Raw genomic sequence first — 57671 nt, 5'->3', positions numbered from 1 at the left:
GGGTCACTATGTGCCGCAGATGACGACACAGCGAGAAGCGCTCAACTACATGCCTTCGCGATACGGTGCAGTCGGACTGACTTCGCGGTATGAACTCACCGTCCCATCGGGCTCGGTTTCTTCGAGCCGGACTTTAAAGCCCCATAACCGGCCCAGATGTTTCATGACCTGATCGGCGTCTTCCGCCGACAACGGCCGGCCGCGGGTACGCAAGTGCCGCAACACCAGCGAACGATCCGACTCCCGGCGATAGCGCACGATCTGGATATCCGGTACTTGATTGTCCCGGTTGTGCTGCTCGGCCAGCAATTTGCGAATGTGGCGGTAGCCCTCATCGTCGTGAATCGCGGCGACCTCGAGCACGGGATTGGCCTCATGATCGGCGATCGCAAAGAAGCGAAACTCGCGTATCAGCCGCGGCGACAGATATTGCGAAATGAACGATTCATCCTTGAAATTGCGCATCGCAAAATCCAGCGTCTTGAGCCAGTCGCTGCCCGCGATATCAGGGAACCACTTACGGTCTTCTTCCGTAGGGGATTCGCAGATGCGGCGGATATCCTGCATCATGGCAAACCCCAGCGCATAGGGATTGATTCCGCCATAGCCGCGCTCGTCAAAACCGCGTTGGCTGACGACGTTGGTGTGGCTCTGCAGGAACTCCATCATGAAGCCATCGGTCACCAGGCCTTTTTCGTGCAGGCGGTTCAGGATGGTGTAGTGCCAGAACGTGGCCCAGCCTTCGTTCATGACCTTGGTCTGGCCCTGCGGGTAGAAATACTGCGCGATCTTGCGAACAATGCGCACCAGCTCTTTCTGCCAGGGCTCCAGCTTCGGCGAATGCTTCTCGATGAAATACAGCAGGTTTTCCTCGGGCTCAGGAGGAAAGACGACGCGCTGCTTTTCCGCCGCCGCGTCGGCCTCGACACGTGGCAAGGTGCGCCACAGGTCGTTGTATTGCAGCCGAGCATGTTCGGCCCGCTCGACCTGGCGTTGGGCTTCTTCTTTGTACGACACAGGGGTGGGACGCTTGTAGCGATCCACGCCATGAGGCGTCAAAGCATGGCAAGAGTCCAGCAAAGACTCCACCGCATCGATACCGTAGCGGCTTTCACAGTCCATGACGTATTTACGCGCAAAGACCAGGTAGTCCAGAATGCTGTCGGCGTCCGTCCACTGACGGAACAGATAGTTGCCTTTGAAAAACGAGTTGTGCCCGTAGCAAGCATGGGCGATCACCAGGGCCTGCATGGCCATGGTGTTTTCTTCCATCAGGTAGGCAATGCAGGGATTGGAGTTAATGACGATTTCATACGCCAGTCCTTGCATCCCGCGGCGATAGAACTGCTCGTTGCGGATGAATTCCTTGCCATAGGACCAGTGCGGATAGCCGATGGGCAGGCCTGCTGACGCATAGGCGTCCAGCATCTGCTCGGAGGTAATCACCTCGATCTGGTTCGGATAGGTATCCAAACCGAACTCTTCGGCCACCTCGGCGATGGCTTCGTCATAACGCTGGATGAGTTCGAAGGTCCATTCGGAGTCTTCGGAAATGGGCCGAGCCCCTTGCAGGGCCTCCAGCTCGGCACGAGAGCCAGTCAGTGCGTTCATGATGATACGGGCTCCTTCTTGAACAGATCGTGGAACACGGGATAAATCTCTCCGCGTTCGCAGATCCGGCGCATCACAAAATGCGGCGCCGTTTTTTGTTCGTATTCGGCCCACAGGCTGCTTTTGCGGGCCTCTGGCGAATCCGGGACCTCGATGTACGCGAAATAACGCGTGGCGGGCAACAGATTTTCGGCCAAATAGCGTGCGCTTTTACCAGCGTCTGCGCCAAACGAATCGCCATCGCTGGCCTGCGCCGCATAGACGTTCCAGGCACTGGGCGGGTAGCGTTTCTGCACGATCTCGTTCATCAACTCCAACGCCGACAGCACGATGGTGCCACCGCTTTTGGGGTCGTAGAAAAAGGTCTGCTCGTCGACCTCCTCGGCATTGTCGGTGTGACGGATGAACACCACATCCACATGCTCGTATTTACGCGACAGGAACAAGTACAGCAGCGTAAAGAAGCGCTTTGCGAGATCTTTCTTGCCCTCGTCCATCGAGCCGGAGACGTCCATCAAGCAGAACATCACCGCGCGCGCCATCGGCATGGAGACAGCAATACGGTTGCGATAACGCAGATCCAGATCGTCCAGAAACGGGACATTGTCCAGACGCTGCTGGCAATCCTCGACCTCCTGGCGCAAGGCATCGATCTCGGCTTGCGGAGCGCCCTTCGCGATTGCAGCGTCCAGTTTGGCCTGAGCCGCCTCCAGCGCAGCACGCGCGGCGACCGTCAACGCGACGCGGCGCGATAACGAGGCCTTGAGCGTACGGCTGACACTCAAGAGGCTCGGAGAACCTGTCGTCGTATATCCCGCGCGCTGCCATTTCTTTTGCTCTACGTCACCCAGTTGGGTACGTATCAGATGCGGCAGCTCCAGGTCCTCGAAGAACAGGTTCAGGAACTCGGCGCGAGACAGACTGAAGGTGAATTGGTCTACGGACTCGCCTTCGCCAGGCTCGGACCCGCCCTGCCCCTGCCCTCCTTGAGGACGCTGGAAGGTATCGCCTTTGACGAATTCGCGGTTGCCGGGATGCACCAGCTCGCGATCGCCGCCTTGGCCGTGCCTGAAATGCGGCTCGGAGATATCGCGAGCGGGCAGGTTGATTTCCCCGCCCTGGTCCATGTCTTCGATGGACCGCTCACGCACCATATCCTGCACGGCCTTGCGGATCTGGTCTTTGTATCGCCTGAGAAAGCGTTCCCGATTGACCGCGCTTTTATTGCGGCCATTCAGACGCCGGTCGATCAGTGAATTCATAATTCACCTCGCTCAGGATGACTTCCTCACTCTCAAGTACCACTCGCACAGCAAGCGGACTTGCTTCTCGGTATAACCCTTGTCCACCATACGATCGACAAAGCTCTGATGCTTGGATTTGTCTTCCGCGGACGCTTTCGCGTTGAAAGAAATCACCGGCAGCAGGTCTTCGGTGTTCGAGAACATTTTCTTCTCGATCACTTCACGCAGTTTTTCGTAGCTGGTCCAGGTCGGATTGCGGCCAGCGTTATTGGCACGGGCGCGCAATACAAAGTTCACGATCTCGTTACGGAAATCCTTCGGGTTGGCAATTCCTGCAGGCTTTTCGATTTTTTCCAGTTCGTCGTTCAAGGCGCTGCGATCAAAACTCTCGCCGGTCTCGGGATCGCGGAACTCCTCGTCCTGGATCCAGCAATCGGCAAAGGTCACGTAGCGGTCGAAAATGTTTTGCCCGTACTCGGAATAGGACTCCAGATAAGCGGTCTGGATCTCCTTGCCGATGAATTCCGCATAGCGCGGCGCGAGGTAGCCCTTGATGAAATCCAGATAACGGCGGCGTATTTCCTCGGGGTAATCCTCGCGGACGATACGCTGCTCCAGTACGTACATCAGGTGTACGGGGTTCGCGGCCACCTCGGTCTGATCGTGGTTAAAGACGCTGGACAGAATCTTGTAGGCAAAACGGGTCGATACCCCAGTCATGCCTTCGTCGGTACCGGCGTACTCTTTATATTCCTGCAACGCCTTGGCTTTGGGATCGACGTCTTTCAGCGATTCGCCATCGTAGACCCGCAGCTTGGAATAGATGCTGGAATTTTCCGGCTCTTTCAGACGCGTCAACACGGAGAACTGCGCCATCATATCCAGCGTGCCCGGAGCGCATGGCGCCGTGGACAGCGAGCTATTGCGCAGGAGCTTGTTGTAGATCTCGATTTCTTCGGTGACTTGCAAGCAGTACGGCACCTTGACGATATAGATACGGTCGAGGAACGCCTCGTTGTGCTTGTTGTTGCGGAAAGTCTGCCATTCGGACTCGTTCGAGTGCGCCAGGATCAAGCCATTGAACGGAATGGCGGAGAACCCTTCGGTGCCCTTGAAGTTGCCTTCTTGTGTCGCCGTCAGCAAGGGATGCAGCATCTTGATGGGCGCTTTGAACATCTCGACGAATTCCAGCAGCCCCTGGTTTGCCAGGCACAGGCCGCCCGAGTAGCTATACGCGTCGGGATCATCCTGCGAGTGACGATCGAGTTTCCGGATATCGACCTTGCCGACCAGCGAGGAAATATCCTGGTTGTTTTCGTCGCCAGGCTCGGTCTTGGCAATCGCCACTTGGCGCAACACCGACGGATTCAGGCGCACCACGCGAAACTGCGAGATGTCGCCGCCGAATTCTTTCAACCGCTTGATGGCCCACGGCGACATGATGCCGCTGAGATAGCGGCGGGGAATGCCGTATTCTTTTTCGAGCGTATCGCCGAACCGGTCGGGATGAAACAGGCCCAACGGCGACTCGTTGATGGGCGAACCTTTCAGCGCATAGATGGGATAGGCCTCCATCAGCACTTTCAAGCGTTCTGCAATGGAAGATTTACCACCGCCGACTGGCCCCAGCAAGTACAGGATCTGCTTGCGTTCCTCGAGCCCTTGAGCCGCGTGCTTGAAGAAAGCCACGATTTGATCGATGACATCTTCCAGCCCGAAAAACTCTTTAAACGCAGGGTAGCGCCGCACGACCCGATTGGAAAACAACCGGGACAAACGCGGGTCATTGCGCGTATCGATGAGTTCTGGCTCCCCTATCGCCGCCAACATGCGTTCTGCGGGACTGGCATATGCCATGGGATCACTTCTGACCAGATCGAGATATTCCTCGAGGGAAAGCTCGGTTTCTTGGTCTTGCGCATACAGCGACTTGAAGCCTTCGACGATGTTTTGCACGGAGAACCTCCTACAGCTCATGGTCGGTTAACGAGTCCGTCATCCCATTGTGTTCCTCATTTTCGAATGTCGCTAGACTTTCTCGTAATGGGATTATGCACATCATCTTGATATGTTGCTTTCGGCACACACCATAGATGGGGTTAACGGGCCTGTGTTACGTTAGGCTATAGCATCACGGAACAAGTTCCGCGAATCAAGCAAAGAATCATCAAATTCATGTGAAAGCTGGTAATGCACGTTTCAGTGCATATCAGCGACGCCAATTCAGGCCGCGACTGCACAGGCAGCGCGCATCACGCGCACGAATGGTGCGCACCAGAAAGCAAAAAAGGCCCCCACGCTGCGCCTTCGGCTTGCTGCCCCCCACAAGGGGGCGTTTTTGTTTTGGGGCGGCCCGGCAACAAAAAAGGCCCCCACGCTGCGCCTTCGGCTTGCTGCCCCCCACAAGGGGGCGTTTTTGTTTTGGGGCGGCCCGGCAACAAAAAAGGCGTGCCTAGGCACGCCCCGTGCTGATTTGCTCTCACGAAAATCAGACCGAAGGACTGACGTTGAGCATACGTTCGACATAGCGTGCGATCGTATCGACTTCGAGATTGACACGATCACCCGCGGCGACATTGCGCAAGGTAGTGACGGATTGCGTGTGCGGAATGATGTTGATGCTGATGTCACATCCGCCTACAACGTCTGTGACACGGTTTACCGTCAGGCTGATGCCGTTGACGGTGATGGAGCCTTTGTACGCCAGGAATCGCGCCAGCTGTTCCGGCACGCGAATCACGAGTTCGCGGGATTCCCCTACGGCCTCGAAACGCAGGACCTCGCCCATGCCGTCGACATGGCCGGACACCAGATGTCCGCCGATTTGATCGCCGACTCGCAGTGATTTTTCGAGGTTGACTTCGCCCATGCGATCCAATCCGATCGTCAGATTCAAGCTTTCACGCGACACATCGACCTGAAACCCTTGCTTTTGCAGGGCAATCACCGTCATGCAGGCGCCCTGCACCGCAATGGAATCGCCGAGGCGCACGTCGTTCAAATCGAGTTCGCCTGCGTCTATCGTCAAGCGTACGCCGCCCTGCTGAGTCTCTGCCAGCGGCTCCAGATGCGTGATACGGCCAACTGCCGCGACCAGACCGGTAAACATAGAATGGGTTTCCTTTAGCCGTTAAATGTAGGGCTTTGCCCTGTTGATCGTTGCCGCGCCAATGCCTTAGTCCTGACGGCACATGATCGCTTGATGCAAAGCCTGCCAGCGAGCCGCATCTCTGGCACGCAGACGCAGATCCGTGCCGAGGCGAAGCGTATCGGTGAACTCGAACCGGCGGGCATGTTCCAGATGTTCGAGCAGCGGCAAGCGCAACATGGCAGCGGCATCGCCGAGCAAGACGGGTGCCAGATACACCAGCAATTCATCCACGCAACCGGCCGACAATAAGGCGCCGCCTAATCCTGCACCTGCTTCGACATGGACCTCGTTAATGTCGTGGCTGCCCAGCCAGCGCATCATGGCGGGTAAATCGACGCGATGGGTATCACCGTCGGGCAAGGCAATGACGCGGACATTCCGGTCGGCCAGACGGGCTGCTTTATCAGAATCTGGCGCCCGGGGATCTGCTGTGAAAATCAGGGTTTCTACGCCATCGGCGTTTGCACTATCGAATAGCACAACGTCCTCAGGGATCTCGAAACGCCCGTCCACGACCGCCCGCCGCGGCGCTCGCGTCGTCGGCACCGCACGTACATTCAAACGCGGATTGTCTTTGAGAATGGTGCCCATGCCGGTCAGCACCACGCAACTGCGCGCACGCCATGCGTGGCCATCGGCACGCGCAGCTTCGCCGGTGATCCATTGCGACGCCCCGTTATGCAGCGCACTGCGCCCATCGAGCGATGCCGCCATTTTCACCCAGGCCCATGGCGTGCCCCGACTCATGCGGGCGACAAATCCTGCGTTGATTTCCAGCGCCTCGTCCGCACAGATCCCGGTCGTCACGGCGATCTCCGCGGCCCGCAACCGCGCAAGGCCTTGGCCATTGACTTGGGGATTGGGGTCTCCCATGGCCACCACAACGCGAGCAGGCTGTGCGGCCGCAATGGCATCGGCACATGGCGGTGTACGCCCGAAATGGCTGCAGGGCTCTAGGGTCACGTACATGGTGGCGCCTTGCACCGATTCGCCACGATTGGCGGCGTCGCGCAACGCGCAGACCTCGGCATGAGGGCCGCCAGGCGGCTGAGTCGCACCCTCACCCACGATGCGGCCATCTCGCACGATGACGCACCCTACCCTCGGATTGGGCGTGGTGGAAGTCATCACGCTGCGCGCCAGCGCCAAAGCGTGGCGCATCCAGGTGATATCGTCGGAATCAGTCGTAGCAGTCACGTATGCGATTGTATGCGCCGTACGCTATTTCCGGCGCAATTTGCCCGGCAGCATGGGACCCTGCATTTCGCGAATCGCCTCGACAAACTCGCCGATGTCCTCAAAATTCTTGTACACCGACGCAAAACGGACGTAGGCGACTTTATCGAGCTTTTTGAGCTCGACCATGACCAGTTCGCCAATGCGTTCGGTCGACACCTCGCGTTGGCCACTGGCCAGGAGGGTTTCTTCGATGCGGGCGACGACACTGTCGACCTCGTCAGTGCTGACGGGACGTTTGCGCAGGGCCAGGGACAGGCTACCGCGCAGCTTGGCAGGATCGTATTCACTACGGCTGCCATTGCGTTTGACCACGGACGGCATGGCCAATTCGATGCGCTCGTAGGTGGTGAAACGCTTGTCACAGGACAGGCAACGGCGACGGCGGCGAATCGTATCGCCTTCTTCGGATACCCGGCTATCCACTACCTGGGTATCGACATTGCCGCAAAATGGGCATTTCATGATGCGCCCCCCAGTCCATTTCAGTCGCCGTATTGTAAATGTTGCGGACGCATGACGCGCCAGCGTGGCAAATATACGGCAGACGAGGGCTTTGGCCGGCGCATTGATCGCCGGCCAGCTTGGGCGGATTGGCCAGAAAAAGCGCCTATCAGGCCACAATACGCAGGCACCCGAGGGAGCGCCTGCGCGTTGATGCCTTAGCCGCCGTACACCGGCAGGCGGGCCGTCAGCTCGTTCACGCGTGCGCGCACGGCAGCGATGTTGGCCTCGTCGCGCGGGTTATCCAGCACGTCGGCGATCAGGTTGGCGGTGAGCTCGGCGTCGGCTTCGGTGAAACCACGCGTGGTCATGGCCGGGGTGCCCAGGCGGATACCACTGGTCACGAAAGGCTTTTCCGGATCGTTGGGGATGGCGTTTTTGTTGACGGTGATGTGCGCCTGGCCCAGCACAGCCTCGGCTTCTTTGCCGGTGATGCCCTTGGGACGCAGATCGACCAGCATGACGTGGCTTTCGGTACGGCCTGACACGATGCGCAAACCGCGCTTGACCAGCGTTTCGGCCAGCACTTTGGCGTTTTTGGCGACTTGTTCGGCGTATTGCTTGAACTCAGGCGTCAGGGCTTCTTTGAACGCCACGGCCTTGGCGGCGATGACATGCATCAGCGGACCGCCCTGAATACCAGGGAAAATCGCCGAATTGATGATCTTTTCGTATTCGGCCTTCATCATGATGACGCCGCCACGGGGGCCACGCAGGGATTTGTGCGTGGTGGAGGTCACAAAATCGGCATGCGGGAACGGATTGGGGTACACGCCGCCAGCGACCAGGCCAGCGTAGTGAGCAATGTCGACCATCAGGAGCGCGCCATTGTCGTGCGCGATGCGTGCCATGCGTTCGAAATCGATACGCAAAGCATAAGCCGACGCACCAGCGACGATCAGCTTGGGCTTGTGCTCTTTGGCCAGCTTTTCGACTTGTTCGTAGTCCAGGACCTCGTTGGCATCCAGGCCGTACGAAATGAAGTTGTACAGCTTGCCAGAAGCGTTGACAGAGGCGCCGTGGGTCAAGTGACCGCCTTCGGCCAGACTCATGCCCAGAACCGTGTCGCCCGGCTTGAGCACGGCCATATACACACCCTGGTTGGCCTGGGAGCCCGAGTTGGGCTGCACGTTAGCCGCCTCGGCGCCGAAGATCTGCTTCAGGCGGTCGATAGCCAGTTGTTCCACGATGTCGACGTATTCGCAACCGCCGTAGTAGCGCTTGCCCGGATAGCCTTCCGCGTATTTATTGGTCAGCTGGGTGCCTTGAGCCTCCATGACGGCGGGGCTGGCATAGTTTTCCGAGGCAATCAGCTCGATGTGCTGTTCCTGGCGGACGTCTTCTTTCTGGACGGCGGCCCAGACGTCGGGATCTACCTGGGACAAGGTGAGTTTGCGGTCGAACATTGGGGGTTCCTGAGGCGTAAATGGCGAACGGAGGTAATGGATGACCGTTAGTTTACCGCGATGGGTCCGCGGCGTTTCGGGCTAGGACCTTGAAATTGCGGAAATTTCGCTGAGAAACCCGCCAAAAGCAAGGAACGCGCGGACAACTTGCAGATCGCCTCAAGTTGAGCATGAGGAGATCTCATGCAATTGCGGGTGCTCGCCCCGCATCGACGCCACACTGACAAAAATTCGCCCCTCAGCGACAAAACTCTGAGGGGCGAATCTGACGACATCCCAAACGGCGTCAGGTAGCAGCAGTGCTACCGATTTGCCTAGGTGCCAGATCCGGATTCAGAGAATAGACGCCTGTCAGACTGTCCTGGGCCAAAATGTGACCTTGCATCGCCTTCAGCACATCGTTGCCATTGAAGTGCCCATGCACGTCCAGTTTGGGAACATCCAAGGCGTACAGCGTAAAGACGTAGCGATGCAGCAGTTCGTCGTTCCACGGCGGGCACGGCCCGTCGTAGCCGAAATAGTCGCCACTCATATCGCGATCGGCCGCAAACCACGAGGTGTAATCGTTGATCCCTTGGCGAGCCTCGTTAGGCGCCAGGGGACCACCCTTGCCGCGCGGGGTGATACCGCTAGAAAAGGCGCCTTCTTCGATTTCACGCAGCTCCGGATCCAGGTCGATCAAGACCCAGTGAAAGAAATCCGCACGGGGCAAGCTTGCCGGTACGGTCCGTCCCTCTTGGTTGACATCGTCGGGCTTTGAGGGGACATCCGGATCGTGGCAGATCAGGGCGAACGAACGAGTGCCGTCGGGGACCTCTCCCCAGGAAAACTGGGGATTGAAGTTGTCCGCGAGGATGACGTGCGACTGGGCGTCGATCTTGCCGAAAGCGTAGCGGTCGGGCATCGATTCGTTATCGGAAAAAGATAGACTCGAAAGTTTCATGTCGTACTCCTGCGAGGCAGTAGGCGCTTCCTACCCAGCCAAATTAACACGAGCGAACTTGCGCTTGCCTACTTGAATGACGTAAGACCCGGCCTGTAATTGCAACGATTTGTCTTCGACGCGGTCGCCGTTGACCTTGACGCCGCCTTGTTCGACGTTGCGCTGGGCTTCTGCGCCCGAGGCAACGAGGCCGGCTTCACGCAATACTTTGAGAATCCCCAACGGAGCGCCTGCCACATTGACCTCGGGCATATCGTCAGGCACCGCACCGTCACGGAAACGGGCCTGGAAATTCACCAAGGCGTCTTCGGCCGCCTGGGCCGAATGGAAGCGTGTAATGATCTCTTGCGCCAGGGCGACTTTGGCGTCGCGCGGATTGGCGCCAGCATCGGTAGCCGCCTTGAGCGCAGCGATGTCGTCCAGCGAACGGAACGACAGCAACTCAAAATAACGCCACATCAGCGTGTCAGAGATCGACATCAGCTTGCCGAACATGGAATCCGGGGTTTCGGAGATACCGATGTAGTTGCCCTTGGATTTGGACATTTTCTCGACGCCATCGGTGCCTTCGAGCAGCGGCATGGTCAGCACGCATTGAGGCGCCTGGCCATATTCTTTCTGCAGCTCGCGGCCGACCAGCAAGTTGAATTTCTGGTCAGTACCGCCCAGCTCGAGATCGGATTTCAGTGCGACGGAATCGTAGCCTTGCATCAAGGGGTACAAGAATTCGTGCACGGCAATGGGAATGCCGCCCTTGAAGCGCTTGGTGAAGTCTTCGCGCTCCATCATGCGCGCAACGGTGTAGCGCGACGCCAATTGGATCAAGCCCCGCGCGCCCAGCGGATCGCTCCATTCGGAGTTGTAGCGGATTTCAGTGCGTGCGGGGTCCAGCACCATGCTGGCCTGCGCGTAGTAGGTCTGGGCATTGGTTTCGATCTGCTCGCGCGTCAACGGCGGGCGCGTGGAGTTGCGGCCGCTGGGATCACCAATGGTGGACGTGAAATCGCCAATCAGGAAGATGACGTTGTGCCCCAGGTCCTGCAATTGCCGCATCTTGTTCAGCACCACCGTGTGACCCAAGTGGATGTCGGGCGCGGTAGGATCCAACCCCAATTTAATGCGCAGCGGTACGCCGGTAGCGCGGCTCTTGGCCAGCTTGCGGGCGAACTCCGATTCGACGAGCAACTCGTCGCAACCGCGCTTGGCGACGCGCAGGTCGGCTTCGACTTCGGGGGTAATGGGGGCTTCGGGTTGAGACATATCTGGGGCCGGATGCGGCGATAAAAGACTAAGAAAGAGCCGAAAATTGCAAGAAACGTGTAAAAACTGTCAGCGTGATCGGTAAATCAGTCGAAAATTCTAGCTGAATCAGCTAGGATACGACGCTAATCATACGCAACTGTAGCCATTATGGCGTCATTGCCGTTGCGACCCGGCTTAACCCCTGTTGTTCACAAGATGCCTCGCCAGAGGCGCGGCCCCCTTGCGTATCGCAGATGCGCCCGGGTGATGCTGTGCTGGCGTATCTGCATCCTTGGGGACTTACACCCCCTTGAAAGGCTTTACTTTGATAGATCGTGGCTCTCACAGCCCGGCTGATCGCTCCGTTGGCAGCACGGCCGCCCTGTCTCGCCCCGAGTCGTCCCGTCGCGCTGGCTGGCTACGCCGCACGCTACTGGTCAGCACGATAGGTTTGTTCGCTGGCGCCGCGGCGCTGGGCATGGTCCAACAACCCGACCGCACTCAATTACCCCTGTCGCGCCAGATTCAAAGCGTGCTGCCTCTGGCGTCAAACCAAGTCAGTGTCAGCAGCGTTGACAGCGATGCGCCGTTTGTCAGCGAAACGCGTATCCGGGCCGGCGATACGCTGGCCTCGGTGCTGCAGCGCCTCGAAATTGACGCACCGGGCTTGCAGCGCTTTTTGACACAGGCCCCCAGCGCCCGCAGCATTTACAAGCTCTATCCTGGACGCTCAGTGCAGGCAGCAACCGATGCACAGGGCAATCTGGTCTGGCTGCGTTATATCCATACGCCAGGCGAAGAAGACGACGGCCAGGTCACCACCAAAATGCTGCTGGTGACACCGTCGGACGACTCGTACACAGCACGCGAGATCACCGACCGCACCGACTTGCAGACGCGCGTCGCCGTCGGCACGATTCGCAATTCACTATTCGGCGCAACTGATACCGCCGGCATTCCGGATTCGATCACACAGCAGATGGCCGACGTGCTCGGCTCCAAGATCGATTTTCTGCGCGATATTCGCCCGGGCGACCAATTCCGCGTCGTCTACGAGGTCCGTTCGCATCAGGGCCGCTATGCCGGTGCCGGTCGTTTGTTAGCCGTGGAATTCATCAACAACGGCAAGACCTACAACGCAGTGTGGTTCAGCCCGGACGGAAAATCAGGCAATTACTACGGCTTTGACGGCGTCAGCCTGCGCGGGGCATTTTTGCGCACCGCGCTGAAATTTTCCCGCATCAGTTCGACCTTTGGCATGCGCATGCACCCCATCCATAAAACCTGGACGGGACACAAGGGCGTGGATTATGCGGCGCCCTCGGGCACGCCGATCCATACCACTGCGGATGGCACCGTGGAGTTTGCCGGCTGGCAAAACGGGTACGGTAACGTGGTCATCGTCAAGCACTATGGCCAGTATTCGACCTTGTATGCGCACCAGAGCCGTATTGCCCCCGATGTCAAAGTCGGCGCCAAGGTGTCGCAGGGCCAGTTGATCGGCTACGTGGGCTCGACGGGCTGGGCGACCGGCCCGCACCTGCATTACGAGTTCCGGATTGACAACCAGCCTGTCGATCCCTTGGCTGCGGACCTGCCGATCTCTCGCCCGCTCGATCCGGACGAGGCTCGCAAGTTCCAGGCGGCGACAGAGCCCTACAAGCAACAGCTCGCATTGTTGACCCATCTGCAGCAAACGCTGCCTGAGTCCAGTACGAATGTCGCGAGCCGTTGACGCGACGCTTGCCTCGCTGATGCCATGCCTCGATCTCGCGGCCAATCTGCTTTGACGACCGGCCGCCTTTTCATCGGCCTGATGTCAGGCACGAGCCTGGACGGCGCCGATGGGGTGCTGGTGCGTCTACATGCACCTGGCGCCGCCCCATCGGAATCCGGTAGCGCTCCCACAACTGCGCACGCGATCAAGAACGTCGCACAGACGCCTGCGATACAGGTCCTGGCAACCGCCGCGCTGCCCATGCCCGCCGAGCTCCGACACGAGTTCCTGGCGCTGAACAAAAGCGGTGCCGACGAGTTGCATCGCGCCGCACTGGCCAGCCAGGCTTTGGCGCGGCTATACGCCGATACGGTCCACGCCCTCTTGGATCAGGCACAGCAACCAGCCACTGCCGTTGCTGCGATTGGCGCACATGGACAAACCGTGCGACACCGTCCGGAATTGGGCTTTACGCTGCAACTCAATGCGCCGGCCTTGCTGGCAGAGTTGACCGGTATCGACGTGGTGGCCGATTTCCGCAGCCGGGACGTTGCCGCTGGAGGCCAGGGTGCCCCGTTGGTGCCGCCGTTTCACGCAGCCATGTTCGCGTCGCCCGCCCCGCGGGCCATTTTGAACCTGGGCGGCATCGGCAACCTGACCCTATTAAAATCCGGTGAGCCGCCACGCGGGTTTGACACGGGCCCCGCCAATGTTTTGCTGGACCTTTGGTGCCAACGGCATACGGGCCAACCTTACGACAAGGACGGGCAATGGGCGGCGACTGGACAGGTACAGCCGGGGCTGCTCGAACATCTATTGACCGAAGAACCCTGGCTCGTGCTGCCGCCCCCCAAATCGACGGGGCGCGACTTGTTTAACGCTGCGTGGCTGGACGAGCGTCTGCAGGATTATGAGGGTGCGGCAAGACTCGCCCCGCAGGACGTTCAAGCGACACTGCAGCGATTTACGGCGCGTACCGTGGCAGATGCGCTAGAGGCAACAGCCCCGGCAACCCACGATGTGCTGGTGTGCGGTGGAGGAGCCCGCAACGCGGGATTGATGCGCGAATTGGCAATCTGCCTGCAGCGCCCCGTTCAACCCACAGACAGCGCGGGCGTACCGGCCCAATGGGTAGAGGCAATGGCCTTTGCCTGGTTGGCACAGGTCTTTTTGGACCGGATTCCGGCGGGCGTACCCGAGGTCACAGGTGCACGCGGGCCGCGTGTACTGGGCGCGCTGTACCCAGCCTGAGCGGCTGGGGCGCTGAAAATCGGATTCTTGCTACAGACGGGGTAGCAGGCAGGCTGGGGCGAGGCCCAGCCTTGCGGACGTTACACCGAGAACGACGAACCGCACCCGCAGGTGGTCGTCGCGTTGGGGTTACGAATCACGAACTGAGCGCCTTCGAGGTCTTCTTTGTAGTCGATTTCGGCACCGACCAAATACTGGAAGCTCATCGGGTCGACCAACAACTGCACGCCGTCCTTGTCCAGCACGGTGTCGTCGTCGCTGACGGCTTCGTCAAAGGTAAAGCCATACTGAAAGCCGGAACAGCCGCCACCCTGCACGAACACGCGCAGTTTCAGTTCGGGGTTGCCTTCTTCGGCCAGCAGATCTTTGACTTTGGCCGCAGCGGAATCGGTGAAAACCAGCGGCGTCGGTGGTGCTTGGAGATCGACGGTTTCGGTGACTGCATTCATGGTGGAGCTCCTGGCCGAAAGATCGGCCAATATCACGTATAAAGTTGACGGGCGAGCCGCCTCAATACTCTCATAGTAGCGCAGACACGGCCGGGGTTCAAAATGCCAGCTTGATAGTGCGGGATGCCCGCACCGTGGATCCCTCGAGCACGCTGATGATCACGGTTTCGGGGACGAATCCCTCTGGCAGCTCGAGCACGCCTTCGCTGCGCTGATATTGATCAAATTGCAGAGACAGAGCGCCGCCGGCAGCCACCGCATCGGGCGCAGCCTTGGGTTTGCCCGGCGACGTATCGGGGGTACCGCTGCCCTCAGGCGTATCGGTCTTTACCTGCATGGGGGCCAAGTCGACAGAGACGACGTCCCCCTTGAGGACACCAGAGGCCTGGAAACGCAATGTCCCCACGAATGGCGCCTCGCTGCGGCCACTGCGCATGAGCAGAACGCGATATTTCAGCCCCTGGCCGTCACGTTGGACCTCAGCGCCACGGATATCGACGGCGCCTTCGGGTCCGGGTGGCAATAATTGCTCAAAAAATGCCAGCCGATCGCGCACGCGGCCCAGCTCTTCTTGGCTCGCACGTAACTGCGCCTCGAGTTCCTGGCGAGCGGCACGCTCGACGGCGATTTCGCCATCCGCAGTATCGAGTTGTGCCCGCAGGAAACGGCTCTCTGCCTGACTTTGCCGTACCGCGGCATCCTGTGCAGCAACTTGCTCAGCAGTGATGACGACACTGGGGACCGCCATCACCGATTTCTGGGCAAACTGATAGCCGGCCAGCGCCCCTAGCGCCAAGCCAACGGCCAGCATACCCAGCAGGAACAGCCATCGCGTGAGAGAGCCGGGACGAGACCCGACCGTGGATTCAGGAGCCGATTGCATCTGAGCCGATCCAGCCAGCCCGGCGGGCCGGCCAGGGATCTCCTACGGCAGAATAGCGACTTGATCGAGCCCGGCAGATTCGGGCAGGCCAAACATCAGGTTCATGTTTTGCACGGCCTGGCCTGATGCGCCCTTGACCAAATTGTCCTGGATGACCAGCACAATCAGCAGATCCCCGTTATTGGGGCGCTGCACCGAGATGCGCAGATTGTTCGAGGCACGCACCGAACGGGTTTCGGGCAAGCTGCCGGCCGGCATGACATCGATAAACGTCTCGTTGGCGTAACGCTTTTCGTACAGCGCCTGGAAGTCCGTGTCCAGTGCCTCTGGGCGGATACGGGCATACAGCGTCGAGAACATGCCGCGGATCATCGGCACCAGATGCGGCACAAACGTCAGGCCGACTTTGCCACCAGCCAGTTTTTCGAGCTGTTCGGTAATCTCGGGATGATGCCGATGCCCTGCCACCCCGTAGGCTTTGAAATTGTCGCTGGCCTCGGAGAACAAGGAACCGACCTCAGCCTTGCGGCCTGCCCCGGAGACCCCCGATTTGCAGTCTGCGATCAAGGTCTGGGTATCGACCAACTGGGCGCCGTTTTCGATCAAGGGGGCCAAGCCGAGCAAAACCGTCGTCGGGTAGCAGCCGGGATTGCCGATGACGCGCGCCTTGGACACGGCCGCGCGGTTGAGTTCGACCAAACCGTAGGTGGACTCCGCCAGGATATCAGGACAAGCATGCGGCATTTTGTACCAACGCTCGAACGTAGCTGTGTCTTGCAGACGGAAATCTGCAGCCAGATCGATGACACGAGTGCCCGCGGCCAATAGTTCTTTGGCCTGTGCCATGGCCACGCCGTGCGGCGTGGCAAAAAACACCACATCGCAATCCGCCAGATTGGCCTTTTCGGGCGTGGAAAACGCCAGACTCACCCGGCCGCGCAAATTGGGGTACATATCCGCCACTGGCAACCCGTCTTCTTTGCGGGAGGTGATGGCAGTCAGTTCGACATGAGGATGTTGCGACAGCAGACGCAGCAACTCGACGCCGGTATAACCGGTGCCGCCGACAATGCCAACCTTGATGCGGGAGTTCGATGCTTGGGCCATGGTGTGGGTGTTCCGTAAGACGAAAAATAATTGTATCGCTAACTTAATACCGATATTTCGTCACCGGACATCCTAGCCCTCACAGATCACGTCGTCCGAGCAAAGACATCGCCAGGCACTCAGCGAAGCACACTGGCCTCTTCCATGCGGCTATCCGAATTCGTAGCGCAGGCCCGCTGAGATTGCCTTGTTGTTCACGCCGTGACCATCAATCTGCATATCAAGGTTGATGAACCAATTCAGATCGATGGAATTCATGCAGGTCGAGGCTCCTAATCCCACCCAACCGCTGTGCCGTTGCAAGCCGATCCCCTGCAAGGTAAATGCCACGTCCGGCGCCCCCTTGAATGCCGCCGTGAAACTCAGGTCGGCAGGATTGCTGTAGCGATAGGCACCTGAACCGGTCAACGTCGTCGTGCCTGCTATCCAGTTAACAGGCCCAGATTGATAACGCATGCCTAGCAAGGCGGCCGCTTGTTTGTACGTGGCACTATCCGCCTGCAACGCAAACTCGCTGCCTGTTTCCGCAAAGGCGCCGCGACGCAAGAGGCTGTACTCGGCACCGACAAAGGGGGAGTAATTAGCATTGCCTATTTCAAATACATGCCCCAACTCGGCATACAGTGACGTCATGCCATCATGACGGCTGCTATCAATGCGTTCAGAACGATCAATGGCAATAACACGCGAAACCTTGGTATTGGTCCAATCGTGCCCGATGCGCCCTGACAGATAGTTGCCCGTCGGCGCGCCATGGCGGCCATATAGCGCGACCCCAACAGCCTGTCCCTTTGAGCGTCCGCCAAGCCCATCAAAGGACGCACTTGCATCAGACGAGGATAGCGCTGCGCCAACAATCGTGTCAGCGCTTAGCCGCTGATCCACACCCAATTGCGCACCGAACGTCTTCGTGTTGGCACTGGCATAGCCAGGTTGACGTAATTTGCCGTCCGCACCCAGCATGGAGACCCACAGCCCAGACAATTCGCGAGCGCGGTTCAACGCATCGACGCGATTCGACAGCGACCGGTTAATCGCCTGCGCTTGCTGAAAATTCAACGCCAGCGACGACGCGTATGCCTCGCCAGTCAAACTTTCCAAAGCATTTCCCAGCTCTTGCAACGTCTCGAGATGCTGCAACGCGGCCGCCTTTTCTACAAACGCACTGCTGACCCTGGTCTGAGCAGATTGCGGTTTGCGATCGAAGAGACACTCCACCTCCTGTGTCTCCTGCCAATGCTGATCCATGGCTCGAAACGAAGACTCGATAGCTTTTGCCGCAGCCTGTTTGGCGCGAGCTCCTTCGAAATGCGCTAGCGAGACAGCGTGTACATCATTACGTTTGATGTCGAGATCTACCTGGGTGGCAGTGTAGATGGGAGACACGGTGAACAAAGGGCTGGCTGCCATCGAAGCAAATTGCCCCTTGATTTCACGTGCCCTCAGCACCGTTTCCCGCAACGTCATGACATACCGAGGATCGGGGTTTGATACTTCCAGCCGCGCCCCGTGGATAAAGGCAAAGTCATCCACAGCGATGGTGGAGCCTAATTGAATCTGCAGTTTTGCACCTTTTGTATCAAGACGCCCCTTGATATGCAACCCGGCACCACTGACCAGCAGCAGGTTCTCATTAGACACAGAACCTCCGATCACTCCGCCGTTGCTGAGCAAGGTGCCGTGCCTCCTGATGTATATCGCGCCTGTCACACTGCCATAAAGCTCAAGCACGCCACTCCAAATATCGGTGGCGCCCGCATAGGTATTTTTTCCCCACAGCACCAATGTGCCAGAACCCGATTTGACCAGCCCGCGATCCCCGCCTATATCGTTAAAAAAATGAGAACGATAACTATCGAAGTCCACAACGAAACTGTCCCCATGCTCAAGCCGCCAGTCAAACAAAGCTGGGCCTCTCACGGCTCTGTCTGGATTTACTTTCCCCCAGCCGTAAATATCGGGATGATCGATAGGATCGATATCGGGATCATCGATAGGATCAGCCGTAGACAACAGCGTTTGCCGCAACTCAGAGTTGTTCATCCAGGGATAGGCTTCGGAGACCAACGCCGCCACCGCCGTCACGACAGGCGCCGAAAATGATGTGCCCTCGAGCACGGTACCGTCACGCATCGGATACGATCCGAGCGCACTGATACACCAGTCGGACGCGTGCCCACATGCATTGGCGTCGGGATGCAGAGTCCCGTCGACACCGAGCCACGTCACGGCAATCCAGCCCTTTTCCAGCTCAGGGGAAAACGCGGGAGCGCTCGCAGGAAGCCCCGGACCAGGCGCTCCGTCGTTCCCCGTTGGCCAAATCAGAAGAGCCCCGTCCCGTAAAACGGCACGGTACAGGTTGTTTTTTTTCAATATGCGCTCATGGTTCTGAAGCTGCTCGGCCACTGTTCCTTCGAGCATTTCGTCATAATCCAGGATGCCATATGAATGATTGATGATCCTGACCCCACGCGCTGCCAATTTGCGATGCGAATAGAAAGGCTTCACGTCGGCATCCAGTGCAATCACGCGGCTGCCGTGCGCCATGCCTTGCCCCAACCCATCGTGCATGTCCCTGCCGGCGATGATACGGCTGACGAAGACGCCATGGTCCTCTACGTCTCGCCCAGAAAATGGTCCGACGAGTTGCCACACGCCGTCCAACGCCTGGTGGGCAGGATTGTCTCCAAAGTCAAAGTCCAAGACGCCTACCGTTACACCGCGCCCAGTGAAGGATTGACGCGATGGCAGCTCAGGCTCAGGCGGCGTCGCTCGCCAAGTCAATAATTTGCCATCTTGATGATTTGCAGCGCTAGACCCGGCCGGTTGCGCATAGATCGTAAACGGCATGGTCAACATGAAGACCGCCGCTAGCCTGAGCCTCCATGTCAACGAGGTCTTGGTGTTAGGCATATCTGCTCTCCGTTCTGCTGCAGGCCCACATTTCAGATGCCGCATTTAAGGCTTCCAACAACGGCCATTGAGTTCTATTGATGACGGAGTGTGTGACGCGTGAGCTGAGACGGTTCCCTCGCACAAGCACAAAATGCCCCCACGCTGCGCCTTCGGCTTGCTGCCCCCCCAGGGGGCGTTTTTGTTTTGGGACGGCCCGGCAACAAAAAAACAAAACNCCCCTGTAAAAACAGGGGCGTTTTGTTTTTGCCAGAGCCACTCGCGCGGCCCTGGTAGAGCAAGACAATTAGCGCTTGCTGAACTGCTTGCGCCGACGTGCCTTGCGGAAGCCGACTTTTTTACGTTCGACTTCACGGGCATCGCGGGTGACGAAGCCAGCTTGCGACAGTGCGGGCTTGAGCGCCGCATCGTAGTCGATCAACGCACGAGTGATACCGTGGCGAATCGCCCCGGCTTGGCCGGTTTCGCCGCCGCCGTGCACGTTGACTTTGATGTCGAACGATTCCAGGTGGCTGGTGAGCTCGAGCGGCTGACGCACGATCATGCGGCCAGTTTCGCGAGCAAAAAATTCGTCGACGGGTTTGCCGTTAACAACGATTTTGCCCGAGCCTTTTTTGATAAAAACACGAGCCACCGAGGTTTTGCGACGGCCGGTTCCGTAGTTCCAGTTACCGATCATGGCGTTTCCTTAGATATCCAGCGGCTGGGGCTGCTGAGCGGTGTGCGGGTGCTCGGCACCAGCGTACACCTTGAGTTTCTTGATCATGGCGTAGCCCAGCGGACCCTTGGGCAACATGCCCTTGACGGCCTTCTGGATGGCGCGGCCGGGAAACCGCTGCTGCAGTTTCTCGAAGTTCGTTTCACGGATACCACCGGGATAGCCGGTGTGACGGAAGTACTTTTTGTCTTGCGTCTTGGTGCCCGTAACAACGATATCGGCAGCGTTGATGATGACGATGTAATCGCCCGTATCAACGTGCGGCGTGAATTCAGGTTTGTGCTTACCACGCAGGCGGCGTGCGACTTCGCTGGCCACACGACCCAGGACTTTGCCCTTGGCGTCGATCACAAACCAGTCACGTTGGACTTCATGCGGCTTGGCCACAAAGGTCTTCATGATTGGTTCCTAAAAGGTAAATTTTTCTGGTCAGAACAGCCTGACGAGAATCTTTTCCTGTTCCGTTGTGCCTTGGCGCATCATCTGGCCCGGGAAACCCGCGCCGGTCATGCGATCCGCAGCTGGCCTAAGCGTTATTAACCGCCCGTGCTACCAACCGGAATAAGGGAAAGTCGGCCATTCTAGCACGATTGCTCAAATATTGTGCAATTCGGTGGTCAGGAACTTGCCAAGCCACTGTGCAATGTGGCCCTGCGGTCCATAGCCTGCAGGCACCAGGGGGGAGCCAACCATGCGGAACGGGCACCTAGTCAACCATCCATCCAGGGTGGTCGAATAGCTCCACAACCCTGGGGACGGCCCACAAAGGCGCCCGTTTTACTGAAGTACCGGCTTTATTTTTACTTGTGCGCCGACATCGCCACGCCCAGGTACTGGTCGTACGAGCCTTCGGCCAAGCGGAACCACGGCACTACGCTGTCACGGAAGCCCATGTAGTTGTCGTACAAAGCCTTGAATTTCGGATCCTTGTCGCTGAATTCCTTGTACACCGTCTGGGCTGCCTGGTACGACGCATCCATCACGGCGCGCGGGAACGGACGCAACTCGGCGCCCGCGGCGATGAGCCGGCGCAGCGCGCCCGGATTTTCGGCATCGTAGCGCGAGGTCATGGCCACATGCGCCACGCGGCTGGCCGCCTCGACGATGGCTTGGTAGTTCTTGGGCAAGCTGTTCCACGCACCTTCGTTCAGGTACAGCGACACCTGGGGACCGCCTTCCCACCAGCCCGGGTAGTAGTAGTACTTGGCGACCTTGTTAAAGCCCAGCTTTTCGTCGTCGTACGGTCCCACGAACTCGACGGCGTCCAGCGTGCCTTTTTCGAGCGAGGGATACACGTCGCCGCCTGCCAGTTGCTGCGGCACCACACCCAGGCGCGACAGGACTTCGCCCGCGAAGCCGGCGGTACGCATTTTCAGACCCTTCAGGTCTTCGACGGTCTTGATTTCCTTGCGGTACCAGCCACCCATCTGCACACCGGTGTTGCCCATGGGGAAGTTGACGATTTTGTGCGGCTTGAACATGTCGCGGGTCAGCTTCATGCCGTCGCCGTTGAACATCCAGGCGTTCATCTGACGCGCGTTCAGACCAAACGGCACGGCCGCGTCAAAGCAAAACGCCGGATCTTTGCCGTAGTAGTAGTACGACACGGTATGACCGCACTCGATCGTGTTGTTGGACACGGCATCCATGACCTGCAAGGCGGGAACGATTTCACCGCCCGGAAAATGGCGGATATTGAATTTGCCGCCCGTGGCTTCGGTGACGAATTTGCAGAAAATGTCGCCGGTACCGAACAGCGCATCCAGGCTGCGCGGAAAGCTGGACGCCATGCGCCAGTTCAGGCTGGGTGCGTCTTGCGCGAATACCGGTGCGGCAACTGCCGCGCTGCCCGCGACAGCGCCCAGGCCGGCTTGTTTCAAAAAGGAACGACGTTGCATAAAGGTTGGCTCCTCGACAGCAATTTGGTATGAGATATCGCACGCGATATGTGGCGGATATTACACGTTGTTATATCTATACCGTAAGAGGGGTTACCAGCCCGCACGCCGACAATCGTGAAATGGGTCCGCCAAAAAGGCCGGGCGGCACTGACCCCGGCCTGTCCAGAGGCAAAAAAGAAGCCACCGGGCGAATCAGATCCCGGCAATCGCCATTTGCTCGACAAGAATCGAGCCTGTGCGTTTGGTCCCACGAGCGATCGTATCGGCGCCCACGGCGACAATCTGGCGGAACATATCAGCCAGATTGCCGGCGATCGTGATTTCCTGGACCGCGTGCTGGATCTGGCCGTTTTCCACCCAATATCCGAACGCGCCGCGCGAATAATCGCCCGTGACGTAATTGACGCCCTGCCCGATCAGCTCTGTAACCAGCAGCCCGGTGCCGAGCTTGCGCAGCATGGCCTCGAAATCATCGTTGGCCGAGGTCAGGCGCGACGACAGGGTCAGGTTATGCGAGCCGCCCGCGTTGCCCGTGGTGGTCATGCCGAGCTTGCGCGCGGTGTAGGTCGACAGGAAATAGCCCTGCAGCACGCCGCCTGTCACCACGCTGCGCGCCCGGGTGCGCACACCCTCGTCATCAAAGGGCGAACTGCCCATGCCGCCACGCACGTGGGGGTCTTCGGCAATGTCGATATGGTCGGGAAAGATGGGCTTGCCCAGGGCATCGACCAGGAAACTGGTCTTGCGGTATAAGGCGCCGCCGCTGGTCGCCTGCGTAAACGCGCCTAGCAGCCCCAATGCCAGAGGCGCCTCGAAGAGCACAGGAAATTTGCCCGTGCGAATTCGTTTGGCCGACAGGCGTGACAAGGTGCGCTCGGCCGCGTAACGGCCGACGGCCTCGGGGGCGGCCAGCAGCGCAGGGTCGCGTTCCGAGCTATACCAGTAGTCGCGCTGCATGTTGTTGCCGCGCCCGGCGATCGGGGCGACCGACAGACTGTGGCGCGAGTACGGGTAACCACCCAAGAAGCCTCGGGTATTACCCATGACGAACTGGCCTTCGTAGGTACCTACGGTCGCGCCATCGGTATTGGTAATGCGGCGATCCACGGCCCGGGCCGCGCGCTCGGCGCGCAATGCCAGCTCGGCGGCCTGCTCCGTCGTGACAGGCCAGGGGTAATGCAAGGCCAGATCGGGCACATCGGTGGCCAACTGATCGGCATCGGGCAAGCCCGCCGCCGGATCGGCTGCCGTATGGCGGGCGATGTGCCAGGCGGCCTCGACCGTCTGGCGCAGAGCGGCCTCGGAAAAATCGGAGGTCGAGGCCGAGCCGCGGCTTTGGCCGGCGTACACCGTCAAATCCAGCGAACGATCGCGGGTTTGCTCGACCGTTTCGATGTCGTCTTTACGTACCGACACCGAAAGCCCCAGGCTTTCGGAAATCTCGGCAGCGGCGTCACTGGCCCCAATCTGGCGTGCATACGCCAGGACTTGTTCGACCAGTTCGCTGAAACGCGCGTGGTTCGCGGCCAGGGGAAGAGAGGAGGTAGAAGTATTGACCATTGCAGTCCAGTAAGCAGAGACGGTTATCATAGCCAAGTCTGCGTTGATGCTGTTCCCCCATTGCATTCCTCATGAATTCTTCTATCCCTGATTCGACCGCCGAAGGCGAGTTCGACGAAAACGGTTACGACCGCCCCAGCAAATCGCAAGTCAAGCGCGAAATGCATGCTCTGCTCGATTTGGGCAAGCAATTGATCGAGTTGCCTGACGACCGTCTGAAGCAATTGCCCCTGGCCGAACGCCTGTACGAGGCAATTCGCCTGGCGCAAAAGACGACCAGCCGCGAAGGCAAGCGCCGGCAGACTCATTTTGTCGGCAAGCTGATGCGTGATGCGCCCGCTGATGAGATCCGTGCGCAGCTCGATGTCTGGCAAAACGGCTCACGCGAAGAAACGGCCGCCATGCATCGGCTGGAGTCGCTACGTGACAAGCTGCTGAGCGATGACGATGCCTTGACCGAATTGCTCAACGCCCACCCCGGCGCCGATGTGCAGGCACTGCGCGCGACGATACGGGCGGCTCGCAAAGAGGCGCAGGGCAATGCCGCCCTGCAGCAAGGCCAAGAGCCGCAGCGCAAGCAGTACCGGGCGCTGTTTCAAGCCCTGAAAGCCTTGTCTGCCTGACGCCGATCCAAACCACAGCGTCAATCAATAGCCATTAGCCAAACCGGACCGTTTTCGGCCCTCTCGTTTCTTCCTGCCACCATGACTGCTACCCCTGCCTTGTTGGACTGCATCGAAATGCAGACCGCCCCCAACCCGACTCATGCCGTGATATGGCTGCATGGCTTGGGAGCCGACGGTAATGACTTTGCGCCTATCGTGCCCGAACTCCGGTTAGGCAGCAGCCCGGCTGTGCGCTTTGTGTTTCCTCACGCCCCGGTACAACCCGTGACGATCAACGGCGGGATGGCCATGCGGTCGTGGTACGACATTCTGGTCACTGACTTGGTACGCCAAGAGGACGCAACGGGCATCCGGCAATCCGAAGCCGCCGTACGGGCGCTGATCGCTCGCGAAAACGCTCGCGGCATCCCGACCTCGCGCATTGTGCTGGCCGGATTCTCGCAAGGTTGCGCGATGACGCTGCATACAGGGCTGCGGCTGGAAGAAAAGCTGGCAGGCATGATAGGCCTGTCCGGTTATCTGCCATTGCTGGACACGGCAGCCGCCGAGCGCCACACGGCCAATGCCGGCACGCCGATTTTTCTGGCGCACGGCACGTTTGACCCTGTCGTTGCACTGCCGCGTGCCGAGGCCTCGTTGGCGCAATTGCAGTCGCTAGGCTATGACGTGCGCTGGCACACATACCCGATGCCACACTCGGTATGCGCACCGGAAATCAACGATATCGCGGCGTTTTTGCGAGAAGTCTTGGTAGCGGGGTAATTGGGGAAAAACCCAAATCGGGTACGACAAAGCCCAATTCGGGTTTTCAGGAAAGCAGATTCAACCATACACGTCGCATGGTGGGGTCTTCCGGATCCGGATCGTTCGTAAATCCCAGACGCGTCATCAAGGTCAGCATCGGCCGGTTATTGGCCAACACGAGGCCATCGATATATTCCAACCCTTGGTCACGGGCCGCGTCGATCAGGGCCTGCATCAGTTGTCCGCCCAGATGACGGCGTTGCCAGTCATCACCAATGACCAATGCATACTCGGCGCCGCGCCCATCGGCATTACGCAAATAATGCGCAAAACCGATGATGATCTCGTGTGGATGCCCCCGGTTTGCCGGATTTGGCACATAGGTGGTCGCCACGAGCGCCAGCTCGCGGTGGTAATCGATTTGCGTGTAGCGCGCCACCATGCGCGGCGTGAGCTCGCGCATCATGGACACAAAGCGCATATAACGCGAACGCTCTGACAGGCCGCGAATGAAATCCTGCAAGGTCTGTCCGTCCTCGGGACGAATGGGGCGGATCACCCATTCTGTCCCGTCATCAAATTCGCGGCGACGCACCAGACGCGCCGGATAAGGATGGATCGCCATATGCGGATAACCGCTGGCTTGCGGCGTGGCGCAGGCAGGCTCAGCGCACAGCGTGATGCGCAAGCCGGCGGCGCGCAACTGCGATTCACCCGCATACAGCGGATCGATATCCAGCGACTCGATCGCGGGCAATTCGGAGATCACCTCGGACACCTGAACCAATGTGTGCTGCAGGGCTTCGGCGGCAACACTGCTGATTTGCGAAGCGAGCACGCGCTGCCACGTACGGCTGCGTTCTATCAGTTGGCGCGCCAAAAAACCATTTAGCGGCGGCAAATCCCGGCCTCTATCGGAGCCCGCCGATAGCAATGCATCGGGGCCGCCTGCACCGAATTGAATGATAGGACCAAAATTCGGATCACGCCGCACGCGAATGGCCATAGGCCGCGACTCGGGCTCGCCCGGCAGCACGCCCGCAGGAACATCACGCAGCGGGACGTAAAAGGCATCCAACACGCTACGACACTCGGACACAGACAAATCCAGGCGGCCGGCCGCGCGGGCGGCGTCCAGCACAAGACGCGCCTTGGCCACATCCGGCAAACGGCTCGGTGGCTCGGGCGGCAGAGTCTGCAGCAGCAATTGTTGGTTGTAGTAATGCGTGGACAGCACCCCAAACGCATCGGCAGCCGACTCCGGCGTGCGAAATGCCGGCGTGCCGACATCGTCCAACATCCGGCGCAGCGGCCGCATGCCTGCGTCGCCCATGAAGCAACTGACCACGGGCTTGCGGGCGTTCGGGGCAAACTGCGCCAATTGACGCGCGACAGCGGACATGTCCGCCAACGCATCCGGCGCCAACACCACCAGCACGCCGTCAACACCCTGATCGTCAATCAAACTATCCAGCATGGCCTGTATGCGCTCTGGCGTCAGGGGCACATAGGTAATGACAGGATTGGCAGTCGCCGCATCGGGCTCGAGCAGCTCCGTCAACGCCCGCCGTGTAGCAGGCGCCAACTCGGCTCGCAACATCGCCGTATCCGGCCCGATGAGATCCAAGGCCAACTGAGGCGGGCCACTGCCATTGGACAGGATCGCAACGCGGCGGCCACGCGGACGGCGTGTATACCCCAGCACCTTGACTGCCGAGAACAGCTGCACAAAATACCGGACGCGTACCGCGCCTGCCCGCCGCAGTGCTGCATCCAGAGCAGGATCGCTGCCCGGCGGGCCATCACGGCCAGCCTTGAGCACAATCACGGGTTTGACGCTGGCGGCCGAGCGCAGCGCGCTCATGAATTCACGTGCGACGCCCACGTCCTCCAGGTACAGCACGATGCTGTCCGTCCTCGGGTCGCTGGCCAAAAAGTCCAGCACTTGAGCCAGCCGGATCGAGGCCTCGTCTCCCAGCGAAATCGCGGTGGAAAAGCCAATATGCACATCGTCCGCCCAGTCCATCACAGCGGCGGTGATCGACCGCGATTGCGTCACCAGCGCCACCCGGCCGGCGCGCGCCAAAAAGGAATGCTGGCTGAAATTCAGGCTGGCGTGGGGCCGTTGCAGCCCAAAGGCTCTCGGCCCCAGTAGCGCGCACCCTGTTTGCTCGGCCCAGGCGCGGCATAACGCCAAGGTGCCGCCAGGATAGGGATCCGGCAGCTCGTGGGGCAGCACAATCGCAGCGCGCGGCTGCAACCCCGTCAAGCGCCGCAAAACATCCGGCAATATAGAGGGAGAGACGCATATCAGCGCCAGATCCGGCCGTTGCCCGGCTGACAGGCCCTGACAGCTCTCGGGAATCGCCGGCGCCTGCCCCGCCTGCACATCGACCAGGGTCGTGCTCGCACGCAATTCGGCCCGTAAAGTATTGACCACAGGCAGGGGCCGGTCGGCCACGATCACCAGGGATTTGGGGTCGAACAGCGGGGCAAGAGCGTGTCGCAACATAGGCAGGTCGGGCGCTATTCTAAAATAAGCCCATCGTAACAAGACGGCCGCGTGATCGCTATGATCGCGTCCCATGTTTTCCGCCCTGTCGCGGCGGCCTGCCACGCTTTTTCCTGCTGACTATGACTTCGACCCCTATCCGCACCCGTTTTGCCCCCTCGCCCACGGGTTTTCTGCATCTGGGCGGCGCACGCACTGCGCTGTTTTCCTGGGCGTTTGCGCGCCACAATCAGGGTGTCTTCGTGCTGCGCATCGAAGACACCGACCTGGAGCGCTCCACGCCCGAGGCGGTGCAAGCCATTCTGGACAGCATGGACTGGCTGGGCATGCAACCGGACGAAGGCCCGTTCTATCAAATGCAGCGTATGGACCGCTATCGCGAAGTCGTCGCACAAATGTTGCAAGCCGGGACGGCCTATCATTGCTACAGCTCGCCCGAAGAAGTCGAGCAAATGCGCGAAGCCGCCCGCGCCAAAGGATTGAAGCCGCGATACGACGGCACCTGGCGCCCGGAGCCGGGCAAAACGCTGCCTGCCATCCCCGAGGGCCGCAAACCAGTCGTGCGTTTCAAGAACCCCCAAGACGGCGCCACCGGTTGGAACGACATGGTCAAAGGCCCGATCAGCTTTGACAACAGCGAACTCGACGACCTGATCATCGCTCGTCCCGACGGCACGCCTACGTATAACTTCTGCGTGGTGGTCGACGATTGGGATATGGGCATGACGCATATTCTGCGCGGTGATGATCACGTCAACAACACGCCGCGTCAGATCAACATTTTGCGCGCGCTGGGCGCGACGGTGCCGGAATACGGCCACGTGCCTATGATCCTGGGTCCCGATGGTGAAAAACTGTCTAAACGCCATGGCGCCGTCAACGTGATGGAATACGATGCACAAGGCTACTTGCCCGAAGCGATGATCAACTATCTGTCGCGCCTGGGCTGGAGCCATGGTGATGACGAACTCTTCACGCGCGAGCAATTGGTGCAATGGTTCGACACGGATCATCTGTCTAAATCTGCATCGCAATGGGATCCGAAAAAGCTGAACTGGGTCAATGCGCACTACATCAAGCAGATGGACAACGCCGAGCTGGCCGCTCGCGTTGCCCCGCGCATTGAAAAGCGTGGCGGCAACCCGGCTGCTACCGACCTGCCCGCCGCGATAGGATTACTGAAAGACCGCGCCGAAACGTTGGAACAGTTGGCCGAATCCGCGATGTTGTTCTGCAAACCGTTCGCGCCTGCGCCAGCCGAGTTGGTAGAGCAACACCTGACCCCTGCTGCGCGCGAAGCCCTGGCCGACTTTGCGCAACGAGCCGCAGACACGGACTGGACACGTGAGGGCATCACCGCGCTCATCAAGGCCGTGCTGGCCGATCGCGGCCTGAAAATGCCGCAGCTGGCGATTCCATTGCGTGTTGCCGTGGTGGGTCAGACCCAGACACCGGCAGTGGATGCGGTGCTCGCTTTGATTGGTAAAGATACGGTATTGCAGCGCTTGGGCGCGATCTGAGCAGACACGCCCAACCGGAACTGTGAGGCTAAAAAGGTGCTGCCAACGATTTGGCGGCACCTTTTTCATTCTTCACGCCTTTATTGAACCACCGGCTCGCCGGTTTTCGCCTGCGCGCGGCGCTTTAATGCCCATGCAAAGCTGGCACCCAACAGAGGCAGCAGCACGGCCGACGTACCAAACAGCACGGCAGCGCCTGCAACGTCCACAAACACACCGGCCAACGCTACCCCGACTGCTTGTCCCAGAAACAAGCATGAGGCAAACCACGCCACGGCGGTTCCTCTCGCCGATGGCACCATTTGCGTCGCGTTGGTTTGCAGCGTCGCATGCAGCAGGTAATAGCCAAAGCCCGCAAGTACGCCCGCTCCCAAAGCCCATCCCCATGCCGGGCCGAGCCAATACGCAAGAAAGGCAACGCACAGAACAACGCCACCCGCGGCGGCGAGACCGCGTTCTCCCAACCAACGCAGCATCCGTCCCGCGACCAAGGTGTAAAGCAGCCCGCCCAAGGCATACACGGCCACAACGGCCCCGGCTGCCGTCAATGACAATCCGAACCGATCATGCAAATAAGCGGGTGCGAATGCCAAAGAGCCAAACACCAGCAGCCCCTCCAGGAACACCGTGACCAAGACAATGCGCGCCCACGGCACACCAAACACCGTGCGCATCTGAGCCACAAAACCGCGCTGCGGCACGGATTGAGATGCCGTCGCCGAACCTGCCGATGATCGCCGCTGCGCAGCTTGTTGCGCGACCTCGCGCAACAGCAGGCTACCGACAATCACATATCCGACGACCAGGAACGCAAAGGCCCAGCGCCATCCCATGGTGTCTGTGATCAAGCCCCCGGCCAACTGGCCCATCGCCATTCCCAAAATCGTGCCGGTCAGAAAACGCGCCAACGTCGCCTGACGCTCTTCATAGGGCACGTTATCGCCGATCCAGGCCATCGATAACGGCACAATGCCGCCACCTGCCGCCCCAGACAACGCCCGGCACACAATCAATACGTCCAGGTTCGGCGCCACTACCGCTCCCGCACTGCCTATGGCGCACGCAAACGTCGCGATGGCAACAACGCGGAATTTGCCATAGCGATCCCCCACCGGTCCGAAAAACATCTGCAGCAAGCCGTACGCTACGGCAAACGCCGTCACCGTAGCGCCTGCCTGGCCGGTCGACGTACCGAATTCAGCGGCCAGCCGCGGCAACATCGGATCGCAAATACGAAAAGCACTGGCGCTGACGAAAGCCGCCAGCGCCAGCAAGAGAATGGCTCGATTCTGGGAATGTGGAGAGGACATCTGCGCCGTATGATTTCGATTCTGAAACGAGAATAGGCGCCCGACGACAGTCTATCCAGGAAATATGCAGGGCCGTCCCCAAGTTCCCGCATTTCCGACAGGGATCGAACCAGGCACTACCCTGGGGAGCGCTCAATAAGGTAAACGATAACCCGGTTGCATGCGACGCGCCGTAATGGACTGCCCGCCACTGCGCAATTCGCGCAGCGTCAAACGCGCCGGCTCGGTTTTCTCGATCCGATAGCGGTTCTGATAAATAGGATCGTCCATGTCGATCAACTCGCCATTGGATTTGATCGTCTGCAAGGTGATCACACCACCGGCGGCCTGCCAGCAGCCTGCCTCGCGCAAGCCTGGACGAATACGTTTGCCCACCTTCAGCTGCGTGTCATAGGCCATTGAGCCATCGGCCCCCAACACAATCAACGCACGAAAATCGCCGGCCACCCCGCGAGGGCTCGTGTTGGACTGCCATGTACCGACCAACTGACTGCCTGCCTCGGCCGGCGAGCAAACAATAGGCCGAGACGCCTCAGGCGCAACAGAAACCTGTTCAACGGGCGCTTTTTTTGTCACGCATCCCGCCAACGTCAACACTGCGCCCGCCACAACAAAACCGCGATACCGCCACACACTCTTCATGACACCCTCGAAACACACGCGCATCACACCGCTGCATAGCGGATCTATCCCTGCGCATTTGCAGGTGCGACTCTAATGAGGGCGTGCTCAGGATGCAATGCAGCAATATCGAAAATGCTGTATAGACGCAACAGTCTGGAAACAAACAATGAACACGAAAATCTTGACTTTGCTACCGGGGATCGCCGTTATTTCGAGGGCCATCGCACCGTTGGTTAACGCAATCCGCGCGATCACACCGCGAACATCACGTCACAAACTCCAAACGACCGACATCATGCTGCCAACTTCATGCGGCATCGAGGGGTAAACGGACTTCGTGCTTGATCTCGCGCAAGGCCACAATCGTGCGAGTCTGACGAATCCCCGGCAGATTAAAAAGAAAGCGATGCAGGAACCGGTCATAGGCCTCCGGGCTTTCCACCAGGATCTTCAACAAAAAATCCGAGTCTCCGGTAACCGCATAACACTCCAGAATCTCCGGCGCATTGCGCACCGAACGCTCGAAATGCTCTACCGTGCTGGCCGAATGCCGCTCGAGACTGATCTGGGCGAACATGCACCCCTGCAACCCGACCTTGGTGCGGTCCACCTGGGCCGAATAACCCAAGATCACGCCAGCGGCCTCCAGCGCCTTCACACGGCGCCACACCGGCGCAGTGGACAAGCCTACCTGCTCGGACAGTTGCTGAGCCGATGCCCGGCCGTCTTCTTGCAAGGCGCGCAGGATACCAATGTCTGTCTTGTCCATTTTTTCCCCTGTTTTCACTCAAAACGAAATGTTTATTTCGAATTATAGGGATTACACGATCCAATAACGCAATAAATCGTCATCCGTGCGCACCTATGATGATCGTAATAATAGGCAGGAGCGACATCATGGACGGCACCCCACTGGATCCGGTCCCGGCAAACGAGCCGGCGTTGGATCTGGACTACCAATTGCAGGACAACCTCACGCGCACAAGTGGCCGCATTTTTCTGACAGGGACTCAAGCCCTGGTGCGCATCCTGTTGGCCCAACGCCGCCGCGATCGTGAGCGCGGGTTGAATACGGCGGGCTTTATTTCGGGGTATCGGGGCTCACCTCTGGGCGGCGTAGACATGGCCATGTGGAAAGCCAAGCCCATTCTCGACGCCCATCAAATCACCTTTCTGCCTGGCATTAACGAAGACATGGCGGCTACTGCCGTCATGGGCACACAACAGGCAGGCGTGCGTGATGATCGCAAAGTCGACGGCGTATTTGCGCTGTGGTACGGCAAAGGCCCCGGCGTAGATCGCGCGGGCGACGCCCTGCACCACGGCAACGCTGCCGGCGCCTCGCGCCATGGCGGCGTGCTGGTGGTTGTCGGCGACGATCACACCGCTGTCTCGTCGTCCATTCCGCATGCGAGCGAGGCCTCGTTGATCGGCTGGCAAATGCCGATCGTGCACCCGGCCTCGATCGACGAATACGAAACCTTTGCCCTCTGGGGCTGGGCCTTGTCGCGTCACAGCGGCGCATGGGTCGCATTCAAAGCTGTCTCCGAAACCATCGAGAGCGGTCAGTCGTACATCCCTGCCCCCAGCGTGCAATACGACATGCCTGCCGATCCCGAATTGCCCCCCGAGGCGTTGGAATACACCGCGCGCGACTTTCTGTCTCCTGCAGTCGAACTGCGCATGCAGACACGCCTGAAAGCCGTGCGCGCTTTTGCACGGCGCCACAGCATCGACAAACTCGTCTGTCCCGCGCCACACGCCACGGTGGGGATCGTCACGGTCGGCAAGGCGCATCTCGACACGCTGGAAGCACTCGCGCATCTGGGCATCAACCCCCACGCCGCGGATGGCCCCGTGCGTATTTACAAGCCGGGACTGACCTGGCCGCTCGATGCCGATCGTCTGTCTGATTTCGCACACGGCCTGTCGCACATCCTGGTCATCGAAGAAAAAGGCGCAGTCGTCGAAAGCCAGATCAAAGACCTGCTTTACAACCGTCCCGAGCGCCCAACCGTCGCAGGCAAGACTGGATGGGACGGCGAATCCTTGATCCCGTCAGCCGGCCAATTACGCCCCTCATTGCTGGCAGCCCCCCTGGCCGCATGGCTGACACGCGCAGCGGGACTGCACCACGTGTCCGTTCCCGCCACGCTGACTTGCGCTGCTCCGCTATCCAATGACGCCGATGGCATGCGCCGACGCCCGTACTTCTGCTCGGGGTGCCCGCACAACAGCTCAACCAAAGTCCCCGAAGGCAGTCAGGCGCTCGCAGGAGTGGGCTGTCATTACATGGCGGCGTGGATGGACCGCAATACCTCCGGCCTGACACAAATGGGGGGTGAGGGGGTCGACTGGATCGGACTCTATAACTATATAGAGATGCCCCATGTCTTTCAGAACATGGGCGAGGGCACGTACTACCACTCCGGCTATCTCGCGATCAGGCAGGCCGTCGCAGCACGGGCCAACATCACATACAAGATTCTGTTCAACGATGCCGTCGCCATGACGGGCGGGCAGCCGGTGGACGGACCGATCTCCGTGCCGCAGATCTGCCAGCAATTGCGCGGCGAGGATGTCGCCCGCATCGTCGTCACCACTGACGAACCTGAAAAATATCAAGGCGTCGAGTTACCTGCCGGCGTGACAGTGCATCACCGGCGCGAACTGGATGCTCTGCAACGCGAACTGCGCGAGACCAAAGGAGTCACGGTCCTGATTCACGACCAGACCTGTGCCGCCGAAAAACGCCGTCGCCGCAAAAAACAACAATTCCCCGACCCCGCGCGGCGGCTGCTGATTAACAGCGCAGTGTGCGAAGGCTGTGGCGACTGCGGAACGCAATCCAATTGCTTATCGATCGTGCCCATGGAGACGCCCTATGGGCGCAAGCGCGCCATCGATCAGTCCAGCTGCAACAAGGACTATTCCTGCGCCGAAGGGTTTTGCCCGAGCTTTGTGTCGGTCATGGGAGGCAAACTGCGCAAGCAGGCTGCACCACGCGAGAGCTCGGCCACGGCAGGCAACGGAGCTTCGAACGCCACCGCGACGGCTGCCACCTCGACGACCGCTGCATGGCATCAAGACGCTGCTGCGGTGCCCATGCCCTCCATTGCCCCCCTCACGCAGCCCTATCGGCTGTTGGTCGCGGGAATGGGCGGCACCGGCGTGATCACCATCGGGGCGATCGTATCCATGACGGCCCATCTGCAAGGCCTCTCAGCCTCAGTCTTGGACCTAACGGGCTTGGCGCAAAAAGGCGGCACGGTCATCAGCCATATCCGGTTGGCGCCCGCGCATGCCGCCAATGGGCCAGTCAGACTGGATTGGCAGCAAGCCGATGCCGCGATTCTGTGCGATCCGGTTGCCGCCACTGCACCTGACGCCTTGGGCGCGCTACGTCATTCCCACACGCAAGCCGTGATCAACACTTACGTTGCACCGGTTTCTGAATTTACCCGCGACCCCGATGCAGCATTACGGCCCGATGCCTTGCTGGCCAAAATCCAGCATGCGGTCGGCGCCAGCCATACTGCCGCCTTGGACGCCCATCACGCTGCGCAAACGCTATTTGGCGACAGCATTCTGTCCAATATGTTCATGTTGGGCTACGCCTGGCAGCGCAACCACGTGCCGCTATCGCATGCTGCACTGGTCCGCGCCATCGAGCTCAATGGAGTCTCGGTACAGGCCAATCGCGATGCTTTTGAAGCCGGCCGGCTCGCCGCGCACAACCCCAAAGCACTGGCGGCGGCTTTACGCCCTGCGGGACAAGTCGTCCAACTGCACATTCCCGAATCGTTCGAGCGCATGGTGTCGCGCCGCGTTCGCGACCTGACCGCCTACCAAGACGCCGGCTATGCGCGCCAGTATCAGCAGCTGGTCGAACGCGTGGCGCAACGCGAACGCGAGGTAGCGCCCTCCTCTCGTTCACCGCGATTGGCCATCGCGGTCGCCCGCAATCTGTTCAAACTGATGGCCTACAAAGACGAGTACGAAGTCGCCCGGCTCTATACAGATGGCACGTTCCAGCAGCAATTGCGCGAACAATTCGAGGGAGACTACACCCTGCGTTTTCACATGGCGCCACCACTGCTGGCACGCAAAGACCCCCACACGGGCATTCCTCGCAAGATTTCCCTGGGCCCCGCGACCCTGACCCTGATGAAAGTCCTGGCACGGTGCAAACGCGTACGGGGGACGTGGCTGGACCTCTTTGGCCGCAGCGAGGAACGCCGGATGGAACGCGACCTGATCGCTCAATATCGCCAGACAGTGGACACCTTGCTCGAGCATTTATCGCCCGCCAATCTGGCCCAGGCCGCCAAGATTGCGGCGCTGCCAGATCAGGTTCGCGGTTTTGGTCACGTCAAAATGGCCAATGTGGCGCAATACCGCAATGCTCTGCAACAGGAACTGCAACATTACGGCTTACCGGCCATGACGGAGATTTCTGTGCGCAGACGCGCGTAAAATAATGACCTGAAGTAATCACTACGCCGCACGCGCCTGATTGGCGCGTGCTTCGCATTTTGTCACGATTAATTAATCCGCCCTCAACAGCTTCTTCTTGTGCCATTCCCCCATTGATCACTAGAATTAGTGCCATACGAGGGGTGGTACACTATATGTAGTGGTCGAAAGCATAGCCAGATTCACTTCATTCTGGCGCGGCCGGGTGTTCTCCCCGCTTAGCTCGACCCTCACGCATTTAGACACATTTAGCACCCGACACGGACCACGCCGTGTCCTTTTACGTTATTTCCACAGGAGCTTCCATGCAGACGACGATCGCCTCTGTGACCCGGCCCTCCGCCGAGCCGCCTTCCCAAACTGCCAAGTCAGCCGACGCGAACGGCGGCCAATGGGCCAGCTATAGCGTCATCCGACGCAATGGCTCGGTTGTCGGCTTTGAGCCCGGCAAAATCGCCATCGCGATGACCAAAGCTTTTCTGGCCGTCAATGGCGGCCAAGGCGCCGCGTCCGCGCGCGTGCGCGAACTGGTCGAAACGCTGACATCCCAATCGGTCAACGCGCTGGTGCGCAACCGCCCCAACGGCGGCACCTTCCATATTGAAGACATCCAGGACCAGGTCGAACTGGCCCTGATGCGCTCGGGTGAGCATGATGTCGCGCGCGCCTACGTGCTGTATCGCGAAAAACGCGCCCAGGAACGCGCCGCCACTCAAGGGCAAAGCAGCCTCACCTCGCCGTCGCAAGGCGAGACCAGCCACCTGAATGTGGTGGAAAACGGCGTGCGCAGCCCGCTGAACCTGAGCGCATTGCGTACCACCATCGAGGCCGCCGGCGAAGGCTTGAGCGAGTTCATCGACACCGAAACCATCCTGAAGGAAACGGTCAAGAACCTGTACGACGGCATCCCCGTCGACGAAGTTTTCAAGTCCGCGATTTTGTCTGCTCGCGCACTCGTCGAAAAAGATCCGGCCTACAGCCAGGTCACGGCACGTCTGCTGCTGCACACGATCCGCAAAGAAGTCCTCGGCGAAGAAGTCTCGCAGGCCAGCATGGCAACTCGCTATGCGGAATATTTCCCCACCTTCGTCCAACGCGGTATCGAAGGCGGCCTGCTCGACCCCAAACTGGGCGAATACGATCTGGCACGCATCGCTGCCGCCCTCGATTCGCGCCGCGATCTGCAGTTCAGCTATCTGGGCCTGCAGACGCTATACGACCGCTACTTCCTGCACATCCGCGGCACTCGCATCGAATTGCCGCAGGTCTTCTTCATGCGCGTCGCCATGGGCCTGGCCCTGCGCGAAACCGATCGCGAAGCACGCGCCATCGAGTTCTACGAGATCCTGTCGTCGTTCGACTTCATGAGTTCGACGCCCACGCTGTTCAACTCGGGCACCCTGCACTCGCAACTGTCGTCGTGCTACCTGACCACCGTGTCCGATGACCTGGAAGGCATCTACGACGCCATCAAGGAAAACGCACTGCTGGCCAAATACGCCGGCGGTCTGGGCAACGACTGGACGCCGGTACGTGCCTTGCGCAGCCACATCAAGGGCACCAACGGTGAAAGCCAGGGCGTTGTGCCGTTCCTGAAAGTCGTCAACGACACCGCTGTCGCAGTGAACCAGGGCGGCAAACGCAAGGGCGCAGTCTGCACCTATCTGGAAACGTGGCACCTGGATATCGAAGAATTCCTGGAACTGCGCAAGAACACCGGCGACGAACGCCGCCGCACGCACGACATGAACACGGCGAACTGGATTCCCGACCTGTTCATGAAGCGCGTCATGGAAAATGGCGAATGGACCTTGTTCTCGCCGTCCGATTGCCCTGACCTGCACGACAAGTACGGCAAAGCGTTCGAACAAGCCTACCTGGGCTACGAAGCCCAAGCCGAACGCGGCGAACTGAAGCTCTTCAAGAAGATGCCCGCCGTGTCGCTGTGGCGCAAGATGCTGTCGATGCTGTTCGAAACCGGCCATCCGTGGATCACCTTCAAAGACCCGTGCAACATCCGTTCGCCGCAGCAGCACGTCGGCGTCGTGCACAGCTCGAACCTGTGCACCGAGATCACGCTGAACACCAACGACTCGGAAATTGCCGTGTGCAACCTGGGTTCGGTGAACCTGGTCGCTCACATGAAACCCGCAGCGGCCGGTGGCTACGAACTCGATCACGACAAGATCAAGCGCACTGTCGGCATCGCCATGCGCATGCTCGACAACGTGATCGACATCAACTACTACGCCGTCAAGAAAGCCAAAGACTCGAACGAACGCCATCGTCCGGTCGGCATGGGCATCATGGGTTTCCAAGATTGCCTGCAAATGATGCGCGTGCCGTACGCGTCGCAATCGGCTGTTGAATTCGCAGATCGCTCGATGGAAGCCGTGTGCTACTACGCATACTGGGCCTCGAACACGCTCGCACAAGAACGTGGCCGCTATCCTTCATACGAAGGCTCGTTGTGGTCGCGCGGCATCTTGCCGCAAGACTCTATCGCGATGCTTCGCGATGAGCGTGATGGTCATGTTGAAGTCGATGATTCGAGCACGCTTGATTGGAATGCGTTGCGTGCAAGCATCAAACAACACGGCATGCGCAACTCGAACTGCATCGCAATCGCCCCAACAGCGACAATTTCCAATATCATTGGTGTATCTGCGTGCATTGAACCTACTTACCAGAACTTGTACGTCAAATCGAATCTCTCCGGCGAGTTCACGGTCGTTAACGATTATCTCGTGCGTGACCTGAAGAAACTCGGTCTCTGGGACGAAGTCATGGTCGCTGACCTCAAGTACTTCGATGGCAGCCTGTCCCGCATCGATCGCGTACCTTCCGAACTTCGCGAACTCTACGCCACTGCGTTCGAAGTCGAACCGCTCTGGCTGGTTGAGTGCGCATCGCGTCGCCAGAAATGGATCGATCAAGCACAATCGCTCAACATCTACATGGCGGGCGCATCGGGCAAGAAACTCGACGACACCTACAAGCTCGCATGGCTGCGTGGCCTGAAGACCACCTACTACCTGCGTACAAAGGGAGCCACCAGCGCTGAAAAATCCACGGGCCGCGGCGGCGAGTTGAACGCCGTGAGCGCGGGCCAGACTGCCGCAGCCGTCGCGGCCGCAGCAGCCCCTGTTTTGCCGGAACCCGAAATTCTCGGGGCGGTTTGCACGATGCGGCCGGGCGATCCCGGTTTCGAAGAGTGCGAAGCCTGCCAGTAATCACAACCGCCTCCGGAGAATTTATTTATGCTTAATTGGGAAGACGACAACCTCGCAACGCAACTGGCTCAAGCCCCCGCTCCCGCGGCGGGCGGACAGCCGGCGGCCACGGCGCAACCGGCGCGCGCATCGACGGGCGCGTTCGCCGATGCCGCGTTGCCTCCTGCGACCCCGCAATCCGACTCGGCACCGGCAAGCGCCGGTGCTGCCGCGCGGCGCGTTCAGGCCGCGGACAAGCGCGTCATCAACGGCGAGACCGACGTCAATCAGTTGGTGCCGTTCAAATACAAATGGGCCTGGGAAAAATACCTGGCCACTTGCGCCAACCACTGGATGCCGCAAGAAATCAACATGTCGCGCGACATCGCGCTTTGGAAAAACCCGAACGGGCTGACCGAAGACGAGCGCCGCATCGTCAAGCGCAACCTGGGTTTCTTCGTCACGGCCGATTCGCTGGCCGCGAACAACATCGTGCTGGGCACCTATCGCCACATCACGGCGCCTGAGTGCCGCCAGTTCCTGCTGCGCCAGGCATTCGAAGAAGCCATTCACACGCATGCATATCAATACATCGTCGAAAGCCTGGGTCTGGACGAAGCCGAGATCTTCAATGCCTACAACGAAGTGCCGTCCATTCGTGCCAAAGACGAGTTCCTGATCCCGTTCATCGACGCGATCGCCGATCCCAACTTCAAAACCGGCACGCCCGAAGCCGACCAGACGTTGTTGAAATCGCTGATCGTGTTTGCGTGCCTCATGGAAGGCCTGTTCTTCTATGTTGGGTTCACGCAGATTCTGGCATTGGGTCGCCAGAACAAAATGACCGGCGCTGCCGAGCAGTACATGTACATCCTGCGCGATGAATCCATGCACTGCAACTTCGGTATCGACCTGATCAACACCGTCAAACTCGAAAATCCTCACTTGTGGACGCCGGAATTTCGCGAAGAAATCCGCGCACTATTCCAAAAGGCAGTAGAACTCGAGTACGCTTACGCCGAAGACACGATGCCGCGTGGTGTATTGGGATTGAACGCTCCTATGTTTAAATCCTACCTGCGCTTCATCGCAAACCGTCGCTGCCAACAGATTGGTCTTGAACCGCTGTACCCTCAGGAAGAAAATCCCTTCCCGTGGATGGCAGAAATGATCGACCTCAAAAAGGAACGAAACTTTTTCGAAACACGCGTGATCGAATACCAGACTGGCGGTACGCTCAGCTGGGAATGACGACCTTCAGGCGAGCCGCGCGCAATGTGATTTGCGCAGCGCCCTGATAACAGCTCCGTCGGCCAGGTATTCGAATACGCAGTACCAAGCAGTAGGCAATCTGAAAAGGTTGCCTACTGGCGCCATTTGAGATGGCTCGCGCGAATCGCGGGGGCCATATCAAATGGCTGTGCCGAATTCATTAGCGCAAACCGTAGTAGCTGTCGCCAGAATGGGGCAGCGGCATGCGCCGATGAATAGCCCGGGCGCCGTCCGTTAACCGACGGAAGGCGGCACGGGTTTACGTTCTGGGACCCCTGAACCTAAGGAGCATGACCATGGCAACAGCCAAAAAGGCCGCAAAGAAAGCGGTAAAGAAAGTTGCAGCCAAGAAGGCCGCAGCTAAGAAAGCCCCGGCCAAAAAGGCCGTGAAGAAAGTCGCCGTGAAGAAGGTCGCGGCTAAAAAGGCAGTCAAGAAAGTTGCAGCCAAGAAACCGGCCGTGAAGAAAACGGCCGCCAAAAAGGCTGTGAAGAAAGCTGTCGCTAAAAAAGCTGTCAAGAAAGCCGTCGCTAAAAAGGCAGTCAAGAAAGCTGTCGCCAAAAAAGCGGTTGCTAAAAAAGCAGTTGCTAAAAAAGCAGTAGCGAAGAAAGCCGTCAAAAAGGCCGTCGCTAAAAAGGCAGTCAAGAAAGCCGTCGCCAAAAAAGCCGTTGCTAAAAAGGCCGTAGCCAAAAAGGCTGTTGCCAAGAAAGCAGCGAAAAAGGCGCCTGCCAAAAAAGCTGCCAAAGCTCCGGCGAAAAAAGCTGCGGCCAAAAAGCCTGCTGCTAAAAAAGCCGCTGCTAAAAAGCCTGCTGCACAACCGACCGCAGCTGCTGCGCAAGGCGCAAAAACCACTGTGAACCCCGCCGCGTCGTGGCCCTTCCCGACGGGTGGCCGTCCGTAATACGGACGGAGCCGTTTACTGCGGTACCCTCAAAGCCGCCTGGCTCACGCCAGGCGGCTTTTTGCTCGGGCGAGGTACCATCCGCCTCACGACACTGCCATATGGCCATGCGACAATTAAAACTATTCTTTTTGGCAGACTGTTCTCATGCTCGGCGATACGCTCCGTTTCCTGCTTGAAATTACCTTTATGTTGTTTGGTGCAGCCTTGATCGGGCGCGCCTGGATCCATGCGGTGCGCCTGCACCCCTTCAACCCGCTGTCTCGCGCCGTTTATCAAGTCACCAACTGGTTGGTGCTGCCCATCCGCAAACTCATCCCTGCAGGCAATACGCTGGACTGGACGAGCCTGGTCGCCGCTTGGCTGACTGCCTTGCTCTATCTCATTTTGATGTGGCTGATTGCCGCGCACACGCTGATCCCCGCAGCGCTATGGCCCGCGGCGCTGGGCGCATCGATATTGCTGGTGGCAAAGTGGACCCTGAATGTCATTGTCTGGCTGACGTTTCTGCAGGCGGTGCTATCGTGGGTACATCCCCTGTCGCCGCTCATGCCATTACTGCAAACGCTGACTGCGCCAATGCTGGAGCCCATACGCCGCATTCTGCCCGGCCGCTCCAGCATCGATTTTTCGCCGCTGGTGCTGTTCATTCTGGCGCAGATCGTATTGATGATGTTGTCTCGCCTGACCTTCAGCTTGATCGGTGTCTGACGCTGGACCTCAGACCTGTCCGTAAATGCACAACGCCCACCTGATGGTGGGCGTTGTTTTTGGCGACGGTTAAATCAATACGGAGCGACGCGGGTCGGACCTGCACCGCTGATCACCTGTACACGCTGCCCGACACTGAACGGCGTATCAGCCTCCTGGGCAACGACACGGGTTTCACCGTTATCCAGGCGGACGGTGATTTCCAGGCCCGAAGCACGGTTTGCGCGGTTTTCTACGGCATTACCCGCGAGTGCACCCAAGATGGCGCCGCCCACCGTGGCGATGGCACGCCCGGTACCCCCGCCGATCGCATTACCGGCCACACCACCCAATGCGCCGCCGGCAATCATGCCTACGCCGCTGGATTTGTCTTCTTCGATTGTGATCGGGCGCACGCTCGTCACGGTGCCATTTCGCACGATTTGCTCTCGCTGCGCCTGATCGTAGCTGTAGACGGAACTGGAGGCGCTGCGATTCGCGCAGCCGCCCAGCACCGCCATCGACGTCACGACGGCAGCCACGGCCAGCCAGCGAGCCGTACGGGGCGCGATGACGGAAGTAGAAAGGGTTCGGCTCATGTGGACTCCTTGGTCGGTAACCACGAATTATTTTATGGATCATACCCCGGCATTGGCCGGAAACAACGGGTGCGAAACAGCGTGCAACTTTTGAACGGCTTATAGTCGAACTCTGTAACGCTTAAGCAAGCCCGCGGGCTGCATTGCACAGTGCACAGTGCTGCACTGCAAACAAGGTCAAACTACTCTCAACTGGCCTGCGAGACGATCTCTAATTTGACTGGCTTCGGAACACCAAGTTCCTAGGCAGGCAGACTGATCCCATAGGCCGCACGCAATTGCGCATCGATTTCCGCTCGGCTGGGCGCATGATTCTGGGGGCCGCGCGACGCGATTTTGATCGATCCCATCACGTTCGCCAAGCGGCAGCTGTCCAGCCAGTTCCAGCCACTGGTGAGCCCATATAACAAGCCTGCACGGTGCGAGTCGCCGCAACCGGTCGGATCGACGACGGCGGCAGCCTGCACCGGCGGCACTTGCACGGTAGTGCCTTCCGTCAGCAGGGTCGACCCTTGTGCGCCACGAGTCACGACAACTGCCTGCATCCGGGCCGCGATCTGTTCCATGCTGCGACCGGTACGCTGCTCGATGACGCCTGCTTCGTAATCGTTGACTGTCAACACCTGAGCCAGGCCCAGCATACGCTCCAGATCGGCGCCGTCAAACAGCGGCATGGCCTGACCCAAGTCAAAGATGAACGGGATCCCCGCTGCGTGCAGGCGTTCGGCGTGCGCAAACATACCTGCTTTGGCGTCAGGTGCGACGATCGCCCACGCCGCCTTGGCGCCGGTGAGGTCGTTCTGGGCAGAGAGCTCCATCGCGCCAGGGTGAAAAGCGGCAATCTGGCTGTCATCCAGGTCAGTCGTAATAAAGCACTGGGCCGTGAACGTGCCGGGCATGACGCGCAACCGCGAGGTATCGATCTGCAGTTTGTTGAAGCGCTCGATATAGTCTGCGGCATCGTCACCGACCGTCGCCACCGGCACGGGTTGCCCGCCCAACAGCTTCAAGTTGTAGGCGATATTGCCTGCGCAGCCGCCAAACTCCTTGCGCATCGTGGGCACGAGAAACGACACGCTGAGCGACTGGATGCGATCGGCCAGGATGTGCTCTTTGAAGCGTCCTTCGAATACCGCGATGGTATCGAATGCCATCGACCCGCAAACCAGAACAGAAGCCGTCATGCTGATTATCCTTCAGGGAAAAAACTTATGGAGCTGAAAACCGTTGACGTGCGGACCGCTCACCTGGATGGGCACAGCGATGTTGAGTTCCGCGCCGGCCTCAAACGGACGCTGCGCCTGCCCCTTAGGCAAGTAATCCTCGGGCAGCAAGACTTTACGTATCACCACGGTATCGGAAAGGTCGCTCAGGTCCAGACGCAATGCAGGCCAAGGCTGCGGCTGCTCGTAGCGGTTGCGCAGCGATGCGCGCAGCACCAGCTTTGTCACCGCATCTTGTTGCGGCGCACCAGCATGGCCGGCAGGCGGCTGCAGCGATGATGAGGTAATGGAAATACGGTCGATATGCCGCGCGTAGCCCACCTCGCACCCTAGCGGCTCGCACAGGCGCACAAGCAGCGGACGTAATTGGGGCGCCATGTCCGCAATGCTCGAACGATAGACAAAAATCAATTGCGCAACGAGCAGCAACAGACCCAGGACGCAGGCATAACCCCACAAGCTGCGCAGGAACGACCGGCGTGCTTGATGATCCGAATCCAGGAACTCTGGCGGTGCGCGGCCCACATCCGTTGTGCCGTGATAACGCGTACGCGACTCCCCCAGAACGGCGGGCCCGCTCTGATCGTCCGGCTCATCCCGCGGATCGAGCTCATCATACCCATCCGGGTCAGCGGATCGCTCGCCTATTCTGAAGACCACCTCGTCCTGATCTACACGGCTCGGCGCATCGTGTTCAACAGGCTCGATATCGGCCTGCATCTCCCGCTCGCTATCCTCGTCGTCATCCGCTTCGGCAACGCCTTCGTTCACGTAGGGGTCATGCCTTGCGATATCCGAACGCCCCCGCAACACGGCCGGCGGCGCGGGCTCTGGCGGTGTTAAATCCCCGGGCACCTCGCCGGGCGCCATGACGGGGGTTGCTGCCGTCGTCGGCAGTCTGTCCGGAATCTGGGCTACCAGACACGCCCGGCCATCGAACACCGTCGCACATTCTCCGCACCGCACCAAGCCATTGCGTACCCGCAACTGATCTGGCACTACCTTGAAAGTGGTACCGCAGTGGGGGCAACGGGTCGTCATGGCCATGGCGATGTCCCTGCTCGTCACGGCTCAGCGTTTGTGCCCATGCAGGCAAACCCAACCATCCCGGGATTGCCAAACCGACATCGCCAACCACGGCGCATACGCAGCGGCGACTTCTTCGGCCTGGCGTTCCAGGACGCCAGACAACACTAATTTTCCGCCAGGCGCCACGCGCCCCGCCAACATCGGCGCCAATACCTTGAGAGGGTTGGACAGGATATTGGCGACAACGACCTGATATGTGCCGTCGGCCAGTCCGTCTGGCAACAGCGCCTGCAATTGCACCTGATTCACGTGCGCATTGTCGGCCGTCGCTTGTACCGCCTGGGGGTCGATATCGACCGCATCGGTTGGCCCGGCGCCCAATTTGCGCGCGGCAATCGCCAAAATCCCGGATCCACATCCGTAGTCGAGGACGGTCGCGCCCGCCGGCAATTCGGCCTCCAGCCAAGCCAGGCACAAATGTGTGGTGGGGTGACTGCCTGTGCCGAATGCCAAGCCAGGATCCAATTCAATATGGATCGCATCGTCGGTCTGCGCCCCGGCCTCAGACACAGCGGGATCATCACGATGCCAACTGGGCACAATCCAGATGCGTTCGCCGATGTGAATCGGACCAAATTGGGATTGCGTCAGCCGCACCCAATCGGCATCAGGGACATCGCGCAGCGACCAGCCACCGAGTTCGATAGGATCCAGCCCGGCCTCGGCCGTGGCTTGTTCGTAGACCTGCGCTGGGTCGGCCCCGTCGGGCAACAATGCGACGACACGGTTGCGATCCCAGGCCTGGACATCGGGCTCTGTACCCGGCTCGCCGAACAAGGGGCGTTCGGCCTCGGTGCCCAGATCGGCGTCTTCGACAGATACTGACAGGACGCCGGCCTCGAGCAGTGCGTCTGATAGCGCCTCGGCCTGCGCCTCGAGACAATGGAGGACGAGTTCACGCATGACGATGTATTCCAGAAAAAATCTGCCGGTTTGCAGCCAAAGAGGGAGCATTTTCGCCTAAAAAGCCCCCACGCCGCCCCAAGGCAAAAAAACGGGCCGCAAAGGCCCGCCTGGCATCAAGGGCGCTGGGCCAGCTTGTGCTCAAGATAATGAATACTGGTGCCGCCCTCGATGAAACGGGCGTCTTGCAGCAACTCGCGATGCAACGGAATGTTGGTGGAAATGCCTTCTACCACCATTTCGGACAACGCGATGCGCATACGAGCCAATGCCTGGTCACGCGTATCGCCATACGTGATGACCTTGGCGATCATCGAATCGTAGTTGGGCGGCACGAAATAACCGTTAAAGGCATGCGAATCGATACGGACGCCAGGACCGCCCGGCGTGTGCCAGTTGGTGATACGGCCCGGGCTGGGCACGAAGCGGAACGGGTCTTCGGCGTTGATACGGCATTCAATGGCGTGGCCCTTGAATTGGATATCGCGCTGACGCAACAGGAATTTTTCGCCCGAGGCGATGAGAATCTGCTGTTGCACGAGATCGATGCCCGTGATCAGTTCCGTGACCGGATGCTCGACCTGAATACGGGTGTTCATTTCGATGAAATAGAACTCGCCGTTTTCGTAGAGAAACTCGAAGGTACCCGCGCCACGATAGCCCATCTTGCGGCAAGCATCGGCGCAACGATCGCCGATACGCTCGATCAGGCGGCGTGCGATGCCTGGAGCCGGCGCTTCTTCGATGACTTTCTGGTGGCGGCGCTGCATAGAGCAATCGCGCTCGCCGAGCCAGACGGCATTACGCCCTCCGTCAGCCAACACCTGGATTTCCACATGGCGAGGATTCTCGAGGAATTTCTCCATGTAGACTTCAGGGTTGTTAAAGGCTGCTCCCGCCTCGGAACGCGTCATGGTGACGGCATTCAACAATGCCGCCTCGGTATACACCACGCGCATGCCACGCCCACCGCCACCGCCCGCCGCCTTGATGATGACGGGATAGCCGACCTCGCGAGCCGCACGCAGGATTTCTTGGGGATCGTCAGGCAACGCGCCCTCGGAGCCCGGCACCACCGGCACGCCGGCCTCGATCATGGCGCGCTTGGCGCTGACCTTGTCGCCCATCAGGCGTATGGTCTCGGGGCGCGGTCCGATGAAAACGAAACCGCTTTTTTCGACGCGGTCGGCAAAATCGGCGTTCTCAGACAGAAAACCGTACCCCGGGTGAATAGCCTCGGAGTCGGTGACCTCGGCCGCCGAAATAATGGCCGGCATGCTCAGGTAGCTTTCACGTGACGGCGCCGGCCCGATACACACGGACTCATCGGCCAAGCGTACGTATTTGGCGTCGCGGTCGGCCTCGGAGTGCACGACCACCGTCTTGATGCCGAGTTCGCGGCAGGCGCGTTGAATGCGCAGCGCGATCTCGCCGCGGTTGGCGATCAGGATTTTTTCAAACATAGGAGCAATCAGCCAATAACGAACAGCGGTTGACCGTATTCGACGGGCTCGCCATTTTCGACGAGGATCTCTTTGATGACGCCGGACTTGTCGGCCTCGATCTCATTGAGGAGCTTCATGGCTTCGATGATGCACAGCGGATCGCCTTCTTTGACGGTCTGGCCGACATCGACAAAGGGCGCGGCGCCGGGGTTCGGCGAACGATAGAAGGTGCCGACCATCGGTGCCTTGACCACGTGGCCTTGCAGGACCGGAGCAGCCTCGGCAGCCGGCGCAGCGGTGCCCGCAGGCGCGGCCGCCACAGGGGAAGGCGCGACGGCTGCTTCGGGGGCATGGTAAGCCACCGGCTGCAGGGTCTGCGAGAACTTGACGATACGAACCTTGCCTTCGCCTTCTGTGATTTCAAGCTCGGCAATGCCCGATTCAGCCACCAAGTCGATCAAGGTCTTGAGTTTTCGGAGATCCATAGAAGCTGCTTCCCGATTAATGTTGCCAACGCGCCTTCAACAGGACCGCGCTGCATCGTATGTGTATATAAAGTAAGGAAAATACTGAGACTGCCACGTCGCAAACGGCACGCGGCACTGGTTAATGCCGCGCCGCATAGCGCACTGCAGCCTCATAGCCGTCTGCGCCCAGACCGCTGATCAGGCCCACGGCCAAGTCAGACAGATAGGAATGCTGCCGGAATGGCTCGCGTTTATACAGGTTCGACAAATGTACTTCAATAAAAGGAATTGCGACCGCCGCCAACGCATCTCGCAACGCCACACTGGTATGGGTGTACGCCGCTGCGTTGATGACGATAAAGTCGGTCCCATCCTGGCGCGCAGCCTGGATGCGATCAACCAATGCACCTTCGTGATTACTCTGCCATGCGGTAAGCCCTACGCCCAATTCCCCGGCCAAGGATTCCAATCCCTGATTGATTTGCGCCAGCGTCAAGCTGCCGTAAATATGGGGTTCGCGTGAACCCAGCAGGTTCAAGTTGGGGCCGTGCAATACCAGGATGTGTTGCGCCATGAGCGTCGCGCCAGAAAACCTGCCGCAAAGTGTCGGCAAAACAGTCGATAAACCGCCTTTTTACGCCTATTCACACCATTTGTCCAACAGATGTCGCAAAGTAACGTTATACGGCATCTTGTGGTAAACGCAGAATCACGTGGTCAAAGTGCTGAGGGTGCGGTCGAGATCGTCAAACTGGATTTGACCCAGTATTTTACGGTTAATGCTGCCATCTGCATTGAAAACCAAGGTAAACGGCAAGCCGCCTGCGGGGTTGCCCAGCGTCCGCAAGGTATCAATGGCACCTGCCTCCATTACTAGCAATGGGTATGAAACCGGCACTTTTTGGAGAAATTGCCGCATGTTCGCGACTTTATCGACGCCAATACCTACAAATTGAATTTGTGGGTATTTTTCCTGCAAAGATTGCAATTCGGGCATCTCTTTGACGCACGGCGCGCACCAGGTGGCCCAGAAATTCACCACGGCCGGGCGCCCCTGCCACTGATCGATACGATGCGGCTTGCCATTCAGATCGGGCAAGGACAAAGTACGCAATGCGGCAACCGGGTCGGCAGTCGATGCCCCAGGCACGTCGGACGGCGCCGACGACGTCGAGGAAGATTGACGCGAGCGATAGGCATAGCCCCCCGCTGCGGCAGCCGCTACCGCGGCTCCAGCATAAAGAAAGAGACGACGATTCATGGCCTGATCATAACCTCAGGTGACGCCATCCGGCAGCCACCCTCTACAATGCGCCCGAGGAGATGATCTATGCACCTGCACATTCTTGGTATTTGCGGCACTTTCATGGGTGGCCTGGCGCTCATCGCACGAGCCGCCGGACATCGCGTCACGGGCTGCGATACCGCTGTCTATCCGCCGATGAGCACTCAACTGGCCGAGCAAGGCATCGAGCTGATCGAGGGATATGGCGCGGACCAGATGTCACTGGCGCCTGATTTATATGTCATCGGCAATGTCGTCACGCGCGGCAATCCGCTCATGGAGGCCATTCTGGATGCCGGCGCACGCTACGTGTCGGGACCGCAATGGCTGGGGGACAACATTCTGCCTGGCGCCCATGTGCTGGCAGTCGCCGGCACGCACGGCAAAACCACGACCAGCTCCATGTTGGCCTGGGTACTCGAGGCGACAGAGCGTCATCCCAATTTCCTGATTGGCGGCGTAGCCAATGATCTGAAGGTCTCGGCTCGCTACGATCCGGCCGTACGGCCGTTTGTCATTGAAGCAGATGAATACGATACGGCGTTTTTCGACAAGCGCTCGAAGTTCGTGCATTACCGCCCCCGCACGGCCATCCTGAACAATCTGGAATACGATCACGCCGATATTTTTCCCGATCTGGCAGCGATCGAGACCCAATTTCATCATTTGGTTCGCACTATCCCCGGCTCGGGCCGCATTGTGCTGCCCACCAAATCCGAGGCGCTGGACCGAGTGATCGCACGCGGCTGCTGGTCAGAAACGGCGAGCTTTGGCGTCGACGGCGCCTGGCAAGCCGGCCCGGCAGATGCAGACGGAGCCTTTGAGGTGCTGCGCGACGGACAGTCTTTGGGCACGGTGCGCTGGACACTCGGCGGTGAACACAATCGCATGAACGCCTTGGCTGCACTGGCAGCCGCCGAGCATGCCGGCGTCGATCCTGCCGATGGCATTGAGGCACTCAGCCGATTCGGCGGTGTCAAACGCCGTATGGAGCTGCGCGGGACCGTCAATGGCGTCAAAGTCTATGACGATTTCGCGCATCATCCCACAGCCATTGAAACGACCCTGGAGGGCCTGCGCCGCCAGGTCGGTGACGCACGCATTCTGGCCGTGCTGGAACCGCGCTCGAATACGATGAAGCTCGGCGCCATGGCGGCGCGCCTGCCCGAGTCGCTGCGACTGGCGGATCAAGTCTTCTGCTTTGGCGCGCGCAGCGGTAAACACGCGCTGGGCTGGAACCCCGACGAGGTCCTGGCCCCACTGGGAACGCGCGCCAGCAGCTATGATGATCTGGACGCGCTGGTGGCCGCAGTGGCCCAGGCAGCACGCCCCGGCGATCACGTGCTCGTCATGAGCAACGGCGGCTTTGGCGGCGTGCACGGCAAACTGCTCGACGCGCTGGCGCAACGCACTGGCGCCTAGCGCGCTCAGGACTCATCATGATTTTGTATCTGCACGGTTTTCGCTCCTCGCCAGATTCGTTCAAGGCCCGACTGATGGCGCAAGCCCTCGCCGATCGCGGCCAGGCGGGCGAGCGCAACTGGCAATGCCCGCAACTGCCCGCCAGCCCCAAGGCTGCGCTGGACCTGGCAATCGGCTTGGCGCAGCGCCAATTGGCGACGGCGGCGTCCCCTCGCGACCTGACGATTATCGGGTCGTCTCTGGGCGGTTACTATGCCACCTGGCTCGCCGAACAACTGGACTGCAAAGCCGTGCTGCTCAATCCCGCGGTCGAGGCGCCACGCGATTTGGCCACACAGGTAGGCCAGCACCGCCTGTATCATTCCGACGCTCCATTTGAGTTTCGGGCCGAGTATGTGGCCGAATTGGCCGCCGCCTACGTGCCCGCCATCACCCAGCCCGAGCGCTATTTTTTGATAGCGGCTACGGGCGACGAAGTGCTCGATTGGCGAGAAATGCGTGATCGCTATGCGGGCTGCCGCCAGCGCATCGTCCCGGGTAGCGATCATGGGCTGTCGGATTTTGCACAATGGCTGCCCGAGGTGTTGGATTTCGCGGAATCAGACTCAAATTAGATAACCAAGCGCCTGCGCTCAAGGAACGTCGAGCCGATTCAGGTTCCTCACTCGCAGGGGGAAGGACTGTGCGGTGCTCGGTCCGGGATGTGCTTTCAAGATAGGTCTGCGCGGATGATGCCGCGCGCTCGATGGACGAATTATGTACGTGTTTTACGAAGAAGACGGCGGCTTCAAGGCTGGCAACATCATGTCGGAAACCGACGCCAGCCTGCAAGTGGAGTCGGAGTCGGGCAAGCGCAGCAAGATCAAGCGCGCCAATGTCCTGTTCACCTTTGCCGATCCGGCGCCTGCCGCACTGCTGACGCAAGCCGCACAGGACGCAGAAGCCCTGGATCTGCAGTTCTTGTGGGAATGTGCGCCGCAGGAAGAATTCGACTCGGCAGCACTGGCCGCCGACTATTTCGGCCACACGCCCTCCGCTGTGGAACGCGCCGCGTTGCTGATGCGCCTGCACAGTGCGCCCGCCTATTTTCACCGCCGCGGCAAAGGCACCTACCGCCCCGCCCCGCCCGAGATCCTGGCAGCGGCGCTGGCGGCCCTGGAAAAGAAGCAGAAACAAGCTGAGCAGCAACAGCAATGGGTGGACGACATGGCCGCAGGCCGCCTGCCCGACGAGATTGCCCAAGTCGCGGAAACGCTGCTGATTCGCCCCGACAAGAACAGCATGCCATGGAAAGCGCTGGACGCGGCCTGCGCACGGCTGCAAAAAAGCCCGGACCGCTTATTGTTGGAGTTAGGCGCATGGCCGCATGCGCTGGCTCTGCACAAGCGCCGTTTTCTGGCCACGCATTTCCCGCGCGGCACGGGCTTTCCAGACACGCCTATCCCTGCGCTGGCACGCGAACTGCCGCTGGCGGATGCGGAAATCTATTCTGTGGATGACATCACCACCACAGAGATCGATGATGCGCTGTCGGTAACGTCGCTGCCCGATGGGAAAATCCGCGTCGGCATCCACGTCGCCGCTCCCGGCCTGTCGGTCACACGCGATAGCGATCTGGACAAACTGGCGCGTGCTCGCCTGTCCACGGTTTACATGCCGGGCGAAAAAATCCCCATGCAGCCGGACCATGTGATTCAGGCGTTCTCGCTGGACGCGGGGCGCGAAGTCCCTGCCCTGTCTTTATATGTGACCGCAGATCCGGCGACCGGCGAGATCGCGGAAACCGAAACGCGGATAGAACGCGTCGTGTTGCGTGCCAACCTGCGCCACAACGAATTGGACGGCCAGATCACCGAAGCCGCGCTGAACGATCCCGATGCCCCGCTGCCCTACGGACACTGGATGCGTCCGCTCTGGCAATTGGCCATGGCGCTGTCGGCCCAGCGCGATGCGGTCCGCGGCAAACCCGAAAACAACTCGCGGGTCGAGTACAGCTTTTACCTGGACGGCGATCCAGACGATCCGGACACGCCGGTACGGCTGGTGCCTCGTCAGCGCAACGCGCCGCTGGACCGCCTGGTCGCCGAATACATGATCCTGGCCAACAACGTGTGGGGCGGCGTGCTGAACCAGCACGGCGTGCCCGGTATTTACCGGTCCCAACAAGCCGGCCGGGTACGGATGAGTACTCAGGCCCTGCCGCACGAGGCCATCGGGGTGCCGCAGTATGCCTGGAGCACGTCGCCATTGCGCCGCTATGTCGACCTGGTGAACCAATGGCAGCTGATTGCCGCCGTGGAACACGGCGTATCTGCGCGTCTGGTGGCGCCTTTCAAACCACGCGATGCCGATTTGTTCGCCATCATCGGCGCCTTTGACGCGCAATATGCTGCCTGGAGCGATTTCCAGAACAGCATGGAACGCTATTGGTGCCTGCGTTGGCTGCAACAACAAGGCGTCACCCGCGTCGTCGCGAATGTATTGCGGGACGATCTGGTTCGCCTCAGTAATGCGCCGTTGGTCACGCGCGTTGGGGGTCTGCCCGAGCTCGAGCGCGGCGCAGCGGTGGAACTCGACATCCTGGGTTTTGACGAGTTGGGATTAGAGCTGGATTGCCGGTACGTAGGCCCGGCAACCCCCGCCTGATCTAAAATGCCCCCGTGCAACGCTCTGTTAATTTGTATTCGACGCGGGGCGGATTATTGCGCTGGCTCAGCGCGCCCGCCCAGCACTATTTGCGGATCGGCCTGGCGATCTCGCTCTTGCTGCACGCCGGTGCGCTGGCGTGGCGTCTGAGCACGCCCACTGCCAGCCGGCCTAAACAGGCACCGCTGGAGATCACGCTGGTCAATGCCCGCACCGAGCTGGCCCCTGCCCAGGCTCAAGTTATCGCGCAGAATCACGTGGATGGCGGCGGCAACGCCGACCGCGGGGTGGCCGCCACGCCCTTGCCTCGTACCGGCGATTCAGGCGAGACGATTGTGCTGCAGGCCATGCGCAAACGTCAGACCCAGCTCGAGGCCGAACAAATGCGGCTGCTGACCCAATTGCAGTCCCAGGCCACGGTCGGCACCGAGCGACAATCGGTGTACCCCTGGCCCGACGCCACGGTAGATGGCGAAGACGTGCACGAGCAGCCAGGCGTCGTACAGAACGCCCAGGTCGCCACGCTGGCCTCGCGCATCCAGTCCTATAACGCCCAGCCGCGTAAAACCTTCGTCGCGCCGTCGGCACAGGCCTCGCACTATGCCGCGTACCTGGACAGTTGGCGCTCGCGCGTCGAGGCCATCGGCACCCGTCATTACCCGGAACAGGCACGCGGCCGGCTATATGGTTCGCTGCAAATCACCGTTTCCATCCGCGCCGACGGCAGCGTCGCGTCGGTCGACATCGACCGGCCCTCGCAGCATGCCGTGCTGAACCAGGCGGCGCGGCGTATCGTGCAGTTGGCGTCACCGTTCCCCCCATTACCAGCCGACATCGCCAGCGAAACGGACATACTGGTCATTACGAGGACCTGGCATTTCGTCAACGACACCTTGCAAACCCAGGCCCCATGATTTTTGCGTAAGCTACTCCCTTGAACTGAATACCTGTGTAAGCCGACGCGACATCCGGCCCGACGAACCAGCTACTAAGCCCACGACTCAGATAACGCAGATGACCTCGTCCAGCTCCTTACCCCGCTACGCCGTCATCGGCAACCCCGTGGCACATAGCAAATCGCCCCATATTCACGCGCTGTTTTCGGCACAGACGGGCAAACCGCTGCAATACGAACCGCTGCTGGCGCCAGTGGATGGATTCGCCGCAACGGTACAAGCCTTTCGCGAACAGGGCGGCTTGGGACTGAATGTCACCGTACCATTCAAAGCGGAGGCCTTCGAATTGGCCCGCGCCCATTTGAGCGAACGCGCTCGCCTGGCAGGTGCGGTCAACACCCTATGGCTGCAGGATAACGCCTGGCATGGCTGCAATACCGATGGTGTCGGGCTGGTTGGTGATCTGCTGCGGTTGGGGGTGACCTTGGCCGGCGCGCGTGTCTTGCTGGTTGGCGCCGGAGGCGCTGCGCGGGGCGTGCTGCAACCCTTGGCCGATCAGGGATGCGGCCAGCTGCATATCGTCAACCGCACCGCTGCACGCGCTCACGAACTGGTCGCGTCCTGGCCTACTGGCGCAACGCCCCATACCCGCGTCACTGCAGGCGCCTTGGCAGAGGCCGGCACGGCTGGCGGCTGGGACGTCGTCATCAACGCCACGGCCAGCAGCCTGCAAGGCGCGGCGCCTGATCTGCCACATGGCCTCTATGCCCCCAATGCGCTTGCCTACGACATGATGTACGCCGCCACGCCCACCGCGTTCATGCAGCAGGCGACAGCCGACGGCGCCGCACGCACTGCCGATGGTTTGGGCATGCTGGTCGGTCAGGCCGCGGAGAGTTTTCTGATCTGGCATGGGGTACGCCCCGACCCTGCACCGGTGCTCGCCACCTTGCGCGCCGCATTGTTGGCCAAGGGCTGACCCCGGATGGCGACGCGCAACTCGACTATTGGCCGCATTCGTTGGGGCCGGGTGATCGGAGCCGGCCTGATGGCCGTGTTGTGCCTGCTGATCATTTATCAGTTGTGGATGTTCTGCCTGGTTGTCTGGTATGCCTACCGGGACCCCGGCAGCAGTGCCGTCATGCGCCAAGAGTTATCGCGCCTGCGCGAAACCAATCCGCACGCCGAGTTGCAATATCAATGGGTCCCCTATGACAAGATCAGCACGTCGTTAAAACGCGCAGTGATCGCCTCAGAAGACGCCAACTTTACAGAACATGATGGCGTCGAGTGGGACGCTATCCGCAAAGCGTGGGAATACAACCAACGCCAGGCGGAAAGAGGCGGCGGCAAAATGCGCGGCGGCTCGACCATTACGCAGCAACTGGCCAAAAACCTGTTCCTGTCCAGCTCGCGCAGTTACGTGCGCAAGGGCGAGGAACTGGTGCTGACCTATATGATCGAGCACGTGATGTCCAAGGAGCGTATTCTGGAGCTGTATCTGAATGTGGCCGAATGGGGCGAAGGCGTCTTTGGCGCCGAGGCTGCCGCACGTCACTATTACAAGACCAGTGCGGGCGGCCTGGGTGCCTCGCAGTCTGCCCGTCTGGCAGCGATGCTGCCCAATCCACGTTATTACGACAAGCACCGCAACACCAGTTACCTGAATTCACGTACGGCTACATTGACGCGCCGTATGCGACTGGTTGACATTCCTTAACCCAGGGGAAACCTCCTATCTCGTTCCGTCGACGCAAAACATCCCCGGCAGACTGAGCGATTTTGGTAAGCTTTCACGTTTACGCGTATCCCCACGCTCGACTTATATTTCATGCGTACCGCCCGTCGTTATCTGGCCCGCGAAATTTTTCGCTCTTGTGCAGTGGTCCTGTTGGCCCTGCTAGGGCTTTTCACATTCTTCGCGTTGGTCGATGACCTGGACAACGTCGGTGACAAATTCAGCATGCTGGCCCTGTTGTATATGCAGGCGCTCGCCTTGCCCACCCGGCTCTATGACCTGTTGCCCATTGGCTTGTTGATCGGCGCCATTCTGGCCCTGGCCGGCCTCGCCCAGCGTAACGAACTGGTCATCCTGCGCGTATCGGGAGTCAGCGGCATGCGGCTGCTGGGCATGCTGTGGATCATCACGGTGCCCCTGGTCATCGGCGCCACACTGCTATCCGAATTCGTCACCCCGGCCGCCGAAATCAAAAGCGGCGAAGCCAGCCTGATGTTCCGCGGCAAGGCCAGCGGCGCCCGCATGGACAGTGGGTATTGGTTCAAGGAGCCTACGCGTGACGGAGGAACCCGGATCATCAACATTGCCACCCTCCTGGCCAATGGCGATGTCGAGGGAGTGACGTTGTATGAATTCAAACCTGGACAAGAGTTGACGACGATGTCCAAGGCGGCGACAGGATCCTTTACCAACGACAAGCTGGTGTTGCACGACGTCGTCGAAACCCGTCTGGATGACTCGGCGGCCGAGGCGCTGGCCAATGCCAAGCAGCCCACGACGATGCCGGCGCAGGTCGCCAAAGTCCCGCAACGCGAACTGGATACAACGCTGAGTGCTGACCGCCTGTTGGCGCGAGTCTTGACGCCCGAGCGCATGTCGTTGGGCACGCTACTGGACTACATCGACTATCTGAATCAAAACCAGCTCGATGCCAGCCGCCAGGTTGTCGCGCTCTGGCGTAAGGTGGCCTATCCCTTTACGCTGTTTGTCATGATCACGATCGCGGCGCCGATCGGTTTTATGCAGACGCGCCGCGGCGGCGTGGGTGCCAAGGTATTCGTGGGGATTTTATTGGGAGTCGGCTTCTTCATGCTGAATCAGTTGGCGCTGAATGTCGGCATGCTGAGTCGTTGGCCGCCCTGGTTGACCGCATTGGGTCCCAATGTCGGGGCCGTACTCGTGGCACTGGGCGCACTCAGTTTGATGGAATATCGGCACGCGACGACACGCCTTATACAAACGCGTTGGCCTTGGAGAAAAAATCCCGTATGACAGGCGGCAGCATTTGGATGATTGGCGACGTACAGGGTTGCTGCGCGCCGCTTGAGCAGTTGCTATCCCATCCGGATATCAGTAGTGAACCGGATGCGCGTTTTTGGTTCGCAGGTGACTTGATCAATCGCGGACCGCAGTCGCTCGCCAGCCTGCGGCGCATCATCGCGATGGGTGATCGCGCGATATCCGTGCTGGGCAACCATGATCTGCATTTACTGGCGGCGGCAGCGGGGGTTCGCAAGCCCTCCAAATCAGACACGATTGACGAGATTCTGGACGCGCCGGATGCGGATGAGCTCATCGACTGGCTGCGTTTTCGTCCATTGGCGCATTTTGAGCATGAGCATTTACTGGTGCATGCCGGTGTCTTGGCAAAATGGGATGTGGCCAAGACATTGGCGCTCGCCGGCGAAGTGGAAGCCATGTTGCGCGGGCCGAATTGGCAAAAGGCGCTGCAGAAGATGTACGGCAACGAGCCGACGCAATGGAAGGATGGCCATACAGGGGGGAAACGCCTGCGGGTCATCATCAATGCGTTGACGCGGATGCGGTTGTGCACGCCGCGCGGGCATATGGAGTTCAATACCAAAGTCGCGCCAGGAGCCTGGCCTGCGGGGTTGGTGCCGTGGTTTGACGTCAAGGGGCGGCAGACTCGAGATGTGACGGTGGTGTTCGGGCATTGGTCTACGCTGGGGTTGCTGGTGAGACCGGATGTGATTTGCCTGGATACGGGGTGCGTCTGGGGGGGGGAGTTGACGGCTATGCGGTTGCAGGATCGGAAGCTTGTGCAGATCAAGTGTTCGCAGTTTCGGGATCCGTTGGTGGAGAAATAGCCTCGGGAACGACTGCGTTCGCACGTATGACCCAGGCGTCTGCTTCTTGCTGGAAGGAGGATGAGTTCTTCTGGCGTCGAGCAGGGGCAATCACGGTGTGGGGGCTTCGCGTGGTCGGTCGGCCGCCTG

47 protein-coding genes are annotated in these 57671 nt (G+C 59.7%); 18 read left to right on the top strand and 29 right to left on the bottom strand.

Going from position 1 to position 57671, the window contains the following annotated elements; genetic code table 11:
• Positions 1 to 45: 45 nt before the first annotated feature.
• From ACNA0J_RS12490 to tyrS, 9 genes are all read right to left on the bottom strand, one after another.
• Positions 46 to 1611: a SpoVR family protein gene (locus ACNA0J_RS12490; protein ID WP_415819178.1), complete on the bottom strand. Its 1566-nt coding sequence runs from the start codon at positions 1609 to 1611 to the stop codon at positions 46 to 48.
• Complete coding sequence (locus tag ACNA0J_RS12485; RefSeq protein WP_415819177.1) at positions 1608 to 2873, bottom strand: YeaH/YhbH family protein; 1266 nt, start codon at positions 2871 to 2873, stop codon at positions 1608 to 1610. The genes ACNA0J_RS12490 and ACNA0J_RS12485 overlap by 4 nt, the downstream gene beginning before the upstream one ends.
• Before the next feature lie 12 nt (positions 2874 to 2885).
• Complete coding sequence (locus tag ACNA0J_RS12480) at positions 2886 to 4811, bottom strand: PrkA family serine protein kinase (protein WP_415819176.1); 1926 nt, start codon at positions 4809 to 4811, stop codon at positions 2886 to 2888.
• A gap of 532 nt (positions 4812 to 5343) precedes the next feature.
• Entirely contained in the window at positions 5344 to 5964 is a 621-nt protein-coding gene (locus ACNA0J_RS12475; protein ID WP_415819175.1) for a riboflavin synthase, read from the bottom strand.
• Between the two features lie 66 nt (positions 5965 to 6030).
• Positions 6031 to 7203 (bottom strand): bifunctional diaminohydroxyphosphoribosylaminopyrimidine deaminase/5-amino-6-(5-phosphoribosylamino)uracil reductase RibD, encoded by a 1173-nt coding sequence (gene ribD / locus ACNA0J_RS12470; protein WP_415819174.1) that lies wholly within the window; start codon positions 7201 to 7203, stop codon positions 6031 to 6033.
• A 24-nt stretch (positions 7204 to 7227) separates the two neighbouring features.
• Complete coding sequence (nrdR, locus tag ACNA0J_RS12465; protein ID WP_415819173.1) at positions 7228 to 7707, bottom strand: transcriptional regulator NrdR; 480 nt, start codon at positions 7705 to 7707, stop codon at positions 7228 to 7230.
• Between the two features lie 197 nt (positions 7708 to 7904).
• Positions 7905 to 9152, bottom strand: coding sequence for a serine hydroxymethyltransferase (gene glyA / locus ACNA0J_RS12460; RefSeq protein ID WP_415819172.1), 1248 nt, complete (start codon positions 9150 to 9152; stop codon positions 7905 to 7907).
• A 286-nt stretch (positions 9153 to 9438) separates the two neighbouring features.
• Complete coding sequence (locus ACNA0J_RS12455) at positions 9439 to 10095, bottom strand: YbhB/YbcL family Raf kinase inhibitor-like protein (RefSeq protein ID WP_415819171.1); 657 nt, start codon at positions 10093 to 10095, stop codon at positions 9439 to 9441.
• A gap of 30 nt (positions 10096 to 10125) precedes the next feature.
• Positions 10126 to 11355, bottom strand: coding sequence for a tyrosine--tRNA ligase (gene tyrS, locus ACNA0J_RS12450; protein WP_415819170.1), 1230 nt, complete (start codon positions 11353 to 11355; stop codon positions 10126 to 10128).
• A 310-nt stretch (positions 11356 to 11665) separates the two neighbouring features.
• On the opposite strand from tyrS, the gene ACNA0J_RS12445 reads away from it, so the two are divergent.
• Both ACNA0J_RS12445 and ACNA0J_RS12440 read left to right on the top strand, forming a co-directional pair.
• Positions 11666 to 13072: a M23 family metallopeptidase gene (locus ACNA0J_RS12445; RefSeq protein ID WP_415819286.1), complete on the top strand. Its 1407-nt coding sequence runs from the start codon at positions 11666 to 11668 to the stop codon at positions 13070 to 13072.
• A gap of 24 nt (positions 13073 to 13096) precedes the next feature.
• Positions 13097 to 14305: an anhydro-N-acetylmuramic acid kinase gene (locus ACNA0J_RS12440; RefSeq protein ID WP_415819169.1), complete on the top strand. Its 1209-nt coding sequence runs from the start codon at positions 13097 to 13099 to the stop codon at positions 14303 to 14305.
• A gap of 80 nt (positions 14306 to 14385) precedes the next feature.
• Here ACNA0J_RS12440 and erpA read toward each other — a convergent pair whose 3' ends face one another.
• The 8 genes from erpA to pmbA form a co-directional block, all read right to left on the bottom strand.
• On the bottom strand, positions 14386 to 14754 hold the full coding sequence (gene erpA / locus ACNA0J_RS12435; RefSeq protein WP_415819168.1) for an iron-sulfur cluster insertion protein ErpA: 369 nt from the start codon (positions 14752 to 14754) through the stop codon (positions 14386 to 14388).
• A 97-nt stretch (positions 14755 to 14851) separates the two neighbouring features.
• Entirely contained in the window at positions 14852 to 15637 is a 786-nt protein-coding gene (locus ACNA0J_RS12430; protein ID WP_415819167.1) for a DUF6776 family protein, read from the bottom strand.
• 42 nt (positions 15638 to 15679) lie between these two features.
• Positions 15680 to 16744 carry an N-acetyl-gamma-glutamyl-phosphate reductase gene (gene argC, locus ACNA0J_RS12425; RefSeq protein WP_415819166.1) on the bottom strand — a complete coding sequence of 355 codons (1065 nt, stop codon included), beginning with the start codon at positions 16742 to 16744 and terminating at the stop codon, positions 15680 to 15682.
• Between the two features lie 150 nt (positions 16745 to 16894).
• Positions 16895 to 19657 carry an autotransporter domain-containing protein gene (locus tag ACNA0J_RS12420; RefSeq protein ID WP_415819165.1) on the bottom strand — a complete coding sequence of 921 codons (2763 nt, stop codon included), beginning with the start codon at positions 19655 to 19657 and terminating at the stop codon, positions 16895 to 16897.
• A 286-nt stretch (positions 19658 to 19943) separates the two neighbouring features.
• Positions 19944 to 20336: a 30S ribosomal protein S9 gene (gene rpsI / locus ACNA0J_RS12415; RefSeq protein WP_415807436.1), complete on the bottom strand. Its 393-nt coding sequence runs from the start codon at positions 20334 to 20336 to the stop codon at positions 19944 to 19946.
• Between the two features lie 9 nt (positions 20337 to 20345).
• Complete coding sequence (gene rplM, locus ACNA0J_RS12410) at positions 20346 to 20774, bottom strand: 50S ribosomal protein L13 (RefSeq protein WP_415819164.1); 429 nt, start codon at positions 20772 to 20774, stop codon at positions 20346 to 20348.
• A gap of 401 nt (positions 20775 to 21175) precedes the next feature.
• Positions 21176 to 22273 carry a TRAP transporter substrate-binding protein gene (locus ACNA0J_RS12405; protein ID WP_415819163.1) on the bottom strand — a complete coding sequence of 366 codons (1098 nt, stop codon included), beginning with the start codon at positions 22271 to 22273 and terminating at the stop codon, positions 21176 to 21178.
• A 195-nt stretch (positions 22274 to 22468) separates the two neighbouring features.
• Positions 22469 to 23836, bottom strand: a complete 1368-nt coding sequence (gene pmbA, locus ACNA0J_RS12400) for a metalloprotease PmbA (protein WP_415819285.1) — start codon at positions 23834 to 23836, stop codon at positions 22469 to 22471.
• A gap of 71 nt (positions 23837 to 23907) precedes the next feature.
• Here pmbA and yjgA point away from each other — a divergent pair, with 71 nt between their 5' ends.
• Together yjgA and ACNA0J_RS12390 are read left to right on the top strand one after the other, a co-directional pair.
• Positions 23908 to 24459, top strand: a complete 552-nt coding sequence (yjgA, locus tag ACNA0J_RS12395; RefSeq protein ID WP_415819162.1) for a ribosome biogenesis factor YjgA — start codon at positions 23908 to 23910, stop codon at positions 24457 to 24459.
• Positions 24460 to 24540: 81 nt separating this feature from the next.
• Positions 24541 to 25224 carry an alpha/beta hydrolase gene (locus tag ACNA0J_RS12390; protein ID WP_415819161.1) on the top strand — a complete coding sequence of 228 codons (684 nt, stop codon included), beginning with the start codon at positions 24541 to 24543 and terminating at the stop codon, positions 25222 to 25224.
• A gap of 46 nt (positions 25225 to 25270) precedes the next feature.
• On the opposite strand, the gene ACNA0J_RS12385 is transcribed toward ACNA0J_RS12390, so the two are convergent.
• Positions 25271 to 27718: a bifunctional acetate--CoA ligase family protein/GNAT family N-acetyltransferase gene (locus ACNA0J_RS12385; protein WP_415819160.1), complete on the bottom strand. Its 2448-nt coding sequence runs from the start codon at positions 27716 to 27718 to the stop codon at positions 25271 to 25273.
• Between the two features lie 122 nt (positions 27719 to 27840).
• Between ACNA0J_RS12385 and gltX the strand changes: the two genes are divergently transcribed.
• Entirely contained in the window at positions 27841 to 29238 is a 1398-nt protein-coding gene (gltX, locus tag ACNA0J_RS12380; RefSeq protein WP_415819159.1) for a glutamate--tRNA ligase, read from the top strand.
• 80 nt (positions 29239 to 29318) lie between these two features.
• Here gltX and ACNA0J_RS12375 read toward each other — a convergent pair whose 3' ends face one another.
• The 3 genes from ACNA0J_RS12375 to ACNA0J_RS12365 form a co-directional block, all read right to left on the bottom strand.
• Complete coding sequence (locus ACNA0J_RS12375) at positions 29319 to 30548, bottom strand: MFS transporter (RefSeq protein ID WP_415819158.1); 1230 nt, start codon at positions 30546 to 30548, stop codon at positions 29319 to 29321.
• A 132-nt stretch (positions 30549 to 30680) separates the two neighbouring features.
• Complete coding sequence (locus ACNA0J_RS12370) at positions 30681 to 31190, bottom strand: hypothetical protein (protein ID WP_415819157.1); 510 nt, start codon at positions 31188 to 31190, stop codon at positions 30681 to 30683.
• A 289-nt stretch (positions 31191 to 31479) separates the two neighbouring features.
• Positions 31480 to 31941, bottom strand: a complete 462-nt coding sequence (locus tag ACNA0J_RS12365) for an Lrp/AsnC family transcriptional regulator (protein ID WP_415807445.1) — start codon at positions 31939 to 31941, stop codon at positions 31480 to 31482.
• A 143-nt stretch (positions 31942 to 32084) separates the two neighbouring features.
• On the opposite strand from ACNA0J_RS12365, the gene ACNA0J_RS12360 reads away from it, so the two are divergent.
• The 5 genes from ACNA0J_RS12360 to ACNA0J_RS12340 all read left to right on the top strand — a co-directional run bounded on the left by ACNA0J_RS12360 (position 32085) and on the right by ACNA0J_RS12340 (position 41742).
• Positions 32085 to 35648, top strand: a complete 3564-nt coding sequence (locus ACNA0J_RS12360) for an indolepyruvate ferredoxin oxidoreductase family protein (protein WP_415819284.1) — start codon at positions 32085 to 32087, stop codon at positions 35646 to 35648.
• A gap of 305 nt (positions 35649 to 35953) precedes the next feature.
• Entirely contained in the window at positions 35954 to 38881 is a 2928-nt protein-coding gene (locus ACNA0J_RS12355; protein ID WP_415819156.1) for a ribonucleoside-diphosphate reductase subunit alpha, read from the top strand.
• A 27-nt stretch (positions 38882 to 38908) separates the two neighbouring features.
• Positions 38909 to 40111 (top strand): ribonucleotide-diphosphate reductase subunit beta, encoded by a 1203-nt coding sequence (locus tag ACNA0J_RS12350; RefSeq protein ID WP_415819155.1) that lies wholly within the window; start codon positions 38909 to 38911, stop codon positions 40109 to 40111.
• Between the two features lie 317 nt (positions 40112 to 40428).
• Complete coding sequence (locus ACNA0J_RS12345; protein ID WP_415819154.1) at positions 40429 to 41031, top strand: histone H1-like DNA-binding protein; 603 nt, start codon at positions 40429 to 40431, stop codon at positions 41029 to 41031.
• A 147-nt stretch (positions 41032 to 41178) separates the two neighbouring features.
• A complete protein-coding gene (locus tag ACNA0J_RS12340) occupies positions 41179 to 41742 on the top strand; it encodes a YggT family protein (RefSeq protein WP_415819153.1) in 564 nt (187 codons plus the stop codon).
• Positions 41743 to 41816: 74 nt separating this feature from the next.
• Here the strand turns inward: ACNA0J_RS12340 and ACNA0J_RS12335 are convergent, their stop codons facing one another.
• The 8 genes from ACNA0J_RS12335 to ACNA0J_RS12300 all read right to left on the bottom strand — a co-directional run bounded on the left by ACNA0J_RS12335 (position 41817) and on the right by ACNA0J_RS12300 (position 48708).
• Positions 41817 to 42320: an outer membrane lipoprotein gene (locus ACNA0J_RS12335; protein ID WP_415819152.1), complete on the bottom strand. Its 504-nt coding sequence runs from the start codon at positions 42318 to 42320 to the stop codon at positions 41817 to 41819.
• 242 nt (positions 42321 to 42562) lie between these two features.
• Entirely contained in the window at positions 42563 to 43504 is a 942-nt protein-coding gene (locus ACNA0J_RS12330; RefSeq protein WP_415819151.1) for a carbohydrate kinase family protein, read from the bottom strand.
• A 12-nt stretch (positions 43505 to 43516) separates the two neighbouring features.
• The gene (locus tag ACNA0J_RS12325; RefSeq protein ID WP_415819150.1) at positions 43517 to 44590 is read right to left on the bottom strand and encodes a DUF3426 domain-containing protein; all 1074 of its coding nucleotides are present in this window, start codon (positions 44588 to 44590) and stop codon (positions 43517 to 43519) included.
• Between the two features lie 24 nt (positions 44591 to 44614).
• Positions 44615 to 45535, bottom strand: a complete 921-nt coding sequence (prmA, locus tag ACNA0J_RS12320; RefSeq protein WP_415819149.1) for a 50S ribosomal protein L11 methyltransferase — start codon at positions 45533 to 45535, stop codon at positions 44615 to 44617.
• Between the two features lie 116 nt (positions 45536 to 45651).
• Positions 45652 to 46998 carry an acetyl-CoA carboxylase biotin carboxylase subunit gene (gene accC / locus ACNA0J_RS12315; RefSeq protein WP_415819148.1) on the bottom strand — a complete coding sequence of 449 codons (1347 nt, stop codon included), beginning with the start codon at positions 46996 to 46998 and terminating at the stop codon, positions 45652 to 45654.
• A gap of 8 nt (positions 46999 to 47006) precedes the next feature.
• Entirely contained in the window at positions 47007 to 47465 is a 459-nt protein-coding gene (gene accB, locus ACNA0J_RS12310; RefSeq protein ID WP_415819147.1) for an acetyl-CoA carboxylase biotin carboxyl carrier protein, read from the bottom strand.
• A gap of 121 nt (positions 47466 to 47586) precedes the next feature.
• A complete protein-coding gene (gene aroQ, locus ACNA0J_RS12305; RefSeq protein WP_094819767.1) occupies positions 47587 to 48021 on the bottom strand; it encodes a type II 3-dehydroquinate dehydratase in 435 nt (144 codons plus the stop codon).
• Positions 48022 to 48156: 135 nt separating this feature from the next.
• On the bottom strand, positions 48157 to 48708 hold the full coding sequence (locus tag ACNA0J_RS12300) for a TlpA family protein disulfide reductase (RefSeq protein WP_415819146.1): 552 nt from the start codon (positions 48706 to 48708) through the stop codon (positions 48157 to 48159).
• A 69-nt stretch (positions 48709 to 48777) separates the two neighbouring features.
• Between ACNA0J_RS12300 and mpl the strand changes: the two genes are divergently transcribed.
• The 8 genes from mpl to ACNA0J_RS12260 all read left to right on the top strand — a co-directional run bounded on the left by mpl (position 48778) and on the right by ACNA0J_RS12260 (position 57542).
• On the top strand, positions 48778 to 50154 hold the full coding sequence (mpl, locus tag ACNA0J_RS12295) for a UDP-N-acetylmuramate:L-alanyl-gamma-D-glutamyl-meso-diaminopimelate ligase (protein WP_415819145.1): 1377 nt from the start codon (positions 48778 to 48780) through the stop codon (positions 50152 to 50154).
• Positions 50155 to 50171: 17 nt separating this feature from the next.
• Positions 50172 to 50768 (top strand): YqiA/YcfP family alpha/beta fold hydrolase, encoded by a 597-nt coding sequence (locus ACNA0J_RS12290; RefSeq protein ID WP_415819144.1) that lies wholly within the window; start codon positions 50172 to 50174, stop codon positions 50766 to 50768.
• A 142-nt stretch (positions 50769 to 50910) separates the two neighbouring features.
• Entirely contained in the window at positions 50911 to 52800 is a 1890-nt protein-coding gene (locus ACNA0J_RS12285) for a ribonuclease catalytic domain-containing protein (protein WP_415819143.1), read from the top strand.
• A 14-nt stretch (positions 52801 to 52814) separates the two neighbouring features.
• Entirely contained in the window at positions 52815 to 53714 is a 900-nt protein-coding gene (locus ACNA0J_RS12280; RefSeq protein WP_415819142.1) for an energy transducer TonB, read from the top strand.
• Between the two features lie 100 nt (positions 53715 to 53814).
• Positions 53815 to 54675, top strand: a complete 861-nt coding sequence (gene aroE / locus ACNA0J_RS12275; RefSeq protein ID WP_415819141.1) for a shikimate dehydrogenase — start codon at positions 53815 to 53817, stop codon at positions 54673 to 54675.
• A gap of 6 nt (positions 54676 to 54681) precedes the next feature.
• Positions 54682 to 55416: a monofunctional biosynthetic peptidoglycan transglycosylase gene (gene mtgA / locus ACNA0J_RS12270; RefSeq protein WP_415819140.1), complete on the top strand. Its 735-nt coding sequence runs from the start codon at positions 54682 to 54684 to the stop codon at positions 55414 to 55416.
• 111 nt (positions 55417 to 55527) lie between these two features.
• Positions 55528 to 56706 (top strand): LPS export ABC transporter permease LptG, encoded by a 1179-nt coding sequence (gene lptG, locus ACNA0J_RS12265; protein ID WP_415819139.1) that lies wholly within the window; start codon positions 55528 to 55530, stop codon positions 56704 to 56706.
• A complete protein-coding gene (locus tag ACNA0J_RS12260; RefSeq protein WP_415819138.1) occupies positions 56703 to 57542 on the top strand; it encodes a symmetrical bis(5'-nucleosyl)-tetraphosphatase in 840 nt (279 codons plus the stop codon). Before lptG ends, ACNA0J_RS12260 begins: the two co-directional genes overlap by 4 nt.
• Positions 57543 to 57671 lie beyond the last annotated feature (129 nt).

The sequence above is a fragment of the Bordetella tumbae genome (assembly GCF_965139195.1).
GTDB lineage: Bacteria > Pseudomonadota > Gammaproteobacteria > Burkholderiales > Burkholderiaceae_B > Bordetella_A > Bordetella_A tumbae.
Note: the sequence above shows the minus strand (reverse complement) of the source record. Positions and strands in the feature narration are given on the sequence as shown.

Excerpts from the sequence above, each read along its gene's own strand:
- ACNA0J_RS12475 (WP_415819175.1), bottom strand. The coding sequence starts at position 5,964 with ATGTTTACCGGTCTGGTCGCGGCAGTTGGCCGTATCACGCATCTGGAG.
- mpl (WP_415819145.1), top strand. The coding sequence starts at position 48,778 with ATGCACCTGCACATTCTTGGTATTTGCGGCACTTTCATGGGTGGCCTG.
- rplM (WP_415819164.1), bottom strand. The coding sequence starts at position 20,774 with ATGAAGACCTTTGTGGCCAAGCCGCATGAAGTCCAACGTGACTGGTTT.
- ACNA0J_RS12490 (WP_415819178.1), bottom strand. The coding sequence starts at position 1,611 with ATGAACGCACTGACTGGCTCTCGTGCCGAGCTGGAGGCCCTGCAAGGG.
- ACNA0J_RS12365 (WP_415807445.1), bottom strand. The coding sequence starts at position 31,941 with ATGGACAAGACAGACATTGGTATCCTGCGCGCCTTGCAAGAAGACGGC.
- ACNA0J_RS12430 (WP_415819167.1), bottom strand. The coding sequence starts at position 15,637 with ATGCAATCGGCTCCTGAATCCACGGTCGGGTCTCGTCCCGGCTCTCTC.
- ACNA0J_RS12325 (WP_415819150.1), bottom strand. The coding sequence starts at position 44,590 with ATGGCCATGACGACCCGTTGCCCCCACTGCGGTACCACTTTCAAGGTA.
- ACNA0J_RS12350 (WP_415819155.1), top strand. The coding sequence starts at position 38,909 with ATGCTTAATTGGGAAGACGACAACCTCGCAACGCAACTGGCTCAAGCC.
- glyA (WP_415819172.1), bottom strand. The coding sequence starts at position 9,152 with ATGTTCGACCGCAAACTCACCTTGTCCCAGGTAGATCCCGACGTCTGG.
- lptG (WP_415819139.1), top strand. The coding sequence starts at position 55,528 with ATGCGTACCGCCCGTCGTTATCTGGCCCGCGAAATTTTTCGCTCTTGT.
- erpA (WP_415819168.1), bottom strand. The coding sequence starts at position 14,754 with ATGAATGCAGTCACCGAAACCGTCGATCTCCAAGCACCACCGACGCCG.
- ACNA0J_RS12370 (WP_415819157.1), bottom strand. The coding sequence starts at position 31,190 with ATGAAGAGTGTGTGGCGGTATCGCGGTTTTGTTGTGGCGGGCGCAGTG.
- ACNA0J_RS12330 (WP_415819151.1), bottom strand. The coding sequence starts at position 43,504 with ATGACGGCTTCTGTTCTGGTTTGCGGGTCGATGGCATTCGATACCATC.
- accC (WP_415819148.1), bottom strand. The coding sequence starts at position 46,998 with ATGTTTGAAAAAATCCTGATCGCCAACCGCGGCGAGATCGCGCTGCGC.
- tyrS (WP_415819170.1), bottom strand. The coding sequence starts at position 11,355 with ATGTCTCAACCCGAAGCCCCCATTACCCCCGAAGTCGAAGCCGACCTG.
- ACNA0J_RS12485 (WP_415819177.1), bottom strand. The coding sequence starts at position 2,873 with ATGAATTCACTGATCGACCGGCGTCTGAATGGCCGCAATAAAAGCGCG.
- prmA (WP_415819149.1), bottom strand. The coding sequence starts at position 45,535 with ATGCGTGAACTCGTCCTCCATTGTCTCGAGGCGCAGGCCGAGGCGCTA.
- ACNA0J_RS12335 (WP_415819152.1), bottom strand. The coding sequence starts at position 42,320 with ATGAGCCGAACCCTTTCTACTTCCGTCATCGCGCCCCGTACGGCTCGC.
- ACNA0J_RS12290 (WP_415819144.1), top strand. The coding sequence starts at position 50,172 with ATGATTTTGTATCTGCACGGTTTTCGCTCCTCGCCAGATTCGTTCAAG.
- aroQ (WP_094819767.1), bottom strand. The coding sequence starts at position 48,021 with ATGGCGCAACACATCCTGGTATTGCACGGCCCCAACTTGAACCTGCTG.
- argC (WP_415819166.1), bottom strand. The coding sequence starts at position 16,744 with ATGGCCCAAGCATCGAACTCCCGCATCAAGGTTGGCATTGTCGGCGGC.
- ACNA0J_RS12385 (WP_415819160.1), bottom strand. The coding sequence starts at position 27,718 with ATGTTGCGACACGCTCTTGCCCCGCTGTTCGACCCCAAATCCCTGGTG.
- pmbA (WP_415819285.1), bottom strand. The coding sequence starts at position 23,836 with ATGGTCAATACTTCTACCTCCTCTCTTCCCCTGGCCGCGAACCACGCG.
- ACNA0J_RS12260 (WP_415819138.1), top strand. The coding sequence starts at position 56,703 with ATGACAGGCGGCAGCATTTGGATGATTGGCGACGTACAGGGTTGCTGC.
- yjgA (WP_415819162.1), top strand. The coding sequence starts at position 23,908 with ATGAATTCTTCTATCCCTGATTCGACCGCCGAAGGCGAGTTCGACGAA.
- ACNA0J_RS12345 (WP_415819154.1), top strand. The coding sequence starts at position 40,429 with ATGGCAACAGCCAAAAAGGCCGCAAAGAAAGCGGTAAAGAAAGTTGCA.
- ACNA0J_RS12340 (WP_415819153.1), top strand. The coding sequence starts at position 41,179 with ATGCTCGGCGATACGCTCCGTTTCCTGCTTGAAATTACCTTTATGTTG.
- rpsI (WP_415807436.1), bottom strand. The coding sequence starts at position 20,336 with ATGATCGGTAACTGGAACTACGGAACCGGCCGTCGCAAAACCTCGGTG.
- ACNA0J_RS12355 (WP_415819156.1), top strand. The coding sequence starts at position 35,954 with ATGCAGACGACGATCGCCTCTGTGACCCGGCCCTCCGCCGAGCCGCCT.
- ACNA0J_RS12405 (WP_415819163.1), bottom strand. The coding sequence starts at position 22,273 with ATGCAACGTCGTTCCTTTTTGAAACAAGCCGGCCTGGGCGCTGTCGCG.
- ACNA0J_RS12285 (WP_415819143.1), top strand. The coding sequence starts at position 50,911 with ATGTACGTGTTTTACGAAGAAGACGGCGGCTTCAAGGCTGGCAACATC.
- ACNA0J_RS12440 (WP_415819169.1), top strand. The coding sequence starts at position 13,097 with ATGCCTCGATCTCGCGGCCAATCTGCTTTGACGACCGGCCGCCTTTTC.
- ACNA0J_RS12375 (WP_415819158.1), bottom strand. The coding sequence starts at position 30,548 with ATGTCCTCTCCACATTCCCAGAATCGAGCCATTCTCTTGCTGGCGCTG.
- accB (WP_415819147.1), bottom strand. The coding sequence starts at position 47,465 with ATGGATCTCCGAAAACTCAAGACCTTGATCGACTTGGTGGCTGAATCG.
- nrdR (WP_415819173.1), bottom strand. The coding sequence starts at position 7,707 with ATGAAATGCCCATTTTGCGGCAATGTCGATACCCAGGTAGTGGATAGC.
- ACNA0J_RS12455 (WP_415819171.1), bottom strand. The coding sequence starts at position 10,095 with ATGAAACTTTCGAGTCTATCTTTTTCCGATAACGAATCGATGCCCGAC.
- ACNA0J_RS12390 (WP_415819161.1), top strand. The coding sequence starts at position 24,541 with ATGACTGCTACCCCTGCCTTGTTGGACTGCATCGAAATGCAGACCGCC.
- mtgA (WP_415819140.1), top strand. The coding sequence starts at position 54,682 with ATGGCGACGCGCAACTCGACTATTGGCCGCATTCGTTGGGGCCGGGTG.
- ACNA0J_RS12300 (WP_415819146.1), bottom strand. The coding sequence starts at position 48,708 with ATGAATCGTCGTCTCTTTCTTTATGCTGGAGCCGCGGTAGCGGCTGCC.
- aroE (WP_415819141.1), top strand. The coding sequence starts at position 53,815 with ATGACCTCGTCCAGCTCCTTACCCCGCTACGCCGTCATCGGCAACCCC.
- gltX (WP_415819159.1), top strand. The coding sequence starts at position 27,841 with ATGACTTCGACCCCTATCCGCACCCGTTTTGCCCCCTCGCCCACGGGT.
- ACNA0J_RS12420 (WP_415819165.1), bottom strand. The coding sequence starts at position 19,657 with ATGCCTAACACCAAGACCTCGTTGACATGGAGGCTCAGGCTAGCGGCG.